Origin of the sequence: Shewanella sp. YQ_9 (assembly GCF_043103185.1) — a bacterium.
GTDB lineage: Bacteria > Pseudomonadota > Gammaproteobacteria > Enterobacterales > Shewanellaceae > Shewanella > Shewanella algae.
In genome coordinates, this window is record NZ_JBICJO010000057.1 from 1 (window position 1) to 57,038 (window position 57,038).

Below are 57,038 nucleotides of genomic sequence, written 5' to 3' on the forward strand. Positions count from 1 at the left end.
GTGCTGAAGACCCAGAGCCACAAGGGCGAGGGCAGCAACGAGCTGAGGTTTGAGGATGAAGCGGGGGAAGAGGAAATCTACCTGCATGCGCAGAAAGACCTGAACCTACTGACCGAGAATGACAGGCACGAGCATATCAAGCACGACAGCCACCTGGATGTGGACAATGAAAGGCGCAGCCGCATCGGCGGCAACGACCACCTGACGGTGTTGGGCGAGTCCCGCCAGCAGGTAACCGGCGACAAGAGCCTGATAGTGGATGGCAGCCAACAGATCAAGGTTGCAGACAAATACCTGCTGCAGGCCGGGCCGGAAATTCAACTGAAAGCCGGTGCCAAGATAGTGATCGAGTCCGGTGCCGAAGTAACGCTTAAGGCCGGTGGCAGTTTTGTCAAGGTCGATCCGGCCGGGGTGCATCTTTCCGGCCCAGGGATCAACCTCAACTCAGGGGGCAGCCCAGGCAGTGCCAGTGGTTTCAGCGGTTTGGCACCTGTGTTACCCGGCGCGGTTGAACAGGCAATATTGCCTCAGGGGGGAAGTGTTCCCCTATCTGCGCTGTTGGTTGCCGAGGAGTTCGCCGCGCCTGCGGTGCAGGTGTGCCCGCTGACCGAAGAGGAGGCTCAATCTCAGCCTCAAGCTCAGGCGCAAAGCGCTGCTGAGACTTCAGCTGAAGCCGATACGGCAGAAACAGCAGACACTGCGGCCAGTGGCGGAGCGGCTTCTGCAGTGGCGCCCGGCGCCGCAGATAGTCAACAAGCTGAGACCCAGCCACAGACAGAAGAAACTGAAGCCGAGCGTTTTCGCCGTGAAGTGATCCGGCCAACGCTGGCAAAACTCGATGTGGTCGATGAAGATGCCGAAATTCTATTGCTGGGGACGGCTGCTCATGAGAGCCATCTGACCATGAGAGATCAGATGGGTAAAGGACCCGCCAAGGGGCTGTACCAGATGGAACCGGCGACCCACAATGATATCTGGGACAACTTCCTGAAGTATAAGTCGAAATTGGCGAAGAAGGTTTCGGCACTGCAAGGCTCGGATGACAGACTATCCGAGCTGCGCAACAATGATGAATACGCCACCGCCATGGCTTATGTGCACTATGCCAGAGCCAGATTCAGAACCGGAGAGGCCTTCCCTGATGGTCAGGATATCAAGGCGGTAGCCAAATATTGGAAGCAATACTACAACACTGTGCTTGGCAAAGGCACAGTGGAGAAATTTGAACAGGACTGGTGGCGTATCACCGGTAAGGCAGACAAATAATGAGGCAGTTGGTATTAGCTTGGGTGTTGCTGTGTTGCGGTGCGATTCCGGCTTGGGCAACAACAGCAGAAAACGGTTTTTCCCAGAAGTCAGCGGAGGCGAGTTTAACGTTTGAGTTGCGGACTATCGCCAGAGTGGATGTCTCCGCCCTCTGGTTTGCCGATAGCGAAGGCGATCGCATGCCCACCGCGGAGCTTTATCTGACGCAATATAATCGCCAGGGTTATCCGCGGATCATCGACGGTTTCACAGGCCATACCCCCCAATTGCAAGCGGTTGATCTCGACGGAGATGGACAAGTTGAGATTCTGCTTAGATACAAGGCAGGCGGGCATCAGACCCTGATGAATGTTTATCGGCTCGAGGGCAATCTGCTGCGGCGACTGCCTTCCGATGACTTGGTATCGGATAGAGATGGAATAGAACTGCAGTACACCTCCGCCGGAGAGCCAAGAATCAGAGTCATCAGCAGCAGAGATACAAATGCTGATAAGGCTTTGCTGGTTACCACAGATTACCGCTTGCAAGATGGCAAGCTGGTTGAAGCCAAGGATTGATTGCTGCCGGAGTCGCCGCGCGGCTTTGGTTATCAAGGAGTGGAAATGTTTGTGCAACGGAATGACACCCTGAGTGAATTAGGCTACTGGCTGCTTAATCCCCTGGCCAATGAAAAGCTGCTGCCCGCTTATTATCAACAGGGCGGCGTGGATGCCGTGCCTCTGTTTCAGGGCACCTTGCTCGAGTCCCATAAGGATAAGGGGCCATGGTTGGTGCCGGCACGGCCGGAATTGTTGCAGCAAGCGCCATTTGCCGATTGCCCTATTCTGGCGCTGGAGAGTCATTTGCCCAGGCCGCAACTGCTTGCCCACTTGAAGAGCCTGCTTCTGGCGGCATGTGATGGTGAACGAGTGGTATTCCGCTTCTATGACCCCAGAGTGCTGCAACCTATGCTGCCGCGCTTTAGCCAAGTTGAGTTGGGGGCTTTTCTGGGGCCGATAACCCGTTTGAGCTTTGTCGGCAAGCCGCTGCCAAGCGGCAACAGCGACGACCCTATGGATGAGGCGCAGTATCTTGATCCCGCCAGCCCGGTTAAGGCCCAGCATGGCAGCATTGTGGTGCAGCACCCGGGCGAGCCCGGTTATACCGAGCATGCGGATATCTGGTGGCAGATGAAACCCGAGCATCTGGCCGGACAAAGCGACATCCAGCGCCATATCTATATTGTTGAGCGCCAGTTATGGCGAGAGTTGCATCCCTTGATGAGTCAGCAACCCAAGCGGCGGGAGATCATTAAGGCGGCGATTCTTCGGGGTCGTGAACAAGGGGTAGATGAAGAGGATATCCCTGTCTTTGCTGCCGCGCGTCTGGGGCGCAGTGTCAGCTATCCTATGCCGGCGATCGCCCAAGGAATGAGATTGAATCAACAGGACTTTTTGAATTTGGCTAAATGGATGGAGCATGCATGAGTCAGCACACTATCCCCTGCGAAACTTTAACCGACTGGATTGAAATCGACTTTCGTGATGAAAGCAATCAGCCCTTATCCGGGTTAACAGCCACTGTTACCGATGCCGCCGGCAACAGTCGACAGCTCAAGTTGACGGGGGGGCCGCAACTGATCACCTGCTTGGCGCCGGGGGCGGTGACGCTGACTTTTGATACCGACAGCTGGCTCAAGGCTGTGATGTCCAGGCGTCCCCTGAATGCTGCCGAAACCTCCGCCGTGCCTGAATATGTTAAGGCGGCCAAGGGCTTCAACAATACGGTTAAACAGCATTTGCAGGCAACGGTTGGTGATTTTTGGCAACAGCCGCCTACAGCAGCCGTGGCTGAGCGCCATCAAGCCGGGAAAGGCAAGAGTGGTGCCGTAGAGCTGCTCAGCCGCAACGCCTATGTGGTGGAGATCCAGGCATTCAAATGGTTAACCGTGCGTATGGGGCTGTTTTTCGATGGCACAGCCAACAACACCTATAACGTTGATTGGGGCCGGCAACAGCAGGAGCGGGCGGCGCATTACTGTATGAACCGCTTCTCGGTGGAGTCACAGGAGCAGGCCCTGGAACTGGCGGCTCAGTGTCAGGCACCCATGCCCAAGGCGATGGAGAATCTCAGTGCCACCAATGAATACACCAATGTGCAGAAACTTGAGTGGCTTTACGCCAATCAACTCTATGGCGCTGGCCTTTTGCAGTTTGGCTTGTATGTCAAAGGGATAGGTACGTCTCTGGAAGAGCCGGCGAACGGTATAGATGATGATGATGCCTTTGCCGGGGTGGCAGCCGGACGCGGGGATAACGGTGTTGAGTCTCGGGTGGAGCAGGCATTGAATGATGTCTGTCAGAACAAGCTCAAGTCGCAGTGGGGCCGCCTTGCCAACCAGTATGATGGCGTAGGTAAGTTTGAGTTTGATCTCTTTGGTTTCAGTCGTGGTGCAGCGGCGGCACGTCATTGCGCCAACATGGTGCTCAGGGAAAAAGATAACCTGTTCCAGGCCGCGCTGGCGAAGCATTGCAGCGATGTACCGCTGCGCTCGGATATGGATTGGCAAAACAATGAGCATTGTCAGATCCACTTCGTCGGTATTTACGATACCGTCGCCGCAATTGCGACCCTGTGGGACGGCATAGATCCCCATGATGAACATAATGGTGATGTGAAGCTCTGGCTGGATCCCAAGCGGGTGAAGAAGGTGGTGCATCTCACTGCCAATCCAAGGGATGAGTTCAGGTATAACTTCTCGCTCAATAGCCTCAACAACGCCTCTCGAAACCCAACGGCCCCCTTCTTTGAGGCTGTGTTGCCCGGGGCACACTCGGATCTTGGCGGTGGTTACTATTCACGCCAGTTTTTCGATGGCAAGGTGCAGTCCTACAATCCGCTGTTTACCGAGACCAAGCTGGTTGCCGCCTATCACAGCCGCTTGCCGAAAAACGCCGTCAGCAGCAATAGCCCGGTGGCTTTTGGTCAAGGGGACGATCCGGCATTGACCGCCAAAGTGATGGCCTCAGATGCAGGTAAAAAGGTGCTGCGGGAAATCGACCGTTTGGTCACCATGAACTGGTGTCAGACCTCGGACTTGAGTATCGATTATGTAGTCAGGCCTGTATTGCAGGGCAACAAGAACAGGGAGCCGGAAGAGAGGGTAACGGTGAAGCTGACCATGACGCGGATTGTTGAAGGGGATCTGTCACGCCTGTATCTAAGGCTGATGGCCGGTTTGGCCAAGTTCAGCGGCGTGAACTTTGATGACGGCGCCTTCGAGCAGAAATGGAGCTCGGACAGCAGCTACAAGGTGGAAGATCTCAACAGTCACTTTAACCTGCTTGGCCGTTCATTCGCCGCTATTTGCGAAGAGGTATTGCAGCAGGCGACGCAGGGGCAACTGCACCCGCTGCTTGGCGATGAATCTTTCAGGCGGGCACTGAGGCCACACTTTATTCACCACAGCGCCGATGTGGTATCGGTCGCCGGTGGTTTTATCGTGCCTTATATCCCCAACGACGGCAATGCTCGCGCCGTGCACCCGGCCGTAAAAGGGAAATAGTATGCCTATGGGGTTTGCCACAGTACTTCGCCTGTTGTTATTGCTGATGAGCGGCTTTCTGTTTGCCTGCTCGGGAGGCAGCATAAGCGCCAGAGCCGCATCTCAGAGCGAAGGTATTCCCTGGGATATAGAGATAGTGGCGCCTTTTTATTATGAAGTCATGCCCATGGGCAATCCTGTGCCGACTATCTATGGCCTCAACAGTAAGCAGGACTGGACTTCGGTGCATACCGGCTTTCGGCGGATCCCGGACCTCAAGACCCATAAGGCCAATGCCTCCGGCGGGCTGGATCCCTGGACACTGGATTTTTGTTTCAACTGCATCAGCAGTTTTTATAACGCCGATGCCTATGTTCAGCCGCCGGAAGAGATATTTATCCGCTATCTGGCGCTCACTGAAGAGCGGATCTATGAACTGAGTTTCCGCTTGCCTGATGAGTTGCAGCGGCAGATGTTGGCCGCTGCAACCGGTGATAATGACAGTGGTAAAGCTTGTCAAACCGGCATTTTATTTGGCTTGTTGCCGGGCGGCGAAGCCAAGGTTTGGCTCGCGGTTTGCGGCCGTTATCAGTACCTGCGTCAGGCCCAGGCTCAGTTTGGCCCCATGACACTCGATGCAAGCGACAGGGATTATCGCCAGTATATGCTGGCCATTGAAGGGCAGAGGCGCAAAAATGCCGCATCCGCAGAGCCTTTGCTGCCTGTCCGCCCTGAGAGGCTGGAGTCGATGCGCCAAAGTGGCCCGGGAATGGAGCAAGAACCGGCGTTGGTGAGCGATAGCCGCTGCTGGGCCGATAAGCCCGAGCGCCCCTTGAGCCCACAAACGCCGCTTAGTCGGCAGCAACAACGCTGGCTCAGCCGTTTATGGCTCGATGCCAAGCCGCTGCTGGATAGCAGTGAACTCTATTACAGCTTGCCGCAGGCGGTAACTCTGGCCTGGGAGGAAGCCGCCGCCAAGGGCCTGAGTCCAAGAGAGTCTGAATTATGGGTGCTGGCCAGAGTGGCTGCATCATCGAGCGGCGAGTTGGCACCCTTGGCAGCCAGGCTGCAGTTGACAGATACAGAGCTTGCCAGGGTGCAGCAATGGGCAGATGAATTTTGCGGACGTTAATCAAGGTATTAAGGAGTCAGTTATGGGTAATGCCGTTAAGTTGGGCGATATAGGGACAGATCATGATGGGTTTCCACCCACGCCGGTGACTTCGGCCTCTTCCACGGTCAAGGTGGATGGTATTCCGCTGGCACGTCAGGGCGATTCATTGGCCCCCCACGACAAGCCCAAACATCCGCCGCACCCTCGTACCATTGCCGCGGGTTCGGGCAGTGTTTTTATCGATGGGAAACCCGCAGCCAGAACCGGCGATGCGGTTGACTGCGGCGGTACTCTGGTGGGCGGTGGCACTGTGAATATTGGTTGAGATCTGAGCGGTAAAAATGGCCCATGGGACTGGCTCGTTGCAGTGGCCTTCTGTATGATGGCGGCCTTGAAAATTCAGTCAGTTCCACAGAGGTATCGAAATGGAAGTCAATCAAGAGCAGAGCCAGCGTCGCGGCGCCAAAAAGATCAGATTTGATAATCAGGAGTTGGTGAAAACCAGCTTTTGGGTCAGCCAAATTTTTATGATTATCGCCACTGTTGCCGGGGTTTATTTGGCGGCGCAGGAAGGTCTGTCACAGGCGATTAAGTTTGATAGCCTGACCAATATGCAGAACAACTATCATCTGCAACATTCTCTCTATGAAGAGCTGAAAGACAATGTCACTGTAATGACAGAGTATGCTGAGCGAATAGAGAAAGAAAAACCTTATAATATCAAAGAATATCATCCAGTTATGGCGGACTTTGTCTGGCAAAACATGAAGTATTCTGCCTACACCCTGGAAACCCCCAGCGATATCCTCTCCGGTGCCCGTCGTTTCTACATGGGCTCTGAAGATATTGTCGGCAAAATTGAACGTAAGTTCTATGGCCCAAGCTTTGGTACCAAACAACTGAGAGTGCTGATTGAAGAGGTCGAAACCAAGACCTTGCCCAAGTTGGAGCAGAGCTATAAGAAGATGGCCGACGAACTGAAACGTGCCGGTATGGATGTAAACTGACAACTCCGGTTGTTGCTTGGGAATCGGCCGACGGATAACTGAGTTTCCCGGACTCACAATGACAGGTTAAATACCATCATTGGGAGTTGCTATGGAAAGGAAATCTGAGCCGGTATCAAACGGCCGTAAAATTCATTTTGACAATAGTGAGCTGGTGAAAACCAGCTTCTGGGTGAGCCAGCTGTTGATGGTGCTGGCAACGGTTTTGGGCGTTTATCTGGCGGCGCAGCAGGGGCTGTCACAGGCGATTAAGTTTGATTCTCTGGTCAATACCCAGAACAACTATCATCTACAACGTGCCTTGTATGACGAAGTGCGGGATAACTTGCAGACGCTGGAAGCCTATATGGCGGACATAGATAAACTCAGACCGCTGGACTTGCGGTCATTGCATCCCCAGCTTAGCGATTTTGTCTGGCAAAACATGTATTACTCGGCCAATGCACTGGAAACACCGGCTGAGATCCTGACCGCTATCCGCAGGTTCAGAATTGAATCTGCCCAGCTGATTGAAAAAATGGAAAAGCAAGAGTTGAGCCGCGGTGTCGGTACAACCAGGTTAAGAGCCTTGGTAGGGAAGATTTCGGCCGATACTCTGCCTAAGCTGCAACTGAGTTTCCAGCGTATGGAGCTTGAGTTGCAGCGTAGTGGCATGGATGTGAATATCACAGAGGAATAATCCATGAGTTTAAAATGTCCCGGGTGTCACAGCGAGTCGATGCGCACCTTTGAGCTTTACGGTGAGCAGGTGGACAGCTGCAATCAATGTGAAGGCATCTGGTTTGACAACGGCGAGCTTAACGGTGCGCTGTCAACAGCCGACAACGGCAACGATCATGTGCGCATCGAGGAGTCGCTGGGGCCGCACCTCGGGCTTTCCAAGCGCCAGTGTATGCACTGTGAAGAACAGATGCACAGATACCATCTGATGGACGGCTATCAGATAGAGCTGGATGTCTGCCACAGTTGCAGTGGGGTTTGGGTCGACAAGGATGAAAGGGATAAGGTGGTGCAATCCCCAAGGCTGCAAGGGCTACTGGCCGAGCTGAATGGCAAGATCAGTGTGAAGACCTGGCTGTTTCAGTTTTTGTCGCAAATGCCGGTGGAGTTTAATCTCAAAACCCGCTCACAACCCGCCATCACCTACCTGCTGCTGGCACTCAATATCATGATCTTTGCCGCCTATGGCACAGACTTGGACATAGCCGACACCGTGTTTGCCAACTTTGCCCTGCGGGCCGATGAGGTGTTGCACGGCAGCCATGTATGGACCCTGTTCAGCCATATGTTCCTTCACGGCGACTGGATCCACCTGGCGGGTAACATGTACTTCCTCTATGTGGTTGGCGACAATCTGGAAGACGCCTTGGGACGCATGAGATTCCTTGGGCTTTATCTGCTTTGTGGCCTGGCGGCTGCGGCGGTGCAGATTATTGCCGATCCCGGTTCCAATATCCCTATGGTGGGTGCCAGTGGCGCCATTGCCGGCCTGTTTGGCATGTATCTATTGTGGTTCCGTCATGCCAGCCTGACCTTTATGTTTGTTATCTACCAGAAGAAGCTGTCGCCTATGGCTTTCTTTGCCATCTGGCTGGTATTCAACGTGGTTGGTTTGATGATGGCCGGTGAAGGCGTGGCTTACTGGGCTCATATCGGTGGCTTTGCCATGGGTCTTATCCTGGGGTTTGGCCTCAAATCCAGAGTGATGCAGCAAAATCCCTTGCTGGCGATGCTTAATGAGCCAGAGGTGAAGATCCGTCGCTGAGTTTCAGTTAGGTTCGTAGGTAAGGTGCGAATAAGTCCTCGTGCCACTCTCTTATGCAGAGAGTGGCTTGCACAGCAATTGGTGTTCAAGGCATCCGACTGAAGGCATGCCGGGGCTTGTCGAAGTCGGCCTTCTCCAATAAACCCCGGTCAGTTCTCTGAGCGGGGTTTATTTTTTACTGCTGAAAAATATTGCGCTTTTTTCCAAGGCAGTGTTATTGTCGGCAAATGGGTGTTTTGAGATCTGGATCACAGATGAGCCGAATCGAGAGGTGGTTTGCATTATTGCTGGTCAGTATTTTGCTGACGGGCACTCTTGCAGCTATCCCCAAGGCCCATTCTCAGCAGGTTTCTCTGGTACCGGTTTCAGCCTCAATACCTCTGGCGGTGCAGGGAGATAATTCCCAAGGCCTGTTCCTCAAGACGCTGACAGATTCTCAGGAGCCGACGCTTCCGAAACAGAAATCTACTCATCTGGCGCCTTCGGCCGAGTTGGTACTGCGCTTGCCGTCGCTGGAGTCATTGCAATCCCATGCACTGCATGTATTTCCTCAGGCACAGACCCGCGCACCGCCATTAGACCTCATTTGAAAACCGTCTTTCGGGTTCGCACTAATGCGAAGCCCGGCAACCCAGTTTCCAAGTGAGGTAACAATATGAAAACACTTCATCCTTTTGCGATTGCCAGCAACGACAGGCTGCAAGCCTCTGCTTTAGCCAATCAACTCAACCCTTATGACAATGCCTTCGAGGCCATGATGGACTTCAGCCACAGTGCACGTATGGTCATCAGTGCCGATATGCCGGCGCCTGATGCCTCAGCCCTGATGCAGAGTGAACACAGCGCATTGCACTTTGTCATTAATGCCCGTCATGAAATGCTGGGTATTATCACCCAGGAGCTGTTGGCGCCGGACAATCTGCTCAAGCTTGTCGACAAGGCCCATCAACCTTCCTCCTGGACGGTATTTGATTTGATGCTGCCAAGAGAGCAACTGCAGGCACTGGCCTATGATGAGGTTGCCAACGCCAGTGTCGCCGATGTGTTGCAGAGCCTGCGTCACAGCCGCGAGAACTATTTTGTTGTGGTCGATACCCAGACCCATCAGATCCGCGGATTGTTAAGCCTGGCCGATATCAGCCATCGTTTGAATGTCGGCCAGTTTAGGGAAGATAAGGGTGGCAATCTGCTGAATATTCTGCGGCAGATAAACACCAGTCATGGCCTGGTTCAGCAGATAGCCTGATTTCGGCGCTGTTTCCAATATTTTGATCGATAAAGGTCCGGTAGCCTTGGCGCGCCGGGCCTATTACTGCAGTTCCCACCACTCCCAGCTTTCCAGTTGATAGGCTTCGGCCAGTTCCAGCGCCTTGGCATGAGCTGCTTTTGCCCCAAGGCTGTCGCCTTCAGCCGCCAGTGCCAGGCTCAGTTGTTGCTGCCAATCAGCCTGGGTTGCGCCCGCTTTTGAGGTCATCAGCAAGAGTTCCTTGGCCAGCTTAAACTCGCCCCGGTTGTTGAGCACTTTGGCAAAGCCGGCACTCAGCTCTGCAAGATCCTCTGGAAACTGCTTCTTGGCCAGGTTGAGCACTTCGGCCATCTTTGATTTCTGCTCGCTGTAATAGAGGTACTTTCCCAAGGTGTAGGCCTGCAGCCAGTCGAAATGAAAGCCGCTCCAAAGTGTTTTCTTGGCCTCAAAGTGCGCCAGTACCGCTTCATAATCGCCAAGCTGCATCAAGGGGCCAACATCGGTAAAGTAACCTGGCGTCAGGCTTTCCAGACCGGCAAGCAGCGCCGGCATGGCGGTGCTGTAGTGCGTCTCTGAGGGAAAGAAACGGTAGTCGAAGTGCCATTCGGACGCCTGCTCAGCGAGCAGTTTTCTGAATTCATCCACCCCCATGCCTTGCTCGTTGGCCAGAGAGAGAAAAAGCCTGGGGTAGGCCGATGTCTGCCTAGGCTGTTTCAGCCAAGGAGCGGCCCGCTCAAGCAGCGCCATATTGTCGTACCAGATGCTGGGACTCATGGCGAGAAAGGCACTGAAAGGACTCTTGGATTGCAACATCATCTGCAGGCTCAGCAAGCCCCCCAGAGAATAACCGGCAAGGGCATTGTGGCCCGAGGTGCGGTAGTGTTTGTTGATATAGGGCACGAGTTCCTGTTGCAGGTGGGCGAGCATTTTGTCGCTGCCGCCAAATTCTGCGCCCTCAGCCGATGGCCAGGTGGTGGAGTAGAGGTAGTCTTTCTGCCCCTGCATGGCGATACCCACTACTATCATGGGCGGTATCTTGCCCATTCTGGCGAGGTTATTGACTGCAGCGGAGACATGGCGGAATTGGAAGTCGGCATCGACGATATAGAGCACGGGATAACGGCGACCACTGTCTTGGGTGGCATGGTAGCGCTCCGGCAAGGACAGCATCCAGCGCCGCTCGCTTTGGTAGACCTTGGATGCCAGAGTATTACTGTAGCCATAGAGCAAAGGCTCTGGTTTGGCCAGGGCGACTGAACTTAAAAGAAGTGCCGGCAATAAAGCCAGCAGCGGCAGCCTGAGTTTCATGGTTCATCCTTGTTTGTTTTTTAATTTTGTACCTGAATAAACTCCTGGAGGAAAGTGGCTATAGGCACGACCACTGGCAGAAGCAAGCACAAGACAAAAGAAGAGGGAGCCATCAGGCTCCCTCTGTTAGTCATGCTGTAGCTGCGATAGGCCGCTTAGAGTGATTTCAAAATCGCTTCTACGCTGGCCTTGGCATCGCCGAACAACATCTGGGTGTTGTCTTTGAAGAACAGTGGGTTCTGCACCCCGGCATAACCTGTGTTCATCGAGCGTTTGAAGCCGATGACATTGCGGGCCTTCCACACTTCCAGTACCGGCATGCCGGCGATTGGGCTGGAAGGATCTTCAGTGGCCGCCGGGTTAACCGTATCGTTGGCACCTATCACCAGCACTGTATCTGTGTCTTCGAAATCATCATTGATCTCGTCCATCTCCAGCACTATGTCATAAGGCACTTTGGCCTCGGCCAACAGCACGTTCATATGGCCCGGCAGACGCCCGGCAACCGGGTGGATACCGAAGCGCACCTTAACCCCCAGATTACGCAGTTTCTGGGTGATCTCGGCGACGGGATATTGTGCCTGGGCTACCGCCATGCCGTATCCGGGGGTGATGATCACTGAGCTGGAGTTTTTCAGCAGCTCGGCCACATCCTCGGCCGTGGTTTCACGGTATTCGCCCATCTCTTCATCACCACTGGAAACGGCGCCATCGGTACCGAAACCGCCGGCAATCACAGAGATAAAGGAACGGTTCATCGCCTTACACATGATGTAAGACAGGATGGCACCGGAAGAACCCACCAGGGCACCTGTGACGATCAGCAGGTCGTTGGACAACATAAAGCCCGCCGCTGCAGCCGCCCAGCCAGAGTAGGAGTTGAGCATGGATACCACAACCGGCATGTCGGCGCCGCCTATGCTGGCTACCAGGTGCCAACCAAAGGCAAAGGCTATCAGTGTCATGATCAGCAGAGGCCAGATGCTGCCACCTACGTTGACGAAGTAAATCATCAGCAGCAGGGATACCACAACCGCCAGCAGGTTGAGCTTGTGGCGATGAGGTAACATCATCGGCTTGGAGGAGATAATGCCTCTGAGCTTGCCGAATGCCACCACAGAGCCGGTGAAGGTCACGGCACCGATGAAGATCCCCAGGAAGACTTCCACCAGGTGGATGTTGAGCATGGCGCCTGTCATGGGCTCATGGGCTGCCGAGGCGGCGGCTTGCTCTATGGCTGCCCTGGCGGCTTCCAGAGTGGCATTGAGGTCATTACCGACAGTGACTATTACTTCGTTCATCGCCTGTGGGTGCAGGCCGAGGAAAGAGTTGAAACCCACCAATACGGCTGCCATACCCACAAAGCTGTGGAGTATGGCGACCAGCTCAGGCATTTCTGTCATCTCAACCTTGAGCGCCAGACGAATACCTATGGCACCGCCTATCACCATGGCGAGAATGATCCAGTGAACACCATTGGTTTCAGGATTCAGTATGGTAGCGATCAAAGCGATCGACATCCCTATGATCCCAAACAGGTTTCCATTTTTTGCAGACTCCTGCTTCGATAAGCCGGCGAGGCTTAAGATGAAGAACAGGGCCGCTATGATATAGGCTGCTGTTACCAGTCCTTGAGACACGATATACCCCCTTAATCCTTACGGAACATCTTCAGCATGCGCTGGGTGACGGTAAAGCCACCGAAGATGTTGATACTGGCAATCAGCACGGCGATAAATGCCAGTGCGGTCATCAGGGCTGAGCCCTGGCCAACCTGCAGCAGTGCACCTACCACAATAATGCCGGAAATAGCGTTGGTGACGGACATCAATGGCGTATGCAGCGCATGAGTCACGTTCCAAACCACGTAGTAACCCACCACACAGGCGAGCACGAATACAGTAAAGTGCGACAGGAACTCAGCCGGAGCCACCGAGGCCACGGCACCGAAGGCGGCCACACCCAGAGCGCCCAAAATATACTTGAGCTTGGATGGCGCTTTCTCTTCTGCTTTTTTCGGCTCGACTTTGGCTGCCGGTTTCTTGGGCGCCGCGGTCACAGAGATCTGTGGTGGCGGGAAGGTGACTTCACCTGCCTTGACGACCGTCATGTTGCGCATCACCACGTCTTCGAAGTCTATGTTGGCGTTGCCGTCTTTCTCCTTGCACATCAGCTTCATCAGGTTCACCAGGTTGGTGCCGTAAAGCTGGGATGACTGTGCCGGCAAACGCCCAGGCAGATCTGTGTAACCTATGACTTTAACGCCATTGTCGGTCACAAACAGTTCGCCGCTTTGGGTGTATTCGCAGTTGCCACCGGTAGCGGCCGCCAGGTCCACTATCACTGAGCCAGGCTTCATGGAGTCGACCATCTCTTTGGTGATGAGCTTGGGCGCAGGCTTGCCTGGAATAAGTGCGGTGGTGATGATGATATCCACTTCCTTGGCTTGCTCGGCGAACAGCGCCATTTCAGCCTTGATGAATTCATCAGACATCACTTTGGCATAGCCATCGCTGGAAGAGCCGTCTTCCCCGCCGAAGTCCAGCTTAAGGAACTCACCGCCCATGGACTCGATCTGCTCGGCCACTTCCAGACGGGTATCGAAGGCGCGTACTATGGCGCCCAATGAACCGGCGGCACCGATGGCGGCAAGACCGGCAACCCCGGCACCTATCACCAGCACCTTGGCCGGTGGGACTTTACCTGCGGCAGTGATTTGGCCGGTAAAGAAGCGGCCAAACTCGTGGGCCGCTTCCACCACGGCGCGATAACCGCCGATATTGGCCATGGAGGAGAGGGCGTCGAGGGACTGGGCGCGGGAGATCCGCGGCACCATGTCCATCGCCATCACGTTGATGTTGCGTTGTGACAGCTTTTCCACCAACTCAGGATTCTGGGCCGGCCAGATAAAACTTACCAGGGTGGCACCATCTTTGATTTGGCTGATTTCATCTTCGGTTGGCGCGTTGACCTTAAAGATCAAGTCGGCCTGCCATACATTCGGTACCACACTGGCACCGGCGGCTTCGAAGGCGGCATCACTGAAGCTGGACAGCGCACCCGCGTCTGCTTCCACTGCCACTTCAAAGCCGAGTTTTTTAAGTTGATCTACCGTTGCCGGGGTCGCAGCGACCCGGGTTTCACCGGCGAGACTCTCTCTCGGTATTCCAATCTGCATGACTATTCCCTGATGGTTGATAAACAAAATTCACCCCGCCAAAACTCCGCTGGCAGAGTGAAAGAATGCAAGTCTGTTGACCTGGACTCGGGGACTGGTCTTTCCCTTCCATTGGGGACTTCCTGAAATCTTCTCAGGAACCAAGCCCGCTCATGAATGAAATCCTGGGTGTGGGGTACAGATATTCCCTTCATGGCACCTAGCGTGCTTTTGGCATTGTCGCAAGTCTTTCAATGGAAACAAGCTCATATTCTTCATGTGGTGTGTTTCTCCACTGGTCAGAGCAAATTCTTTGCGCCAGGCCACACTTTTGTAGCTTAATTTTTATACCATGCATATTCCTTATTGATATAAAAAATTAAATATTATTCTTTTTTGCTTTTCGATGGCGGGGCTAAGCTTGCTGACATTACTCTGTCACCGGGCCGTCTCAATGTTACTGAAAGAACTCTCTTCACTGGCTTCGCCACTCTCAGCGCCACAAGTGGATAAGCTTAAACAACTCACCGCCGAGCTCAGCCCGCTGCAGCTGGCATGGGTCAGTGGTTATCTGGCCGCCAGCGCTCAGGGGCAGGTGGGCGCTCCCCCCCAAAGCCAGAGCGGGCAAACTCTGACCATACTCTATGGCAGTCAGACGGGCAATGGCCGGGGTATCGCCAAGGCGTTGGCCGCCAAGGCCCAGAGTCTGGGCTATGGAGTTAACCTGGCATCTATGGGCGAATACAATGTCCGTAACCTCAAGCAGGAAACCCTGCTGGTGGCCGTAGTGAGTACCCATGGTGAAGGTGAAGCTCCCGATGATGCCATTGAGCTGCACAAGTTTCTCGGCTCCAAACGTGCCCCCAAGCTGGATAAGCTTCAGTATGCGGTTCTCTCTCTGGGAGATTCCTCCTATGAGTTTTTCTGCCAGACAGGCAAAGACTTCGATGCCCGCCTGAGTGCCCTCGGGGCCAAGCCTTTACTGCCGAGAGTGGACTGTGATGTGGACTATCAGTCACAGAGCGACAACTGGCAAACCGAACTCCTCGAGCGGGTTAAGCCTCTGTTGCAGGTGGCCGATGGCGCTGCGACCAATGTAGTGTCTATCAATGCCGCCAATGCAGGTATCAATAGCAATACCGGCCTGGAGTATGACAAGCAAAACCCCTACAGCGCCGAAGTGATAGTCAGCCAGAAACTGACGGGCCGCGATTCACTCAAGGATATCCGTCATCTGGAAATCGATTTGGGCGAGTCGGCCATCAGCTATCAGGCGGGTGATGCGCTGGGGGTCTATTTCCATAACGATGAGGCTCTGGTGGCCGAAATTCTCGAGGCGCTGGCGCTGGAGCCGGATACCCGGGTCCAGCTTGGCGCCGAGTCTTTGGAGCTGCGTGATGCCTTGATTGAGCACAAAGAGCTGACCCAACTCTATCCAGGTCTGGTGCAGTTTTGGGCCGAAACCGTACAGAGCGACGAGCTGCTTACTATTAGCCAAGACAAGGAGCAGACCCGGCGGTTTATTCTCAGCCACCAACTGGTGGACCTGGTGAAACGTTATCCTCTCAATGGCGCCAAGCTGGATTCGGCCCAGGCTCTGTTGGACAAGCTTCGCCCCATTACCCCAAGGCTATACTCCATTGCCTCGAGTCAGAGTGAAGTGGAGTCCGAAGTGCATCTCACCGTGGCGCTGGTGGAAGAGGAGCGTGATGGCCAACGCCGTTTCGGCGCCGCATCTCACTTCCTGGCACGGGCCGAGGAGGGGGCTCAGGTGCGGGTGTATGTGGAACCCAACAAGCACTTCCGCCTGCCCGAAGACCCACAGACGCCTGTGATCATGATAGGCCCGGGAACCGGTGTCGCGCCATTTCGGGCCTTCATGCAGCAAAGAGTGGCCGAGGGCGTGGCCGGCGACAGCTGGCTGTTCTTCGGTAATCCCCATTTCGAGCAGGATTTTCTCTATCAGACTGAGTGGCAACAGTACCTCAAGAGTGGTGCCCTGAGTCGGATCTCGCTGGCCTTCTCCCGGGATCAAGCGGAGAAAGTTTATGTTCAGCACAAGATCAAACAGCAGGCCAAAGAGCTGTGGCAGTGGCTTGAGCGCGGGGCTCATATCTACCTGTGCGGCGATGCCGAGCGAATGGCCAAAGATGTGCACCAGGCACTGCTGGAAGTGGCCATGGAGCAAGGGGGTTTGACGAGCGAGGCCGCCGAAGCGTTTCTCGATGAACTGCGCAGCGCCAAGCGTTACCAGAAAGATGTCTACTGAGCTGAAGAACCTAGGAATAAAGAGATAAGGCCATGAGTGAGCAGAAATTATCCGCCAACGAGCATATCAAGACCGACAGTGACTATCTGCGCGGCACTATACGCGAGGGCCTGGGCACGGAAGTGACAGGCGCCTTCAGCGACGACGATCAGCAGCTGATCAAGTTTCACGGTTTCTATCAGCAGGACGACAGGGATCTGCGCAACGAGCGTAAGGAGCAAAAGCTCGAGCCGCTGTACAGCTTTATGCTGCGTGCCCGGGTGCCGGGTGGTGTCTGTACTCCAGAGCAGTGGCTGGGCGTGGACAAGATAGCCTCGGAGCTGACCAGCTCCAACAGCATACGTTTGACGACCCGGCAGACATTTCAGTATCACGGCATCCCCAAGCGCAACCTGAAAACCATTATTCAGGGGCTGGACAGGGAAGCGCTGGACTCGATTGCCGCCTGTGGTGATGTGAACCGCAACGTCATGTGTAACCCCAACCCGGTAGAGTCCAAGCTGCATCAGCAGGCTTATTTCTGGGCCAAGAAACTGTCGGATCATCTGTTGCCGCACACCCGTGCCTATGCCGAAATTTGGCTCGACGAGGAGAAGCTGCTCAGCACAGAGGACGAGCAACCGGCCGCGGTTGAGCCTGTGTACGGCAAGACCTACCTGCCGCGTAAGTTCAAGATGGCGGTAGCTGTGCCACCGGACAACGACGTGGATGTTTACACCAATGACCTGGGTTTTATTGCCGTGGCGCAAGAGGGTGAGCTGGTGGGCTTCAATCTGGTGGCCGGTGGCGGTATGGGTTCGACCCATGGCGAAGTGGACACCTTCCCGCGGCTGGCCGATGACTTTGGTTTTATCAAGGCCGAGGACACCATTAAGTTTGCCGAGGCCGTGATGACGGTGCAGCGCGATTGGGGTAACCGCAGCAATCGTAAACGCTCCCGTCTCAAATACACCATAGTGGATCACGGCTTTGAGGCCTTTAAGGCCGAGGTTGAGAAGCGCGCCGGGGTTAAGTTCGCCCCCAAGCGTGAGGTGGTCATAGGGGATCGCGGCGACAGATACGGTTGGGTTAAAGGCATAGACAACCACTGGCATCTGACCCTGTTTATCGAAGGTGGCCGGGTGAAGGATACCCAGGGTAAATTGTTGCAGACCGGGCTTCGGGAAATCGCCAAGATACATAAGGGCGATTTTCGGATGACTTCCAACCAGAACATCATCATCGCCAAAGTGGCGGATGAGGATAAGGCTGAAATCGAAGCACTGGCACGTAAGCATGGCCTGATGGGGCAGGTGATCACCGCAACCCGTGGCCATTCTATCGCTTGTGTGGCGCTGCCGACCTGCGCCCTGGCCATGGCCGAAGCCGAGCGTTATTTCCCCGAGTTTATCGACCATGTGGATGCGCTGCAGGCCAAGCACGCCATAAGCGAACAGGCGATAGTAGTGCGCATGACGGGCTGCCCCAACGGCTGTGCCCGCCCCTTTGCCGCCGAAATCGGTTTTGTGGGCAAGGCCCCTGGGCGCTACAACATGTATCTGGGCGCCAGCTTCGAAGGTACCCGATTGAATAAGATGTACCGTGAAAATATTCAGGAAGCCGAGATCCTCAGCGAGCTCGATGCCCTGTTTGGTCGCTACGCCGCCGAGCGCGAAACCGGCGAGAGCTTCGGTGATTTCACGGTGCGCGCCGGAATAGTAAAACCTGTATTGGACGCAGCGAGGGACTTTCATGGCTGATACCACAAGTTTATTGCACAGCGCCGAGGCGCTGCTGGCCTTGCTGGATGCGCCGGCCGCTGAGCAGCAAAGCGCCCTGGCTGCCATCAATGGCTATCTTGGCGGATTGAGTGCCGAGGCGCGGATCCAATGGGCCCTGGCCTATCTGCCAGGGAGCCATGCCTTGTCGTCCAGCTTTGGCATTCAGGCGGCAGTGATGCTGCATCTGGTGAACTCGGTGCAGCAAGACACGCAAGTGATCTTGACCGACACCGGCTACCTGTTTCCCGAGACCTACCGCTTTATCGATCAACTGACAGAGCGGCTCGGACTCAATCTCAAGGTCTATCGGGCCGAGACGAGCGCCGCCTGGCAGGAGGCCAGATTCGGTAAGCTTTGGCAGCAGGGACTTGAGGGGCTGGAGCAATACAACCGCATCAACAAGGTGGAACCGATGCAGCGGGCACTGGCTGAGCTGGAAGTTGGCACCTGGTTTGCCGGTTTGCGCCGTTCCCAGGCATCGACCCGGGAAGGGTTGCCGATTTTGGCCATCCACGGCAAGCGCTACAAGATGCTGCCGATTATCGAGTGGAGCAACAAACAGGTACATGAGTATCTCAAGCGCTATGACTTGCCCTATCACCCCCTCTGGGAACAGGGTTATGTCTCTGTGGGCGATACCCATTCAAGCAAGCCCCTGGAACTGGGGATGACGGAAGAAGAGACACGTTTCAACGGGCTAAAACGCGAATGTGGATTGCACTACGAGATCTGATTTGTGGCCGCTGTCATCAGCGGCTTTTTCTGCCTGTGGACAAGTTGGAAGGATTGTCATCTTGTGGTCATCTTGGGGCGTTAGTCTTGGCAATTCTGATTGTTAGTGCCTTTGGATAATCGGAACTCATACTTTAGTACATATTTGTTCACAGGGTTATGCACAGGATGTTTTTCTGGTTTATAATCCAAAGTTCCCGCTGGGGAAAGTGTGATATGCCATTCTGTATCGGGTGTTTTTATGAAACATCGGCTTAGCGGCAGGCAGTGAAGTCGGCAATACACATCAAGACGGCTCGCCCTTATGGCATCGGTTGCCCAGGTTTTTCAGCAGTCGGTCGCGAGTGACCCCGAGCTTTGATTGGCTTGCTGGCGCAGCTTCAAAGCACTCTCCGTGTCCCGGATAGCCCGATCACCCTTTCATGGGGCTATCCGGGAATTGTTTCTTCCTTGCTTCAATCCTCTTTGACTCAATCTCCCGCAGGCTTTTATCCCTGCTGGGCTTGTTACTGCTGATCTTTTTCTGATTGATGGTCCTCTACTTGAGTGCTCTCTGCTTGAGTGTCTTTTGCCTGAGTGTTCTCGGATTGCCCTTCTGCAGAATGCTGCAGGCTTTGCTCCGGAGAGATGAGAGACAGCAATCCCTGCCATTGCAAGGGTTCATCTGTTGGCAGTTGCAGATCCGGCTCTGTGCCGATGCCGGAAAGCAACTGGCCATAGCCGTCATAGCCAAGCGAGGCGCTGATACTCAGTTGCAGGCCACTGGCTGGCAGGGTGAAATGATGCAAACGCCCCAGATCGCCACGGGTCGGCTCGCCGACCAACAGCGCCCTGCGCCAACGTTTGGCTGCATAGGCAATCCATTCACACTCCTGGCGGCAATCCGGGCCAATAAGCAGTACCAGGCGTCCCGAGTCAGGCACAGGCGCAGCAGCCAGCTTGGGGATAGGGCGGGCATACCAGTTACTCAGGCTGGGCAGGGGCTGGTTGTCCAGCGCGGCCCGCACCGGCGGAAACGGCGCGAATTGAGTGAGCGGCTCAAAGTGCAGTGGCCGCAGAAAGTCGCGCCGTAGCTGCGGTGAGCGGCGGTAGCGGCCATAGCCCAGAGGTTGGCTGCTGAGCCCATTGTGATAGTTGCCGAGAAATTGCAGCAGGCTGTTGCTGAAGCCTCGGGCGTGGCGCAGATCCAGCACCAGGGTGTGATTGCTCATCGCGCGCAGCAGATCTTGTTGCAGCTGAGGATCTGTCTCTATCGCGTTGAGATCCGTCAGACTAAACAGGGCTGTGTCAGGCGCCAATTGTTGCCAGCTGGCCAGAATGGACAAAGGGGCACTGCGAAACTGCAGCGGTACTTTCATCTCTATGTTTTGCGGCTGGAGATCGGCGCCATAGAGAGTCAGCAGCACCTCTTCTTTGACCCTGAGTCCCATCTCCCGCCTTAGCAGATCCAGCTGTTGCAGCCAGGGCATCTGCATCTGCACGCTATTTTGCTGCTCCGGTGGCAGGAAGCGATTGGCAATCTTCTGCCAATGGCTGATGGGTAGGCCGTCGATATGGCTGATAAAAGGCGTGTCACTTTGAAGGGGCTCGTCTCTGTCATTGAGGGCCAGCCACTTGTCTTCCATGGGCCTGAGCCTGAGGGGCAAGACGCCGGAAGGCAGCGCCGCTTGGCTGAGTCGAATACCCGGGTCTTTCAACTCTCCCAACAGCTTGTTGACTTCGGCAGTAAAACGGTTGATGGCAATGCTGTCTCGGTATTCCTGTTTCAGCCGTTGCAGCCGTTTCTCGAGCCGGGATTCAATGTCCGGATCCAGCACCATAAAGGCCGAGTGCTGCTGCAATTGTTTGAGTAACACTGTCAGATCGGCCTTCATCTGCCTTTGGCTAAGCTGCTCTTTTTTCGGTGGCTCCGGTAGCAGGAATCGTCCCAACTGCAGACTGGAAATCAGCAGCAGGAGAATAAAACAGCTAACCACTTCACGGAATCCCGGCTTCATATCACTCCCTGATATCAACCTCTGAACCAAGAGATGGCGCAGAGGCAGTCATCGAGTTTGTTCTTGGCGGCTCAAAGAATATCGTTGATGGCAACCCCTATGCCTATACGCTGGTTATGGGCGTTATAGTCGATAAGGCTTTCGCCGTATCCATTGAAGTATTGTGCATACAGACGCAGGTTACCCAAGATGGGGTAACTCCAGGTAAATTCCACTGCGCCGCGGTTGGGGCTTTGCAGATTGTTACGCAACATCAGGCTGAATCTGTGGTCGTCTATGCCGTAGACACCTGTCAGCTCGAAGTGGCCGAGATAATCACTGATATCCGGGTTGTCGTCGCCACGGGGATCGCCGTCATATTCTTTTTCACTTTCCGGGATCCGCCACCACACCTTGGCCGCCAGCGCTATAGGGCCCTTGTCGAACACCATGGTGCCGTAAATGCGGTTCCAACTGCGGGACAGATCGCCTGACTTGCCATTGGATTGATGCACGGCGCCAAAGCCCCAGAAGGAGTTGGTGAAGCCGGCTATTTTCCAGTCGTTGTTGAACAGCATAAAGAGTTCGGGTTCGTGGTTGGTTTCCCGAAACGGCGAGGAGATATCCTTGTTGTATACCTGCCACCAGGATTGGTTGGTATAGGCGAAAAACAGGTGACCATTGTCGCCAAACACGTTGTACATCAGCGGGAATTTAAAGCTTATCTGAAACTTGGCTTCATATTCGTCCAGGGTATAACCCTCTTCAGCCGCTTCCGCCGCAAAGGGGGTCATATTGGGTGACGGGTTATAGGTGACCGGCAGTATATAGTTGACCTTGTGTGGAGTGATCACAAAGGGCCGCTCTGAGGTTTCCAATTCCTCTTTTACCCTCTGATCGACCAGCGAAGGCTTGCTGTCTTCGGCGGCATAGAGTTGGCTGGTCGGCAGTATTGCCAGGGCCAAGGTCAGGCCGCTGAGGCTGGAACGGATTTTGGTATACATATTCTTCCCTGTTGTCTCTGAGGCTTGATGGAGTGCCCGGCTGTTGCTTCGGCTTGAGAGTGTAACATCCCGGCTTTACTGTGCACATTCCCATCCCAAGCCGTTGTCACCGAGATAAAACTATAATTTTTTGCCATAAGTTAGTGCCAAAAGCGGCAGTAGACAATAGGAAATTTCAACAATCCACTTCCGCTTTGATTTTGTAATCTATTGAAAATAAAAAGTAATGTTTTTTATTAACAGATTTCTCAGTCTCCGGGCGCTTTCTTGTTACCGCGATTCTTGTCTATATATCTAAAAGTAATAACAACTAATGATTCTCTATTTATAGTGGAATATAACTAGCCGCTATATTGCTTACATCAGCAAGATGGGGAATAGCGCATGGAATTACTGACACTGCCCGGCAAGCGGGCCAAGGGCAAAGTTTATCTGCTGGGAGCCGGTCCCGGCGATCCTGAGCTATTGACCGTCAAGGCTTGGCACCTGCTGCAGCGCGCCGATGTGGTGCTGTTCGATGCCTTGGTCAGTCCCGAGATCCTGGCGCTGATCCCCGAAGGTGCCGAGCGCATCGCCGTGGGCAAACGGGCCGGTGAGCACAGTGCTTCTCAGAGTGAAATCAACCGTTTGTTGCTGACCAAGGCTTTTACCCGCCAAACCGTGGTCAGGCTCAAAGGGGGCGATCCCTTTATCTTCGGTCGCGGCGGCGAGGAGTTGCAGACTCTGGCACAGGCCGGCGTCGCCTTCGAAGTGGTGCCTGGCATCACGGCCGCCAGCGGTACCGCCGCCTATGCGGGTATTCCCTTGACCCACAGGGATTTTGCCCAAGGGGTCAGCTTTATTACCGGTCATTGCCAGCTGCAAAACCGCCCCATGGATTGGCAAGGCTATGCCAACCCGGCCAACACCCTGGTGGTGTACATGGGGATCCTCAATGCCGGGCTCATTCAGCAACAACTGATTGCCCATGGTCGCAGCCCGCAGACGCCGGTGGCCATAGTATCCAAGGCTACGACCAGACAGCAGCAGCGTGTTATCGGCACTCTGGAGCAGTTGCAAACCCTGGCTCAGGACCCGCGGGTAGTGATGCCGGCGCTGATGATCATAGGCGAAGTCGTCACTCTGGCAGACAGCCTCAGCTGGTTTGAACCCGAGGCGGCAAATAATGACCTGCAACTACAACATGATGCTGCTACAGCACTTTGAATCAATTGGAGAAATAAGATGTCAGGGCCAGTGTTGAGTCACCTTGAACAGTTGGAAGCCGAGAGCATCCAGATCTTTCGCGAAGTTGCCGCCGAATTCGACAACCCGGTGATGTTGTACTCCATCGGCAAGGATTCTTCCGTGCTGTTGCATCTGGCGCGCAAGGCCTTCTATCCGGGCAAGATCCCATTCCCCTTGCTGCATGTGGATACCGACTGGAAGTTTCGCGAGATGATACGTTTTCGTGATCAGGCGGCCAAGAAGTACGGCTTCGAGCTTTTGGTGCACAAGAACCCGCAAGGCCTGGCGATGGGCATGAATCCCTTTACCTTCGGCTCGGCCAAGCACACAGACGTGATGAAGACCGAAGGCCTGAAACAGGCCCTGGATAAATACGGTTTCGATGCCGCCTTTGGCGGTGCCCGCCGCGACGAGGAGAAGTCCCGCGCCAAAGAGCGTGTCTATTCCTTTCGCGATCGCCATCACCGCTGGGATCCCAAGAACCAGCGCCCCGAGCTGTGGCATACCTATAACGGTCAGGTCAACAAGGGGGAGAGCATCAGGGTCTTCCCGCTTTCCAACTGGACCGAATTGGATATCTGGCAATACATCTATCAGGAAAACATCGACATAGTGCCGCTCTATTTTGCCGAGCAGCGCCCGGTGGTGGAGCGCGATGGCAGCCTGATCATGGTCGATGACGAGCGGATGCCGCTCAATGAAGGCGAAGTGCCCGAGTATCGCCGGGTGCGTTTTCGCACTCTGGGGTGTTATCCCCTGACCGGCGCCATAGAGTCCAGTGCCGCGACACTGGCAGAGATTATCGAAGAGATGTTGCTGTCCCGCTCCAGTGAGCGTCAGGGACGGGTCATCGACAGGGATTCGTCCGGGTCGATGGAAAAGAAAAAGCGTGAGGGGTATTTCTAATGTCGGTTGCACAACAAGTCAATGAGCTGGGTATAGAGCAATATCTTGAAAATCAGCAGCATAAATCGCTTTTGAAGTTTCTGACCTGTGGTTCCGTGGATGACGGCAAGTCAACCCTGATAGGCCGTTTGCTGCACGACAGCGCCCAGATCTATGAAGATCAACTGGCGGCACTGCACAAGGATTCCAAGAGCCATGGCACCACGGGCGAAGCCGTGGATCTGGCTTTGCTGGTGGATGGCCTGCAGGCCGAGCGCGAGCAGGGGATCACCATAGATGTGGCCTATCGTTATTTCTCTACCGAGAAGCGCAAGTTCATCATTGCCGACACTCCCGGGCATGAGCAGTACACCCGCAATATGGCGACCGGCGCTTCCAACTGCGATCTGGCGATTATTCTGATCGACGGTCGCTACGGGGTGCAGACCCAGACCCGCAGGCACAGCTTTATCTGCTCTCTCTTGGGGATCAAGCAGTTCATCGTGGCCGTCAACAAGATGGATCTGCTGGATTTCAGTGAGGAGCGTTTCGAGGCGATCAAGGCCGACTATCTGGCGTTTGCCGGCCAGTTACAGCTGGACGATATCCGCTTTGTACCGCTGTCGGCACTCGATGGCGACAACCTGGTGAACCGCTCGGCGCGCACCCCTTGGTATCAGGGCGAAACCCTGCTTGCCATGCTGGAGAGTGCGCCTGTGACCGGCTTTAACCACGCCTTTGATGCCCGCTTCCCGGTGCAGTATGTCAGCCGTCCCAACCTGGATTTCCGCGGTTTTGCCGGTACTTTGGCTTCCGGCAGTCTGCAAGTTGGTCAGAGGGTCAAGGTGCTGCCTTCGGGGAAAGAGTCGACTATCGCCTCGATTGTCACCTTCGATGGTGAGCTCAAGCAGGGCTATGCCGGCCAGGCACTGACCCTGACCCTGAGTGATGAGATTGATATCAGCCGCGGCGATGTGATAGTGCCGGCGGCGAGCCCTGTGGGCGTTTCCAACCGGCTGCTGGCCAAGGTGGTGTGGATGCACGAGCAGCCGCTGACACCCGGCAAGCAGTACAACATCAAGCTGGGAACCAAAAAGGTGCCCGCCAGTGTCAGCCGCATACTGCACAGCATAGATGTGAATACCCTGGCACAGGACAGTGTTGCCGAGCTGAGCCTCAACACCATAGCCCTGGTTGAGCTGGAGCTGAGTGAGGCCGTGGTGTTCGATGCCTATAGTGACAATCGCGATACCGGCGGTTTTATCTTTATCGATCGCATCAGCAATGTCACTGTCGGTGCCGGTATGGTGCAGCAGGCGCTTGAGGAAACTGAAAAAACGACCCATTTCAGTGAGTTTGAATTGGAACTCAATGCCTTGATCCGCAAGCATTTCCCCCATTGGCAGGCGCTGGATATCCGCGCTCGGGGAGACTGAATTGTCTGAAACCTGGATCCTGGGGTTAATACTGCTCGCGCTGGTGGCCGGACTCGTCAGTGGTCTGGCATCACCGGCCATGCTGTTTACCATAGCGGCGCTGCTCAGTTACCTCTTGGGTATGCTGGAGCTTGAGTCGCTGCTGGGCAGTTTTACCAACGCCAGTCTGGTGACTCTGGTGCTCCTGGTGCTGGCAACCACGGCACTGGAGAAGACGCCCTTGCTCGGCAGGCTCAGCCAGGTCATAGGCTCAGGCTCCTTGGGGCTGACCATGGCCAAGCTGGGGTTTTCCACTGCGTTGCTGTCATCTTTCACCAACAATACCGCCGTGGTGGCCTCGCTGATTGGCGTGGTGCGTCGCAATCAGCAGCACGCACCGGCCAAGTTATTGCTGCCCTTATCCTACGCGGCGATTTTGGGCGGCACCCTGACCCTGATTGGCACCTCGACCAACCTGATAGTGAACTCCTTTGTTGAAAACGCCGGGCTGAAACCCCTGGGCTTTTTTGAGTTTTCCTTGATTGGCCTGGCCGTGGTGGTGGCCGGTATCGCGCTTTTGGTCTTGCTGTCACACTTGTTGCCCGATGGCGATGAGCAACATGGTGATGAAAGTCTGCCCTATCTGTTGGAAGCCAAAGTGCTGCCCGGCTCGACCCTGGTGGGCCGCAGCGTGCAGGACAACAGACTCAGAGCCCTGAAAAAGCTCTATCTGGCTGAGCTCGAGCGCAGCGGCATTCGCATCTGCCCTGTGCCGCCGCAACTCGTGCTGGCCGCGGGGGATGTGCTGCGCTTCAGCGGCGCGGTGGAGTCGGTGGAGTTGCTGCATCAATTCGATGGTTTGGAGTGGTTCGGCAAGCAGCAGGCCAGGGGCCAGAATCTGGTGGAAGCCGTGCTGGCGCCGTCTTCGGCTTTGGTGGGATCGTCGCTCAAGGCCTCACGATTTCGGGAGCAGTTTGATGCCGCCGTAATGGCGATTCGCCGCGGCCATCATCCACTCAAGGGCGGCTTGGGCGACATAGTGCTGCAGGCCGGAGATGTGTTGCTGTTGACCCCGGGCGATGGCTTTGGCCGTAATCCGCGTCTCAGTACCGACTTTGCCGCCGTCAGCGGCCTGGACTTGAGTGTCAGGCTGGACAGTCGCCGCAGTCAGTGGGTGCTGGTGGGTTTTGTACTCACCATAGCTGCCAGTCTGCTGGGCTGGCTGCCGCTGGCCAAGGGGCTGGTGCTCTTGCTGCTCAGTTATCTGGCGATAGGTGCGGTGACCCTGGGCGAGCTCAAACGGCGGTTCCCGCTGGAGCTGGTGTTGATTGTCGGCAGCGCCCTGAGTCTGGCCAATCTGATGTTGGATACCGGCTTGGCCAAAGGGATGGCCGATACTCTGCTCGGCGCCTTTTCCGGCTTTGGGGTCTTTGGCGCCTTTGTCGGGGTTTATTTGTTGACCTTGCTGTTGACCGAACTCATAACCAATAACGCGGCGGCGGCCTTGGCTTTTCCCGTGGCCTATACGATTGCGACCAGCTTCGGGGTCGACAGTCGGCCCTTTATTCTGGCAGTGGTGTTTGGTGCCAGTGCCAGCTTTATTTCGCCCTATGGCTACCAAACCAATCTGATGGTGTTCAACGCCGGTAACTACCGCTTTATTGATTTTGTGCGCTTGGGGCTGCCGCTGTCGCTGCTTTACTCGGCGATAGTTCTGTTTCTGGTGCCCATGCTGTTCCCCTTTGATGCGGGTCTTTAAGGAGTGACGATGAAGAATTCTACCCAGCCCAATGCCGATATCGTTTGGCATCAGCATGCTGTCGATCAGGCGGCCAGGGCAGCCCAGAAGGGCCAACAACCTGTGCTGCTCTGGTTCACCGGGCTGTCCGGCGCCGGCAAGTCGACCCTGGCAGGCGCCCTGGAGCGGGCACTGTTCGAGGCGGGGTTTCACACCTATCTGCTCGATGGTGACAATGTGCGTCATGGTCTTTGCAAAGATCTCGGCTTCAGCGCCGCCGATAGGGATGAAAACCTGCGAAGAGTGGGCGAAGTGGCGCACCTGATGGTGGATGCCGGTTTGCTGGTACTGTCGGCCTTTATCTCGCCGACCCGGGCCGAGCGCGATGCCATTCGCTGCCGGTTTGCCGCGGGACGTTTTATCGAAGTGCATGTTTCCACGCCGCTGGCTGTGTGTGAGGCCCGCGATCCCAAGGGCTTGTATCAGAAGGCGCGTAAGGGGGAGATCCGTGATTTTACCGGGATTTCGGCGCCCTACGAAGAGCCGCTGGCTGCCGAGTTGACCATAGATACCAGCAAGGGCGATCTCAATACCCAGGTGCAGGCATTGCTGGATTACCTCTCTGCCTTGGAAGTGATCCCGTCGACGCGATTACAGGCCAGCGCCTGAGGCTTAGCAGATGCCTAGCTAATGCTGAAGTCTTTGGTAAACAAGGCCTTCAGCGCATTGATATAGGCTTCGTCTTCCCTTGGACGCACCAAGAGTGCCAGTTCATCGCCCACTGGGGTAAAGCGGTAGTAGCTGAACAGCAGGTGGCCTGATTTGGGGGTCAGCTTCAGGTGTTGCTGTTGGATCTGCAGTTGCAGCGGGCTCTTGCTGTCCAATATGCCGGTTTCGAACTCGCCCCTGTGCAGTATGCCGCCATCCACCAGGGTGAGTATGCTTGAGTAGGGCATGCCGAATTGCGACAACCCCAGGTTGACCGCGCTGTGTTTACGAAAATACTGGCCTATGCCGCCGCTGACTCTGTAACCACTGATAAGCTTGAGTCGGCTCTCATTGTTGACCTTGACCGCCATTCCCAGCGCTTTTTCCAGTATGTGTGCCTCTCTCAAGGTCAACTGTTTCAGGGTTGCCAGGGTACGCAGGCTGAAATTGCCTGGATTGATGATTTCACTTGAGAGTATCCGAGCCCATAGATCTTGCATCTTGCGATTGTGGATCTGCTCGGCCATTTGGAAGAATTGATGTACCCAGTCGGGATCCAGCTCCACCCCGGTCACATCGGACGGGGTATAGCTTAGTGCCATGGCGTAGATGTTTTCCAGGTTGCGTTGGTACTGGGCTTGTTGTTTGTCGATGCGAAAGGCCGCCCGTTCGGCGACGCTGGCATTGGCGGGTTTATAGTCCTGCTCAGAGGCGAGTCCCAGCAGGCGCCCGAGGCGCAGTGCCTTCTTGCGGGCCGATGCCTGACCGGGTTCTTCTATTTCTCTGGGGAGTTTTTCCTCTGCCATCTTGATTATCTTCTCGCGAAAACTGTGCTTCTTTATGCATAATTTTCAGTTAGTTGTCCAGTAATTCAGCCGGCTTCCTGCTGCTGGGTTTCTGCAACGAGGGCCTTGTGCCAACTGAGTTCGCGTCCGGGGGCCGGGTCCTTGGGCACCAGGCGTGCCAGCAACAGCGAACAGGCGGCGAGTCCGGCACCGATATAAAACACTGCCGCAGGTGAACTGAGCCAGAGCACTCCGAGCAATACCGGGATCACCACGGCCGCGATATGATTGATGGTAAAGCTGACCGACATGGTGGCGGCAATGTCTTTGGGATCGGCAATTTTTTGGAAATAGGTCTTGATGGCAATCGCCATGGCAAACAGCAGGTGATCTATCACATAGAGCGCCGCTGCCATGTGGCCGTCCTCCACCAGGGCATAACTGATAAACAGCAGCACCAGGCCGATATATTCCAGGGTCAGGGCGTGCCTTTCTCCTATGCAGCCGATAAAGCGGCCTATGGCCGGGGCAAACAGCAGGTTGACTACATAGTTGATCAGAAACAGAGCCGTGATCTCGCTGACGCTGTAACCGAACTTCTCCACCATCATAAAGCCGGCGAACACCATAAATATTTGCCGTCTGGCTCCCGAGAAAAAGGTCAGCAGGTAATAGAGCCAGTAGCGTTTTCTGAGGATGATTTTCTTGTGCTGGACTTCGCCGGTATCGAACCTGGGGAAATAGCAGTAGAGAGTGATCACCATCAACAGCCCCAAGGCGCCTATGAGGCTGTACATCCAGACATAGTCCAGTTTGAATACTGTCATCACCAACCAGATGCTGCCGTAGCCGCCCAAGGCGGCCGCTGCGCGCCATGACATGGCCTTTCCCATAAAACCGGCTGTCTGGGACTTGTCGACCCACTGCAGGGTCAGGGATTGATTGATGGTTTCAAAGTAGTGAAAACCGACCGACATTAAAATGGTCGTCAGATAGAGCCCCAATACCTGAGGAAAGAAACCGGTTATGCCTACTCCGATACACAGCAGCGCCAGCGACAACAGGGCGAAGGCCTGTTCCTTGATCAACAGCAGCACAAAAATGGCGCTAAAAGCCAGAAACCCGGGAACCTCCCTGAGGCTTTGCAGCATGCCTATTTCGGCGCCGGTAAATTGTGCTCTTTCAATAACAAAGTTGTTCAGCAGGGCCTGCCAGACGGCAAATACCAAGGACATGACAAAGGTCATCCACAGTAGCAAGGCCTGGGGATTGCGGGTTGGTTGCTGCATCTTGTTTCGAATATGGCTGGGGAGCATCAGCTTATGCTAATGCCTGAACCTGGCGATAACCAGAAAACTTTGTTGAAAAATATTGTCCGCCTGTAAAGCCACTGTAGCGCCAGAGTTCCACTGCCATAGAGGCTTCTTGAGGGGCGGTTACTCAAAGGGTCCCACAGCGGTTATTTTTTGTGAACTACCCGGTATTTCCGCGGCTTGGACAGCGTTTCGCCCTTTGGCCGTGATCTGTTTCATGTAAATAAGCTAATGGATCACCTAAGATGACACCAGTACTAAGAGATTGAACTACTAGGGGTTAAGGTGAGCAAGACTCTTCTGCTGTATTCCAGCGTGCATGGTCAGACCCGCAAGATCTGTGACGTTATGGCAAAGCAACTTGGCGCTCTGGGGCAGCAAGTGACCATGGCGGCGATTGATGATGCGCCGGATCTGGCCGATTTTGATCGGGTTGCCATTGGAGCCAGTATTCGTCACGGCAAACACAATCCCGCGGTGTTCGACTATATCCGCCAACATCAGCAGCAGTTGGAAAGCAAGGCCAATGGTTTCTTTTCCGTGAGTCTGGTGGCGCGCAAGCCGGAAAAAAATACCCCTGAAACCAACCCTTACATGCAGGCGTTTCTTGCCAAGACTGAATGGAAGCCCAAGCAACTGGCTGTGTTCGGCGGTAATCTGGACTACCAGGGCTACGGGGCCATGGACAGAAATATCATACGTTTCATCATGTGGATCACCAAGGGGCCGACCGATCCCAATACCTGCATCGAATACACAGATTGGGGCAAGGTGCAGGAATTTGCCGAGCAATTGGCGGCGCAAACTCTGATCTCCAGGGCGGGTTAAAGCGAGGCTGAAATGGCTCTGTTGCAACGTCTTTGGCGCTTTTATAGTGCCCATCAACACTTGTTGTTAATCCTCTTGTGCCTGTTTCTGGTGCTGGGCAGTGGCAGTCTGATGATGATCCGCAGCATCAGGGCCGGCGCCGGCTTCTGGGATCTGAGCCATGTTTATCTCGGGCTCCTGTGCGTACCTTTGTCGCTGACATTTCTTGTGAGCAACTGCACCTCGGGCCGCTGGCGCCAGTATTTCAGCCTGTTTATCGGTGATTGGCGTCAGATAGGCGCCGATATCGGTGGCTTGTTTAAAGGCAAGTTACCGGTCGCCGGAGGCAAGGGGCTGTTCAGCCTGATAGAAGGGCTGGGGATGTTGCTGCTGCTCGGTGTGGCCCTGACCGGCCTGCTCTGGTATTTGACCCAATGCTCCAGTGATGCGCTGTTCTGGCGAGGCTGGCACAAACATCTGGCCCACGGTTTTATTGGCTTTTTGATAGTGCACGCCATCTGTGCACTCAGTCATCTGCTTGACTTCTTTCGTCAGTAGGGCGCTGAAAGTAAAAAGCTTTGACAATAAAAATGCCGCAGTTAAGCGGCATTTTTATCAGACTTATTTGCGCAGTTCACGCCTGAGTATCTTGCCGACCGTGCTCTTGGGAAGTTGGGCGACAAACTCTATCACCTTGGGCACCTTGTAGGCCGCGAGCTCCGCTCGGCAGTGTGCCTCTATGGCTGCTTGAGCCTTGGCGGCATCGACCTCAGGTTTGAGCACTATTACCGCCTTGACGGCTTCACCGCTGCGCTCATCTTCAACACCGATAACCGCGCATTCAAGTACCAACTCACAGCGGGCCAGCACGTTTTCGACTTCGTTGGGGTAAACATTGAAGCCGGAAACGATAATTAGATCTTTCTTGCGATCCACTATGCTGTGATAGCCATCTTCACTCTCAATGGCGATATCTCCTGTCTTGAAGAAGCCATCCTCTGTCATCACAGCCGCAGTCTCATCGGGCTTTTGCCAGTAACCACTCATCACCTGAGGGCCGCGCACCGCCAGTTCACCGGCTTGACCCGGTGGCAGGGGCTGGTCATTGCCATCGAGGATCTGCACTTGAGTCTCGATAACCGGTTTGCCTATGCTGCCCAGACGTTCCAGTCCTGGCGCGTTGAGGGAGATAACCGGCGAGGTTTCACTCAGGCCATAGCCTTCAGATATGGTGCAGCCTGTGGTTTGTTGCCAGAGTTTGGCTGCCGCTTCGGTGAGGGCGGTACCGCCGGAAATAGTGATCTTCAGATGGGAAAAGTCCAGTTCACGGAAGGCTTGCTGGTGGCACAGACCGACAAAAAGGGTGTTAAGCCCGGCAAATCCGGTAAAGGGATATTTGGCCAAGGTCTTGATCAGCGAGGCTATGTCCCTCGGGTTGGGAATAAGTACCGTCAGAGCGCCGCGCTCGAAGTAAAGCACCAGATTCACCAAAAAGGCGTAAATATGGTAGATGGGCAGCGGGGCGACGAAGATCTCTTCCCCCTGTACCAGGTTGGCGCCGATACGGGATTCACATTGCAGGGCGTTGGCAATCAGGTTTCTGTGGCTGAGCATGGCCCCCTTGGAAAGGCCTGTGGTACCGCCCGTGTATTGCAGCGCCACCAAATCGTCCAGAGTCAGCTCTACTTCGCTGAATTCCAGCTGACGTCCCAGCTCAAGGACCTTGGTGAATTCGATATTTTTCAGGCCGGTTCTGGGCTGAATTTGCGGCTCGATAAGATCCAGCGGGTGGGTGGAAATCACGGTTTCAATCGGGGTGCTGGCAACGACTTTGGCCAGAATGGGCAAGAGATCCGACAGCACTACCAGCGCCTTGGCGCCGGAATCCTTGAACTGATGGATCAATTCCCGCTCGGTATACAGGGGGTTGGTATTCACCAGCACCAGGCCTGCGCGAATCGCGCCATAGGCGGCAATAACGAACTGGCTGATATTGGGTAGCTGGATGGCGATGCGATCGCCGACTTGCAACTGGGTGTTGTGTTGCAGGAAAGCGGCAAAGGCGCGTGAGTCCCTCTCCAGTTCCCGGAAGCTGATGGCCTTGCCGAGGCAGGCAAAGGCGCTCTTGTCGCCGTAACGCTCACAACTACTGACTATCATATCTGCAAGAGAGTCATAGCGGGAAAAATCCAACTGAGTCTGGCTATCGTATACCTGATTCTGTATCACTCTTGTCATCACCTTTTCCTTTGGGATTTGTTATTGTTATTTGGTTTTGAACGCTTAATTAGCCCTGATATTAACTCTGGCCCCTGTCTCCCCCGAGACTTTCTGCGCTGTGCTGAATGCTGCGCCAAAAAGTTTTGCAACGATCTGGATTCAGGTTAGAGGCAAAGCGCAGCCAAGGCAATGGTGGCGAATGAAAAATCCTGTTCAATAAATAGGTTAATCGACTGTAATTAAGGATAAAAACATGCAGCAACTGCGGATAAAGATTATTTCCGGTAGCCTGAGAAAAGGCTCGTTCAACACCCGTCTGGCCCATTATGCCGCCGCCGTGGCCGCCGAGCTGGGGCTGGAGTCTGAGGTGCTGACACTGAATGCGTTTCCCATGCCCCTGCTCAATCAGGATGATGAGGCAGAATTTGGCGCCCCCGAAGCTGCCGTGGCACTCAAGGGAAAGCTGTTGCAGAGCGATTGTCTGGTGCTGGTGTGCCCCGAGTACAATGGCTCCATAACTGCGGCCTTGAAAAATGCCATCGACTGGCTGTCCCGCCCGGCAACTCAGCCCGCGGGCAATGTATTTGCCGGTAAATGGGTGGCCCTGATGGCGGCAAGCCCGGGAGCACTCGGAGGGCTCAGAGGCTTGACCCCGGTCCGCGAGCTGATGTTCAACCTGGGGGCGTTGGTATTGCCCGAGCAGTTGGCGCTTGCCAAGGCTCACGAAGCCTTTACCGAAGATGGTTCTCTGCTGGGAGATTACCAGCAGAGCAAGGTGAAAAGCATACTGCAGGGGCTGATTGCCCAGCAGAGTAAAGGATAAAAAAGCGGGCGGCGAAGCAGGGTGAAACACTTCGCCGCCCTGAGGCAACTCAAGGGGCAAAAAATACCGACTTCTGGCTGACGCTATTATCTGGTGCATCGGCCTCGGTCACTTTAAACAGCAGATTGCTGCGGTTGTTGTCGATTTGCGCCACAGGCACAGTCAGGGTCAGCGGCAATTCATACTGCTCGCCGGCGGCGATGTGAACGCTATTGGTCGACAACTTATAGGGCAGGGCGCCGCTGATCTCTATCTGGTAGTGCTTATCCTGCTGGGTCTTATTGCGTATTTTCAGCAGATAGCTGTTTTCTATGCCGTCATCCAGGGTTTCCCGGTATAGGCTCTGGCGGTCGCGGATCACATTGAGCGTGATGGGATCCCGCGAGTAGATATCCAGCCCCATGGTGCAGAGTATGACCAGCAAGGCGGCGCCATAGCCAATAAAGCGTTTGCGCTGCCATAGTGGCGGAGTTTGCCCGGTCAGTGACTCTTCACTGGTATAGGAGATGAGCCCGGGGCGATAACCAAACTTGCTCATGGTCTGATCGCAGGCATCGACGCAGGCGCCACAGTTGATGCACTCATATTGCAGGCCGTTACGAATATCTATCCCGGTGGGACACACCTCGACGCAGAGATTACAGTCGACACAGTCGCCAAGCTCTGTGGCTTGCTTGCGCTTTCTTGGGCCACGGCTTTCACCTCGCTGGGCATCATAGGTCACTGTCTTGGTGAAGGAATCGAACATAGCTGATTGGAATCTGGCGTAGGGGCAGCAGTGCAGGCACATCTGCTCACGCATCCAACCGGCATTGAGATAGGTACACAGGGCAAAAAAGTACACCCAGGCGCTATCCCAAAAGCCGGCGGAGAAGGTAAAAATCTCCGGATACAGCTGCTTGGCCGGTACAAAGTAGGCGATAAAGCCACAGCCGGTGATCATAGACATTAAAATCCACAGCAGATGTTTGCCGCCGCGCTTGCCGGCCTTACTGACCGTCATGGGCGAGGCATCCAGCTTGATCCTCTGGTTACGGCTGCCTTCCAGCTTCTCTTCTACCCAGGCAAAGCCCAACGTCCAGGCGGTTTGCGGGCAGAGATAACCACACCAGACCCGGCCCCAAAACAGGGTCACAAAAAACAGTGCAAAGGCGGCGGCGATAAAGAACCAGGCCAACAGGGTAAAATCCTGGGGCCAGAGGCTGCTGCCAAAAAAGTAAAACTGTTGATTGGCCAGATCGAACCAGATGGCCTGTCGTCCCTGCCAGTCGATAAAGGGCAGTAACAGAAACAGGGCTATCAACAAGGCGTTGAGGCCGCTGCGCCAACGCTGAAAATAACCGCGTTGGCTACGAAAGTGGATTTTGCCGCCTTTGTGGCTGCTTTTCTTGTCTTGAGGGGAGGGGATAAAAGTGACCGGAATCGCTTCCGATGACTGTCTTGCCTGTTGAACCATGCTACTTCCTGAATGACGACTGACACACGGCTAGGCAATGGCAAGAGGCGTGCCAGTTAAAATTTATGTTTAACTTATTGATTCATATCTAATATTATTTCATTGGGATAAAGAAAAGATCACGACATAGCGTGAGTTGGCGATATATCGTGACTTTTGTGGTTTTTGGTTTTCAGCCTCGGCTTCAACTGCCTTGGCGGCGGATCCCCAGCTTTTGCATCCGGGACCTCAAGGTGCTGGGGGGCAGCCCAAGACTGCTCGCCGCACCCCTTGGGCCGGATATTCGCCATTGGCAGGCGTCCAGTGTCGCCTTGATATGGGCCGCTTCCACTTCGGCCAGGGTCTGACCCACGGCCGGCAGCGGCGTATCGCTGGGCAAGGGAGCGAGATGCAGTATCGGCTCACGGGCAAGGATGGCTTCCCGTTCCAGCAGGTTTTGCAATTCACGCACATTCCCCGGCCATTGATACTGCATCATCCGCCGCAGACTATCGCCATCAACACCCGCCAGTGGTTTACCCAGTTTTAATGACAGGCTCTTGAGCAGTTGTTGCACCAGCTCAGGGATATCTTCCCGCCGCTGTCTCAGTGCCGGGACCTTGAGCGGAAAGACATTGAGCCGGTAGAAGAGATCCATCCGGAACAGACCTTGCTCCACCCGCTGCTGCAGATCGTGATGAGTGGCGGCGATCAGCCGAATGTCCACCTTGATACTGTCACTGCCGCCGACGCGTTCAAACTCCTGCTCCTGAATAACCCGCAGCAGCTTGGACTGGGCCTCGAGACTGAGCTCGGCCACTTCATCGAGGAACAGTGTGCCTCTATGGGCCAGTTCGAAGCGTCCCTTGCGCCGCTGGCTGGCGCCGGTAAAGGCACCTTTCTCATGGCCGAACAGCTCACTCTCCAAGAGTCCGGCAGAGAAGGCGGCGCAGTTGACCGAGATCATAGGTTTGTCTTTGCGGCTGCTGAGCCGGTGCAACTGGCGGGCGACCAGCTCCTTGCCTGTGCCGTTTTCCCCTTGGATCAATACGGTACTGTCGGTATTGGCCACCAGGCGCAGCTGTTTGAGCAGGGTTTGGATCATCGGGCTGTTACCGGCGATCTGCTGGCTGCCCGTCTTGTCTTCCAGCTCGGCCTGCAGCCAGGAGTTTTCCGAGGCCAGCTGTTCCGACAGCGCCTGCACCTGTTCCAGCGCCTGACGCAGCGACAACTCGGTTTGCTTTTGCAGACTAATGTCGCGAAATATCGCTACTACACCCTTGAGCTTACCGTCCTGCCACACAGGCGTGGAACTATAGTGTACGGGAAAGCAGCTGCCGTCCTTGCGCCAGAAGACCTCTGTGGTGATTTCTCTGGCTTTACCATCTTTAAGCGTCTGATAGATTGGGCAATCTTCGTGGGGGTAGACACTGCCATCGGCGTGGCTGTGGTGGTGAAAGTCGTGGATCTTGCGCCCCAATAGCTCGGCGGCGCTCCAGCCGGTCATCTTCTCGGCGGCCGGGTTGATAAAGACGGCATTACCTTTAAGATCAAAACCATAAATGCCTTCACTGACGGCATTGAGCAAGAGGCGGTTTTCGGGCAAAAAGCTGTTTGAGTCAGACAAGGGCGGCTCCTTCGGCACTGATGACTGCGCCAGTATAGAGCCGCTTACAGGGCTTGTCAGTACAGATGCACGATATATCGTGCCTTACTGGCTGGCTTGAACATGAGCCAGTACCTTGAGCAGATCGTTGACCGTCAGGACACTGGGCATCATGATCCCCTCGGGGACAGCCGGGCCATGGACGCGGTTGTAGGGGGTTCCCACAACGCCTTGGGATCTCAGGTAACTTTCCACAGCCGGATTGGGCGTGCTGAGGTCGCCGCGCATCAGCACTATATTGGGCTCGGCCAGCGCCCTGACTATCTGCTCCCTATGGAGCACATTGGCCTTGTTGGCCTGACACACAAGGCACCAATCGGCCGTTACATCGACAAAGACAGTCTTGCCTTCGGCCACCAAGGCCGGGATTGATTGACTGTCTAGGGGCCGCCAGCGCAGTTCCCGGTAAGCCTCGTAATCTTCACCGCGATACACAAAACTGACCACGGCAGCGACACAAAAAGCCATTCCCCCCAGTACCAGGATCACCGCCATGGGGATCTTGGCGCCGCGACGCTTTTTGATTAACAGCAGCACAATCACCGCTATCAGGCTGAGTAGAGCCAGTATGCTGAGAGTAAGTATCATCCGGGCCTCAATGGGGTTAGGGAGCTATATGGGCGCTCAGTATAGTCAGCAAGCCTTAAAACTAATTGAAAATTGGCGGCTCGAAAGCGCTGGCATCATAGAGTATATTGACCAACCTGTTGTGGATGGCGTCTGTTATTCGTGGCTAATTGTTCGCACAAGACAGGGCAAAATGGTGTGTTTCATTGAGGGGGAACAATGAATTGGAGTGATTGGTTGGGATTGGTGGCTATCTCGTGTCTGGGGGCCATGTCTCCTGGGCCTAGCCTGGCCATGGTGGTGCGTCACACCTTGGGAGGCGGGCGCAGTCGGGGCATTACCTGCGCCTGGGCGCATTCTTTGGGGATAGGTGTTTACGCCTTTATCACTCTGCTGGGGTTGGCTGTGGTGCTGAAACACACCCCTTTGCTGTTTAACGGCATCGCCATATTGGGGGCGCTCTATCTCGCCTGGCTAGGCGTTCAGGCGCTGCAATCCAAGGGTGGAATGCAGCAAAAACTCAGTGCCGGCAAGCCGACGAGCATGTTGACAGCTGCCCGGGACGGTATTGCTATTTCGTTGTTTAACCCCAAAATTTTGCTGTTTTTCCTGGCCTTGTTCAGCCAGTTTGTCGCCGCCGCAGACAGTCTACTGGGACGAGGCATCATAGTCTTGACCCCCATGCTGGTGGATGGACTCTGGTACACTCTGATAGCCTTCCTCTTGTCTCAACCCAAAGTGTTGCCCAAGTTGAGAGAAAAGGCACAGTTGATTGACCGCCTCAGTGGCCTGGTGCTTATCCTGTTGGCCGGGCGGGTGATCTATTCACTGCTGTGATTGCAATGCCTGCTCGAGATGTTCCCTAAGGGCAATAACCAAAGGACTGAGCTGACGTCTGTCGGCGCAGAGCATATTGAGTGGCGCTTCTTCGCCGCGCCACTCGGGGCAGAGTTGCAGCAGTTGACCGTTTCTCAGCTCTTCGCTGATATCGAGCCGCGACTTGTAGGCTATGCCTTTGCCTGCCACGGCCCAGCGCCGCACCAACTCGCCATCATCGGCGACTCTATCGCCTTTGACCTGCACTGTGATTTGGCCCGACTGTGATTGAAAATGCCACCTGCTGTGAGTCGCATCGGCCAGCATAAAGCACAGGCAGTTGTGCTTTGCCAGTTCCTCCGGGCTGCCCGGCGCACCGAACCTGGCAATATAGTCGGGAGAGGCGCACAACACCCTGTCATTTTGACGGCAAAGCGGCAGGGCGATAAGCGCCGAGTCGGCCGGCAGCCCGTAGCGGATCACTATGTCGACGGGTTGGCGGTAGATATCCGTCAGGCGATCGCTTATCTGCACCCTGATACTCACCTGAGGGTGGCGTTCCATAAATTCATCCAATATCGGCAACAAACGGTTGCGACCGAGATCCGATGGCAATGACAACTGCAACTTGCCCTTGAGCAGGCTCTGACCTTGTTGAATCGCCTGAAAACCATCGTCGAGAATATTCAGGGCTTCATTGCAGTGCTGCAGAAAGATTTCACCTTCCTGTGTCAGACGCAGGCTGCGGGTAGAGCGAACAAAGAGTACAGTGTTGAGTTGGGCTTCGAGGCGCTTGATGGCGGCGCTGGTGGCGGCCGGAGTCAGATCAAGCAGTTGCGCCACCCGCGACAGGCTGCCCTGTCTGGCGGTTTCGCTGAATATTTTCAAGTCCTGCAATGCTCGTATCATATGCGCTTCCCGGTAGTTGTTCCCTGTTGTTACCCCAGCTGTTATTTACGCCTGTAATCAACAGATATTCAAATAAATTTTGAAAGTGTCGCGGGAGAAAGGAAAGGGCAGAGATGATGATGCGCTGACGGGACCGAGAAGGGGAAAGCTGAAATGGTGTAATAGTGCGGGGACACAGGCCCCCGCAGTTGTCAGGAAACTCAGATCTTGAATTGCTGCACGGCGTTGCCTGCCGGTTCGGCAGCATCTTCGCTGTTGACCACTGGAGGGTTGGCAATGTGATCTTCCAGGTTGTCATCCAGCATGTCGCGATATTCGGCGGTAAACCACTCAAGAGCATTGGCTTTTTCGGCGCCCAGATCGGCAGACTTGATAGCGGCTTCAAAAGCATTGAAGCGGGCGGCGGCAAATCTCAGGGCGGTGCCGACTTTACCTACGTCGCCTTCTTGCTGGGTCAGCTCATTGGCGAGGGCGATAAACTGATCTGCTAACTGGAATATGGTGGTTTGGTTGTTGTCGTCTGACATACTATATTCGCTCTTGCTAAGCCAAAGATTGAGGGCCGATTCTAACCTAAAAAGGCGCTGTGCCAAGGAAAAATATTGGCGATTGGGATCTGAATCCCCGTGCTTGCTTGCCAAGATCCTGGCATTTGGGCAAAAAGTCGCTTCAACAGTGGCTGCAGTTGCTGTCACTCAATTCTGTGTCCGAGGGGTATCTTGGCTTACTCCTCAATAGGTTGGCTTGTAAAATCGTCTCAGGTTCCTTTGAATCCAGGCCACAGAGCCAACACTCGGCGCTTGTATCCCGCAGTCGGCACTCTTAAGCTATGGCCTCTTTTACACAGAGGATTATCACCATGGCGCTCCCCACTGACTGGCAGGCATTTATCGCCGCTGAACAACAGGCCCCTTACTTCCAGCAACTCAGTGAGTTTGTTGCCGCGGAGCGCGCCGCCGGCAAGGCTATCTTTCCTCCTGAGGACGAGGTATTCAGCGCCTTTGAGCTGACACCACTGGACAAGGTGAGAGTGGTACTTATAGGTCAGGACCCTTACCATGGCCCAGGTCAGGCTCATGGCCTGTGTTTCTCGGTTAAACCCGGGGTGAAGACGCCACCTTCGCTGGTCAATATGTATAAGGAACTGGCGACCGACATCCCAGGATTCTCAATCCCGGATCATGGCAATCTGCTGAGCTGGGCCAAGCAAGGAGTCTTGATGCTCAACACTGTGCTGACGGTGGAGCAGGGCAAGGCGCACTCCCATGCCAAGGCGGGTTGGGAAACCTTCACCGACAGGGCGCTGCAACTGCTGGATCAGCGTGAAGAACCGATTATTTTTGTCCTCTGGGGCAGCCATGCCATTAAGAAAGGCAAGCTTATCAAGGCGCCGCAGCACAAGATCTTAAGCGGCCCGCATCCTTCGCCTCTGTCAGCCTATCGTGGCTTCTTTGGCTGCGGCCATTTCTCGGCCATCAATCAGCAACTGAAACAGTGGCAGCAAGCCGAAATAGATTGGCAGGTTTAGAGAAGGGGCTTATTTCGCACTCTCTTCGCATTTTCCTTAGCTAGAGAGATAGCGGCTATTTCACAGTATCAAGCAGAAACCTGGGTTGCTGCTCGATACTGCGGATTGAATTGCCTCAGACCTTGAACTGAGCTGTGGTGACACCAAGCTGATTCGCCAGTCCCAGCAAGCTGCGGGTGCTTATGGCCACTTGGCTGATGGCGGTGCTGTTTTCCTCGGCCGCGGCACTGAGGCCGGAAATCCCTTTGGCCAGGGTTGCCGATACCGTCGTTTGTTCCTCGGCTGCCGTAGCCGTTTGGCTCATCAAGGACTTGAGTGTCTGCAGCCGGTTACTGATATCATCGACCGCTTCACGCATGCCTTCGGCTTTCTCGGCGGTAGAGGCGGCTTCATCGCTGCAGGTTTGACTGTGGCTGACCAAAGAACCGGATTGGCGCTGGATCCCTTGCAGTACATTGCCTATATCCTGGGTGGCTTCCTGCACCTTGACCGCCAACTGACGTACCTCATCGGCAACCACAGCAAAACCTCGACCGTGTTCGCCGGCTCGGGCCGCCTCAATGGCAGCATTGAGCGCCAGCAGATTGGTCTGCTCGGCAATGCTGTCTATCACTTCAAGCACAGTGCCGATTTTCTGGCTGTCCTGTTCCAACGAGTTAACCTCTTTGTGGATCTCGGCAAAGTTGTTGAGGGTGACTTCCAAACTGGCGCGGGTATGATCCAGGTTTTGCCTCAAGGTTTCACTGGCGACCTGACAGGCGTTCACTTCATCGGCCGCGTGGGCAGTATTTTGGCCCACTTCGGCGGCGGCATAGCTCATCTCTTCCACCGCAGTTGCCAGCATGTCTGTTTCCTTGGCCTGAAGTTGAATGCTGCAATCGGCCTGGGTGATGGCGGCTGAATTTTGCTCTGCTGCCGATTCCAGCTCCTGTCCCATACCTATGAGCTGGGCGATGATCTCCCTGAGCTTGCTCTGCATTCTGGCCAACCAGCTCATTAGATGGCTGTCGCTCTGTGCTACTTGCAGCGTGCTGGTGAGATCGCCGGATGCTATCACTGAGGTGAGTTGACACATGTCGGCAGGCTCGCCTCCCAAGGGGCGCAGTACAAAGTTGCTGACCAGCTTGGCTGCCAGCAGTGCCAGCACTATGGCGCCGAGGCACACCATGGCACCGACATAAACCATATGCAGCGCCGGTGCTGCGACTTCGGCCTGATCGATTTCAGCTAAGAGCGCCCAACGAACCCCGAAGGCATCTATGGGAGCATAGGATGAAACCACTGGATTGCCTTTGTAATCCTTGAGCTGCGTGACACCGCTTTGACCCTTGAGCGCCTGTTCCACAGCTTGGGTATCTATGCCATTTTGCCTGACTGTACCGGCAAAAGAGGCTTTGACTGTGCGATTGACCGGGTCGAGAAAAGAGTCGGAGCGCATGCGCTTGTCGGCACCCACCAGATAAGTTTCACCGCTTTGGCCCATACCCTCGCGAATTTGCATCACCCCATTGATCCTGTCGATGGAGAGCTGGGCGGCAACCACCAAGGGGCGGCCCTGATATTGAATGCTCTTGCCGATAAAGGCTGCCGCTTCATTGCCCGAGGGGGCATAAGGGCTGAAATCGGCCATCACAGTTGCGCCGTTGCTGTTGATAGCGCTTCTGAACAGGCGGCCGAGACCTGAATCTGCATAAGGCCCGGTTCGCAGGTTACTGCCCCAGTCGGCTTCATGGGTCACAGTGTCTTTCACCAAGCCTGAGTCTTCGATGATGAAAATATCGTAGAAGCCCAACTCTTTGTTGAGGGCTTCCAGCATGGGGCGGGACTGGCTGAGACTGTTGAGTGATTCACTGTTTTGGATCACGGCCGCGATTGCATCCAGATTGTTGCCGAAGTTGGCAAACATGGCATCGAGCTGGCGCTCTTTGATCTCTCTGACAGCCAGCAGCCTTTCTTCGGCCTGATTATAGAGCTCATTTTTGGCGAGCCAACTGACCAATGCCGTTGCCAGCACTAAAGGAACCAGCACGATAAGCAGACTGATGAGCTTGATTTTGGTGGTAAAGCGCATAGGTTGACTCCCTGTCAAACGGCTGAGAGAAACAGCATCCAATTCCATTCGATGTGACACAGCACAAAAGTTTTTGGCTGCTTAAAATTTAGAACAGGAGTGAGCAAGCGGCCAAAAATTTATTGTGTAAATTTTCGCCTTGGGAGTAACGCTATCCTGCCAGTCGCTGATCGCCTTTAAGCAATTGCTGTTGCAAATCTTTTAATTGTGATCTCCATCCATTGCCAAAGTGGGTGGAGAAAGGTAATTTTCAGCGTTATATAATTTTGTATATAACGATTGGCGGCGAGGAAAAACAAGATTGGATAGAAGGAGTGTTATCAAGGCCGGCTTGAGTCTTGGGTTGTTGGCTTGTTTCCCCGCGCTGGCAAATCCTATGCCGGCCTATGGGACTGAGCCGAATCCAAACGGACAATTGGCGCTGCCGCCTGCTGCAGATATCAAGCGGGTGGTCAGTGCCGGAGGGCCGGCGGACCTGCTGTTGTTGGCCTTGAGTCCGGAAAAGCTGCTCGGTTATGCCCACCTCAAGCCGGCCTTGTTACAACAGCATGGCTTTGCTCCAAGCCTGTGGCAAAAGCCCTGGCTGGGCCGTTTGGTGGGCCGCAATGCCAGTCTTTCGCTGGAAAAGCTGATGACTCTGGATGCGGATCTTGTCGTCGACTATGGCAACCTCAGCCAAAACTACTTATCTATGGCGCAAAAGGTGGAACGCATCAGCGGCGTGCCGTTTCTGCTGCTCGATGGTTCACTCACAGGCACCCCGGCGCAATTGAGAAAACTGGGGCAGGTACTGGGAGCTAACGAACGGGCAGATTTTCTTGCCAAGCGCACGGCCGAAATACTCAGTGATGCCAGAGAGTTTGGCCTTAGCCAGGAAGAGCCCATCTCTTTTTATTTCGGCCGCGGTGCGACGGGTCTTGAAACCGGGGTCACAGGTTCCATTCACACCGAAGCCATAGAGCAACTTGGGCTTAAGAATGTCGCCAAGGCCGGTGACTATCGCGGTTTGGCCAAAGTATCTTTGGAGCAATTGATGGCCTGGGAGCCTGAGCTAATCATCAGCCAGGATCCCGCCTTTATCCGCCATATTCGCCAAGATCCTGTCTGGGGCACGCTGGCGGCTGTACGCAACAAGCGGGCCTATTGGTTGCCGAACAAGCCCTTTGGTTGGATTGACTCGCCGCCGGGAATAAACCGGCTGCTGGGCATGAGTTACCTTAGGTTGCTGTTGTCCGGCGCTGATGAGCAGGCCAAGCAAGCATTGGTGAAGGATTTCTACCGCGATTTTTACCACAGTGAGCTTAGCGAGGAGCAGGCGGCCAATCTGCTGCGCCCCGAATGAACGACAGAATCAAATACCCACTGGCGACCGGAATTTGTCTCAGCATTCTCTGTTTTGCCGCAGCCAGTGGCCAGTATCCTCTCAGTCTGGCGCAGCAGGGGCAGGCGCTTTGGCATGCCATCGGTGGCGATGTGGCCGCTCTGGACAGCAAGAGCATCAGTGTCTTTTGGCATTTGCGGCTGCCCAGAATTTTGGCGGCGCTTATGATAGGAGCCGGTCTGGCCGCCAGCGGCGCCGCTTATCAGGGAATGTTCCGTAACCCTCTGGTATCACCTGATATTCTGGGCGTTTCTGCCGGCGCCGGTCTGGGCGCCGTATTGGGCATTTATCTGGACTTATCGGTTTACAACATCCAGCTGTTTGCCTTTCTCGGTGGTTTGCTGGTGGTGGCTCTGGTTTGTCTGCTGGCGCGGCTCAGTCGTCAGGGCGATCCTGTGTTGTCTTTGGTTCTGGTGGGCATAGCTATTGGCGCCTTGTGCGGCGCCGGTATTTCATTGATGAAATTGTTGGCCGATCCCTACAGTCAGCTGCCTTCCATTACTTTCTGGCTGATGGGCGGGTTGTCGGATATCACTCTGGAAGATCTCAAGTCCAGCCTGCTGCCCATGATACTGGGATTGGTGCCGTTAATGCTGCTGCGCTGGCGTATGAATCTGTTAAGCCTGGCCGACGATGAGGCCCGCAGCCTAGGGCTCAACATAGCGAAAACCCGGCTGATATTTATTCTGGCGGCCACACTGCTGACTGCGGCGGCGGTATCCATCGCCGGCATTATAGGTTGGCTCGGGCTGGTGGTGCCGCATATCGCTCGTATGCTGGTGGGCGCCGATTTCAGAAGGCTGTTGCCCATGTCCATGCTGCTGGGCGCCTTTATGTTGCTGCTGACCGACACCCTGGCCCGCACTCTGGCGCCGATTGAGCTGCCGCTGGGGATTTTGACCGCCTGCATAGGCGCGCCCTTCTTTATGTTTTTGCTGCTGAGGGGTGGAGGCCGGGGTCAATGATAGCCAGCATGCAAGGTGTCACAGTGGGCTATGCCGGTAAGCCTTTGTTGGCTAATGTAGAGCTTTGCTTACCGGAAGCTGAAATCGTCTGTTTGCTCGGCTGTAATGGCAGCGGCAAGACCAGCTTATTGAAAACATTGCTTGGCTTGCTGGTGCCGCTTGCCGGTGAGATAAAGATAGCCGGCAGGCAAATTCATCAATGGTCGCAGCGCGAGCTGGCACAACAGATGGCCTATGTGCCACAGGCACAGTTGAGCCGTTTTTCCTTTCGGGTGTTGGAAATGGTGCTCATGGGCTGCCAGTCGCGGCTGGGACTGTTTGCCGTGCCCGGCGCGAATGAGCAGAAACGGGCGCTGGCGGTCTTGAAACAACTGGATATAGCTCACCTGGCCGATTGCGCCATGGATCAGATAAGCGGCGGCGAGCGCCAGCTGGTGTTGATTGCCAGGGCCTTGCTGCAATCTCCAAGATTGCTGGTGATGGACGAACCGGCCGCCAGCCTGGATTTCGGCAATCAAATCAAGTTGCTGGCTCAGGTTAAACGACTCAAACAGCAGGGAATCGCAGTATTGATGTCGACTCACCATCCGCGTCATGCCGAGCTGTTGGCCGACAGTGTGGCGCTGGTGGAACCCGGTCATGGCCTGAGACAAGGCGCAGTGGCCGGGCAGTTACAGGTATCGGGACTGGCGCAGCTCTATGGCGTCAGTGAGTCTGCGATTGCCGAGCACCTTTAAGGTGCCGGCTGAGGGTTAAATCTTAAGCAAGGTGATTTCATGATAATAGAAGAGCTGGACTTTGCCGCCATGTACCGCGAGCACCTGCAAAGGGCGGAACGCACCCACAAGAGTGCCGAACATTGGGACAAACGGGCCGAGAAGATGGCCGAAAACTGCGCCAGACCCAAGGACAGTTACTTGGAGGGCTTTTTCAAGCTGATGGATTTGAGTGATTGCGACACTCTTTTGGATATGGGTTGTGGCCCGGGCTCTGTGTGTCTGGGGCTGGCCGACAAGATGCAGGCCGTCTATGGCCTGGATTACAGCAGCGGCATGTTGGAAGTGGCCAAGCGCCGCGCAGATGCGGAAGGCTTGAGTAATGTCACTCTTATCCAAAGAGCCTGGGAAGATGATTGGAGCGACATCCCCGTGTGTGATATCGCAGTGGCGTCGCGCTCGACTCTGGTGGGCTGCCTCAAGAGTGCCCTGGAAAAGCTCAATCGCCAGGCCCGCAAGCGGGTTTATACCACTCATACCGTCAGCTCAACCTTTATCGATCCCGCCATTATTCAAGCCATAGGCCGTAAGCTAGTGACTCTGCCGAACTATCTGTATGCGGTGAATATTTTGCAGCAGATGGGCATTAAGCCCAAGGTGGAGTTCATCGAGTCCAGTGGTTGCATGAACCAGGCCGAGAGTTACGCCCAGTTTGAAGACAACGTTGCCTGGTCGCTGGGGCCGCTGGATGACGCCGAAAAACTGCGGTTGCAGGAGTATTACCAGAGTCATAAGCAACAGGGCAAACCTCTGCGAACCGGCGATCGCAGCTGGGCCATGGTCTATTGGGATGTGATACCCCAGGCCTGAGTCAGAGTCTGATTAGTTATTGCCCGGACTCGCATCGAGCTCCGGGTATTTTTTTAATAATCGATATATAAAAATTTATACATCGATTGAGTATTGAAGGTCTGTAGTATGAAACCAAAGCACTATTACTCTATTCTGCCGCTGATGCTGGCTTCTCCGCTGGCGCTTGCCGATGGCAGCGTGGCTGAGTCTGAGAATAAAAACGAAACCAAAATAGAAAGGATCAGTGTCTGGGGCAGCCCGGTTGCCGCCAATCAGGACAGCGTCAATCAAGACACCATCAAGATGCTGAACAAGCAAAACGTGGCCGAGGCGCTGAATATTATTCCCGGGGTCAGCCTGCAAAAATCCGGTCGTCGTAACGAGGTTCAGGTTAAGGTTCGGGGTTTTGACAGCAAGCAGGTGCCGCTGTTTTTTGATGGGATCCCGATTTACATCCCTTATGACGGCAATCTGGACTTGGGGCGTTTTCTGGCGTCGGATCTGGCCTCGGTGGAAGTCTCTAAAGGTTATGCCTCTTTGCTGCAGGGGCCGAACATGATGGGCGGTGCCATCAACCTGACGACCCGCAGACCCAAGAAGAGCTTTGAAGCACAACTGAACGCCTCCCAAGGCTGGGCCCGCGGAGAGGACAACGGTTATAGCCTGGATGCCAGCCTGGCTGGCAGCAATGATTGGGGCTTTATCCAATTGAGCGGCAACAAGCTGGCCAAAGACTTTGTCGGCCTGTCCCACGACAACGACAACCCGATCGCCGGCAGCGACGGCAAACGCGCCAACTCGGCATACAGCGATAGCCGCGGTACCGCCAAATTTGGTTTGACTCCCAATGAAACAGACGAGTACATCTTTACCTATATCCGCCAGGAAGGGGAAAAGAACAGTCCGCCCTATGCCGGCACTGAAGCCGATATTCGCCCTACCTATTGGCAATGGCCGCAGTACGACAAACAGAGCTTTTACTACAGCGGCTATACAGAGTTCAGCCCTGGGGTTGTGCTGCACAGTCGCCTCTATCGCGATGAATTTGAAAACACCCTGAGGATATACAAGAGCCTGGAAAACCTGCAGCAGCAAAAAGGCCCCTACAGTCATTATGACGATGCCAGCAATGGTGCCGGCCTGCAGCTCAGTATCGATATGCGCAAAGACGACATCTTGTCGTTTGCCGCTCACTGGAAGGAAGACCTGCACAAGGAGCAAGGGGAGCCTGACGGGGAGTTTGACAAGTACAAGGATAGAACCCTGTCGGCGGCAGTGGAGTATCAATGGGCACTGAGAGATAACCTGGATCTGGTAGGGGGCATCAGCTACGACTCCCGAAAGAGCCTTGAAGGCTACAAGCATGAAAAGGATGGCAGCCTGACCCGCTATGAAGACAACTCGCAGCACGCCTTCAACTGGCAAGTGATGGCCCGCTATGAATTGGCAAACCTGGATACACTGCAACTGTCTCTATCCCAGCGTAGCCGCTTTCCGACGCTGAAAGAACGCTACACCACTTTCAGGCCCGCCTATGGGCAAACCGCCATAGTCAACCCGCATCTGGAGCCTGAGCGGGCGACCAACCTGGAGCTCAGTTATCAGGCGACATTGGCGACTAACTGGCAACTGGACAGCAGTGTCTACTATAACCGGGTGTCCGATGCGATTTTGACCCATAACATCACCCCGACACTTATCCAAAACCGCAACAGCGGCAGGGTAGATTACAACGGGCTGGATCTGGGGATTTATGGCGATCTCAGCGATTGGGCCAGTGTTGGCCTGAGCTACAGCTATATTCACGCCGATGTTGAGGATGAGCAGCTCGATGTTACCGGCCTGCCGGATCATCAACTCTTTGCCTGGGTTAAGCTGACTCCGCTGGAGGAGCTGGACATCATTCTGAGTCAGGAAGCTCGCAGCGACAGCCTCAGCAATTCAAATGGCAATCAGGTCGCCAGTGGTTTCGGAGTGACCGGCATTCGCTTTGACTACCGCATCTGGCAGGGGCTGAGTGTTAATGCCTCGGTCAACAATCTGTTTGACCGCAACTACGCCTATAGTGAGGGTTTCCCCGAGGAGGGACGTAACTATTGGCTGGGGGTGGAATACCGTTTCGGTCACTAAGCCTTTCAAGGAGGCATAAAACAGAAGAACCCGGCCATGAGCGGGTTCTTTGTTATCTGGTAGCGTTTTGTTCAGAGTGCGTTAGCGCAGCAGAATGAACAGCAAAGGCAGCAGGACGCCTGTGAGTGTCAGCCAGGTCTTGCGGCTCTTGAGCAGGTTGCCACTACGCAACATCACCAGCGCCGATAGTGCCAAAAACAGCAGCATGGCGGCATAGATGTCGGCAATCCAGGTCCAGGCGTCACGGGCATGGTTAAGATGCAGATAGTTGAGAGCCTGCAGTAATGGCCTGCTGTTTACTATCTCGGCCGAGACTGTGCCGGATACCAGGTTAGCGCTCAGTTGGCTGCCATCTTTGAGAAAGACTTGGTACTCATTGGCGCTGGCACGATAACCGCTGCGGATATTATCCTGCAGCGAAAAGTGGCGGCTCAACAGGCTTTGAATGTCACTGTTACCCAATGAAGGATTCAACCCTTCGACACGGCTCTCACTCTGGGTTATCTGGTAGTTGGGGTTCCAGTCATTGATGTGATTGACGGCAATCCCCGAAATGGCATACACCAGAGTCATGCCTATGCACAGATACCCTATGTCTCTGTGCAATAAACGGATCCTTTTGCGCAGCTTGTTACTCAGCATCACGGATTTCGACTCCGTATGGATGCAACTGATAGAAAGTCACTGCTTGAGTTACGGACTCAGGATCGAAGGGCTTGTTGTGTTGCTGGGCCTGATGCCCGAGATAAGCGCGGGTCTGTTCGAGATCCAGCTCAATTGCCTCTAACGCTCCGGTAGCATAGGCTTTTTGCCCACGGGCACTGACGGGAAAGACCATCTCGCCATCGCGAACCTTGACTCTCAATCGATCAAAGCTGTCGTCGGTTGCCAGTTCCATCCAGCAGCCCCGCTTGCTGCACACTGAGACTATGGTGCCTTCTACCGTGAGCTCCTTACCGACATAGTCATTCGGCGATGCCATCAATGTGGAAATGGGCACGAAGATATTCAGATCGACCGGTTCGCCGAACTTGCTGTCGGCACTAAAGGCCAGAGGGGTAAACAGGGCTGCCAACAGGATTAACTGATTGATACGCATGGGAGTAACCTTTGTAGTTGAATATGATTTATTGAGAATGGTTATTATTTAATATTGCGATATTATTGAAGCCTGAAGCGATATTCAAGTATTCAGGGCATTGAAATCCCAATATGCGAGCTGGTCGGCATTTTGCCGATTAATCAAGATTATCTGTCTATTTTCAATAGGGTTTCCAAGAGGTGATACTCAGTTGTTGGACCCCGGATGGCGAGACTGGCCAGAGTGCGGCCGAACGTGAAACAATAGCGCGACGGACAAATGGAAGGAAAACACATGCAGCCTATTTTGATCACCGGCGTCGGAAAGCGTCTGGGACTGGCAATGGCCAGGGACTTGATGGCTCAGGGCTATCCACTCATCGGTACCTATCGCAGCCATTACGCCGCCATCGACGAGCTCAAGGCCGCGGGCGCCGAGTTGCATCGAGTGGATCTCTTGCAAAATAGCGAGATCAAAGCCTTTATTGCCGATGTAAAAAGCAAGCATGAGTCTCTGCGGGCAATCATTCACAACGCCTCGGATTGGATGCCGGAGCGGCCTGACACAGATGCCGCAGAGGTTTTTGACAGCATGATGCAGATCCACGCCTCCGTGCCCTATCAGTTGAATCTGGCACTGGCGTCGCTACTGGAAACTGATGAGATAGGCAGCCGGGATATCATTCATATCAGCGACTATGTGGCGCAGAAGGGTAGTAAGAAGCACATAGCCTATGCCGCCAGTAAGGCGGCGCTGGATAATTTGACCCTGTCATTTGCCGCCAAGTTGGCGCCGGGCGTCAAGGTCAACGGCATAGCGCCTGCACTGATGCTGTTCAATGAGCAGGATGATAGCGCCTACCGGCAAAAGGCGCTTGCCAAGGCATTATTGCCCAAAGAGGGCGGCGAGCAGGAGATGCTGGCCGCCGTGAAGTATCTGATGACCAGCCGTTATATGACGGGCCGCACCCTGTCACTCGAGGGTGGGCGGCCGCTTAAGTGATTCAATGCAGCAAGGGACAACTGGGCTTTAAGGCCAGCACGTCGCACTGTAGTTGATTGAGCATCTGCTCAGAGGCGTGGCCGTTGAGTTCGCTCAGCAACCCTCTGTGCTCTGCCGCGCCCATGATGACTATGTTGCTGTGCCATTTGTGGGCGGCCTCCGGTACCACATGATCCGGCATGCCACTGGCCAGATGCAACTGCTCGTCACTCAAGGCCAAAGGTCTGGCGACCTGCCGCAGTTTTTGCCACTGATTGTCTTTCTGAGAGCGACAGCCGGGTTGCTGGTTATCGAAGGCCATACTGATGTCCGCTTCCTGATAGCAGTTGAGCAGATGCAGCCTTTGTTGCAGCAAACCGGCAAACTCAAAGGCCTGTTGCAGCAATCTGTGATTGAAATGGGAATGATCTTCCGTGTCTTCATCCAGCTCCAAAGCCGCCAGTAACGACCCTTGCTGCTCCCAGGGAGAGTCGCTGACAAACATCACCGGCAGGGACACCCGTTGCAGCAGTTGCCAGTCATCTGTATGACCCAATTCACACTGCAGGGCTGAGTAGCTGTGATGTTCTACCAACAGCAGATCGTAATGCGCCTGTTTTAGCTCGGTGAGAATGGCGGTCGGCAGATCCTTGGCCTGACACTGCTTCAAGCAAAGGTTCAGTTCCCTCGATGGGTAATGTGGACGCTTTTCCCTTAGATGGGAAACCAAGGGCTGTGGATGCACTTTTTGTTGTAGCCACTGACCAATACCATGATATTTAGGGGTTTTGACTCTGAGCAGTGTGAGCTCGGCATGGCTGGCATTGGCCAGTTGCACCGCTTTTCTCAGGGCCAGTTTTCCTCTGTTACTGTCGTCCGAAACGGCCAGCAAGCGTGTAAATACACTCATGACTCTATCCTCGAGGCCAAGACTATTATTGGCTTCGTATAAGTCTAGCCATACCGCGCCACGCCATCAGATCCTTTTGCTCTTGAAATGCCCGTCAATAGCGGCTTTTGGGTCTTTATGCCGGTCTACTTTGAATTCGGTCTTACGGCAAGGTGCCGTCACCCTGGGCTGGTTGTACAGTAAGAAGTGAATCAAGGCGGCTCCCCCACCCAGTGAGCGAAGGCGAGGGAGCCTGTAAGGTTACTTATGATTGCCCTTAGCTAGGGCGATTGCGCTGTTTTGGCAGATCGCTTAGGTACTGGACAAACTCCACTTCAAACCCGGCCGGGTCGATGAAGTACACATTGCGGCGCCAGGGCTCGTCAGCACCGTCTTTATCTATGCTATAGCCTGCGTCCAGCAGGCGCTTGATCACCCCGTCAATGTCTGCAGTGACAAAGGCGAAGTGGGCCAGCCCGGGTTGATGACCGCTCAAGTCGCGGTTATTGCCTTCACCGTTATCGCTGAAAGCCAGGTATTGATAGTCATCACCGAAGTGGAGCCATTTTCGTGGCTTGCCATACCAGCTTCCTTCTCCTTGGCAGCGGATCTGCCAGTGAGGAAAGGCGGCGCGGTAAAAATCCAGGGTCTTGGGGAGGTCTGCGACCACCAGGTTCAGATGTTCCAGTTGTATCATTTGCGTTCTCCTTGCCCTTTTACTGCCTGTTTGGGCCTTTGTTTACATGCCGTAGCAATATTCCTGTTGTTTGGGAAAGGGGGCGTCCCTGTGAGCAAAACGTATCTGTGCCAGTGCTGCTGCATACTGGGTCAACATATGCAGGCTATAACCTATCCTTTCTCTTAATCTGGCATCGCGGATGCTGTCGCATTCGGGGTTGAGCATTTTCTCGACATCGCGGACGATCAAATGATCCGGAACGGCCACCAGTTTGTTGTTTTTCATGGCGTTCATTCTCAATTCACTGATGGGATAGGCGCCGCTTATGCCTGAGACAACCGCAACCAGCAGTGCGGGCTTATGGGCCGTATGTTGGCTGTCACACATCAGCAGAAAGTTCTTCAACAAAGGTGTCGCCATGCCGCCCCATTCCGGAGTGATAAGCACCAGAGCATCGGCTGCTGTCACTTTGGCTTCTATCCGTTGCCAGTCGGCTCCCTTGTTTTGCTGCTCACCATCCCAGAAGGGAAGATTGAAACCGCAGAGCTCCAGATGTTCCGCCTCTGCGAGTTGCTTGGTCTTTATTTCCCGGGTGATGAATTCTGCGACCTTGGCACTCTGGGATTGGAAACGTTGGCTGGCGCTGACGACTAGGTATTTCATGTTAAGTAAACCTTTTTGTTTATTTATTGTTTTATAAGGTATGTGCTTTACTTAATAATGTAAAGATAAAATAAACAAAAAAGTTTATTTAATCTGGATGCGGCGTCCTGAACCGGGCATAATCAGCGCTGGAGGTGCCATGAAGACCACAGACAAGATAGTCGACATTCTCAAGTTGAACGGAGCTCAGACGGCCCAGAGCCTGGCCGCTGAGCTGGGGCTGACCAGTATGGGGGTGCGTCAACATCTGCAAGCCCTTGAAGCCGAGGGGCTGGTGCGGACCGAAGACAGGGCCGAAGGCCGCGGCAGACCTGCGCGTTATTGGACGCTGACCGAGCAGAGTCGCTCGCTGTTTGCCGACCGTCACGATGAGCTGAGCCTGCAACTGATAACTTCAGTGCGTCAGGTCTTTGGTGACGAGGGCTTGGATAAACTCATCAGTCACAGGGAGCAGCAAAGCCTCAAGAGCTATTCGAGCCAGATGGCCACTGCAGCTTCCCTGGCCGATAAGCTGGAATGCCTGGCCGAGATCCGAAGCCGTGAAGGCTATATGGCGCAGATTGAAGCGGACTGTACCGGCTTTTGGCTGCTGGAAAATCATTGCCCCATTTGCGCGGCGGCCACGAGTTGCCAGAACTTTTGTCGCTCTGAGCTGGCATTGTTCCGGCAGTTGCTGGGGCCTGAGGTGGAAGTCAGTCGCCGCGAACATATCCTGGATGGTTCACGTCGCTGTGCTTATCGGATTGAAGCTAAAGGCGCCTTAAACGATGCGCAGTAAGAGGGGGCGACTGGACAGGTTTCTCGCCGGGCAGCTGAATATTCCCCGCAAACAGGCCAGGCAATTGCTTGCCGATGGCCGGGTTTGGCTCGATGACGAGCAGGTGTTTGCCGCAGACAGACTTATCCATGAGTTCAGTCATATTCGTCTCGATGAGCAATGGCTGCAGCGGCAAAACCCTGTCTACTGGATGCTGAACAAGCCTGCCGGAGTAGTGAGCGCCACCCAAGATCCCGAGCATAAAACCGTACTCGACTGCCTGCCCCCGGCGGCATTGGTGCCGGGGCTGCATATCGCCGGCCGCTTGGATAAGCAGAGTACCGGGCTGGTGCTGCTCAGTAATGACAGCCGCTGGACCCAGGCGTTGACCCTGCCTTCATCGAGTAAAGCCAAGCGTTATCGGGTGCGTCTGGCCAATCCGCTGGATGACACTTATATCGAGGCTTTCAGGGACGGATTTTTCTTTGAGTTTGAAAACGTCATCACAGCGCCGGCCGAACTGAGAATTTTGGCAAGCCATGAGGCCGAGGTGATACTCACTGAGGGCAAATATCACCAGATAAAACGCATGTTCGGCCGCTTTCGTAACCCTGTGCTGGCGCTGCATCGCAGCCAGATAGGTCAGATAGTGCTGGATGACTCTCTGGCCGAGGGCGAAGCCAGAGAGTTGACCCGGGAAGAGGTGGAGTCGGTCGCTTACTGACGGCTACTGAACTGCGGCGATAATGCTATCTATGGCCTGCACCACCTGCATACTGGCATCTTCCATCCGTTGCAGCGCCATTACCTGCTCTGTGGTGTCGCCGGCTGCGGCGTGTTCCAGCGCCAGGCGGCCACTCTCGTGCACCAATGCATGCGGCGCTTCCAACTCGCGGAACCCCGGGAGTGAGCTATAGAGGCTGGCGCCTTGTCCTTCGTAGTACCACTTACCCAAACGGCAGTCATGGTGGCTGTTTACCGGCTGATCAAAACACTGGTTTTGCAGCAGTTCATAGATATTCTGCTTCCATACCGCATGATCCAGCTTGGTGGTGTTGAGGAAAGACACAGTCGCGGCATGGCTGATCACCTGCTGCATCTGCGCCGATTGCGCCAACACCTGAGTGACCACAGTGTCTATCTGTACCGCCGAGCTGGCCACTTCATCGGCGCAGCCTTGGTTGTCATCTGTCAGAGTTCGTATGCTTTCCGACTGAGTGATGATCTGCTGCACCAACTGCTCTATCTGTTGGCTGGCGTCACTGGCCTTGGCCGCCAACTGCCGGACTTCATCGGCTACCACGGCAAAGCCGCGACCAGCCTCTCCGGCGCGTGCGGCTTCGATGGCTGCATTGAGCGCCAACAGGTTGGTCTGTGCCGAAATACCCTGAATGGCGCTGACAAACTGGCTGATGCTTTGGGTACTGGTATCCAGCTGCGCCACTGTCCCCAGACTATGCTGTGACTGTGAACTGAGCAGATGGGCTCGCTCTCCCAGCCTGGCAACGGCGCTGCGGGTTTGCTCGAACAGGGCGTTGAGCTGCTCCAGCTTACCTTGCTCCTCAAGCAGACGTCCGGCGTCTTCGGCCATGGCCTCGCGTACCGATTGCAACATAAGCCCGCCCTGGTTCTGGCAGGCCAGCATGGCGGCGAAGTCGCGGTTTTGCGCCAGTGCCTGGTCCCTTTCCTGTTTGAGCTGCCCCAGTTGCAACTGCAATTGCTCCAGTGTCGCCTGGTGCTGCTGGCCCTGTTCCTCGAGCCGTTGTTTCAATGAATCTATCTGCCGGTGAAGACGATGGTTAAAAAGCATAAAACTTCCTTGGATACAAATAGTTGCATTCTATTTATGGCTATTTTAAGCATAGACTTTGGCCCGTTCCCTTGGCGGGATCAAGCTCTCATTTACAATCAATATATAAAAACGCCACCCTGAGGTGGCGTATCAAATCAGGCTTGGGCCTGCTGCATTCTCAGCAGCCACTTACCGTAGATATAGATGCCGACGGCGGAAATGGTGCCTATGGCGCCTATGATGTACCAGGCCATGCCTATGTTATGGCTCTGGTAGAGGATCTCGGTCAGCTCGCGGCCACTTTGGCCGGTGAACTCAACCAGTTTATGAAAGGCCTCCCCCTGCGGAATGGCGGCCACATCCTTCTGTGACATGCCCTTATCCAGCAGCATCTCACGGGAGAAGATCTCTTTGGAGGCAAAGATTTCATAGAGTTTGGGGCCGAAATAGCCTTCCAGGCCCCAGCCTATGCCCTGTGGCAACATCACAAAGCCGAGGTACATGGCCTTCTTGCCTTCGGGGGCAATATTACCCATAAACTCGTTCTTCTTTGGGCTTATCATCATTTCGCCGAGAGAGAACATGGCGATTGCCAACACGATAAACCAGGCCGCATGGGTGGCACCGATCAACACAAAGGCAAATATAGACAGCAGACAGCCGGCCAGCATGGCGCTGGTGATACGGTACTTGGCGGTCAGGGCGGCTATCAGGAAGCAACTGGTCATAATCAGACCCGCGTTGAGGTTGAGCATGCCTTCCGGCATGACCTTGGTGCCTTCGTTGTTCAGCCCGAGCCAGAATTGCAGTATGCCATTACTGGTGCCTTCAGGGCCAAACAGGCTGGTGACAATCACGCTGGTATCGACCCATTCGGCGATATGAATAGGCAGCACGTCAAACAGGGAGTTGAACAGGAACCAGAAGCCGGAGAACACCAGCATATAGTAAATGACTACCGGCTTTTTCAGCTCGCTCCAGGCATCTTTCCAAAGCATTTCCTGCTTGAGTTCGCCGGACTTGATCTTACGTTGCCGCTCCAGGCGTTGCTCTTTACCCGGCTCTTTGTACGTCAGCAGGAACAGGAAGTTGAGCGAGATAATGGCGGCGCA

General features: G+C 54.7%; 52 protein-coding genes and 1 pseudogene (1 of these 53 running past the window's edge). 32 read left to right on the forward strand and 21 right to left on the reverse strand.

The genetic code is table 11. From position 1 onward, the window contains the following. From ACF8D4_RS15015 to ACF8D4_RS15065, 11 genes and pseudogenes are all read left to right on the forward strand, one after another. Positions 1-1,266: pseudogene (locus ACF8D4_RS15015) on the forward strand (hypothetical protein); the annotation flags it as partial. Continuing rightward, positions 1,266-1,823, forward strand: a complete 558-nt coding sequence (locus ACF8D4_RS15020) for a hypothetical protein (RefSeq protein ID WP_144221305.1) — start codon at positions 1,266-1,268, stop codon at positions 1,821-1,823. The pseudogene ACF8D4_RS15015 and the gene ACF8D4_RS15020, both read left to right, overlap by 1 nt. 45 nt (positions 1,824-1,868) lie before the next feature. After that, positions 1,869-2,732, forward strand: coding sequence for a DUF4123 domain-containing protein (locus tag ACF8D4_RS15025; RefSeq protein WP_045283094.1), 864 nt, complete (start codon positions 1,869-1,871; stop codon positions 2,730-2,732). Beyond that, entirely contained in the window at positions 2,729-4,810 is a 2,082-nt protein-coding gene (locus ACF8D4_RS15030) for a phospholipase effector Tle1 domain-containing protein (RefSeq protein ID WP_208146369.1), read from the forward strand. Before ACF8D4_RS15025 ends, ACF8D4_RS15030 begins: the two co-directional genes overlap by 4 nt. Position 4,811: 1 nt before the next feature. Then, entirely contained in the window at positions 4,812-5,921 is a 1,110-nt protein-coding gene (locus ACF8D4_RS15035) for a DUF2931 family protein (protein ID WP_392465763.1), read from the forward strand. A 22-nt stretch (positions 5,922-5,943) separates the two neighbouring features. Next, entirely contained in the window at positions 5,944-6,228 is a 285-nt protein-coding gene (locus ACF8D4_RS15040) for a type VI secretion system PAAR protein (RefSeq protein ID WP_025886893.1), read from the forward strand. 100 nt (positions 6,229-6,328) lie between these two features. Then, positions 6,329-6,910 (forward strand): hypothetical protein, encoded by a 582-nt coding sequence (locus ACF8D4_RS15045; protein WP_025009963.1) that lies wholly within the window; start codon positions 6,329-6,331, stop codon positions 6,908-6,910. 91 nt (positions 6,911-7,001) lie between these two features. After that, entirely contained in the window at positions 7,002-7,589 is a 588-nt protein-coding gene (locus ACF8D4_RS15050; RefSeq protein WP_054745896.1) for a hypothetical protein, read from the forward strand. 3 nt (positions 7,590-7,592) lie between these two features. Next, positions 7,593-8,675: a rhomboid family intramembrane serine protease gene (locus ACF8D4_RS15055; RefSeq protein ID WP_025886895.1), complete on the forward strand. Its 1,083-nt coding sequence runs from the start codon at positions 7,593-7,595 to the stop codon at positions 8,673-8,675. A 254-nt stretch (positions 8,676-8,929) separates the two neighbouring features. Next, positions 8,930-9,265 (forward strand): hypothetical protein, encoded by a 336-nt coding sequence (locus tag ACF8D4_RS15060; protein WP_025009965.1) that lies wholly within the window; start codon positions 8,930-8,932, stop codon positions 9,263-9,265. Between the two features lie 65 nt (positions 9,266-9,330). Further along, positions 9,331-9,921 (forward strand): CBS domain-containing protein, encoded by a 591-nt coding sequence (locus ACF8D4_RS15065; RefSeq protein ID WP_109247528.1) that lies wholly within the window; start codon positions 9,331-9,333, stop codon positions 9,919-9,921. Positions 9,922-9,984: 63 nt separating this feature from the next. Here ACF8D4_RS15065 and ACF8D4_RS15070 read toward each other — a convergent pair whose 3' ends face one another. The 3 genes from ACF8D4_RS15070 to pntA all read right to left on the reverse strand — a co-directional run bounded on the left by ACF8D4_RS15070 (position 9,985) and on the right by pntA (position 14,407). Further along, on the reverse strand, positions 9,985-11,229 hold the full coding sequence (locus ACF8D4_RS15070) for an alpha/beta hydrolase (RefSeq protein ID WP_392468822.1): 1,245 nt from the start codon (positions 11,227-11,229) through the stop codon (positions 9,985-9,987). Between the two features lie 155 nt (positions 11,230-11,384). Then, entirely contained in the window at positions 11,385-12,869 is a 1,485-nt protein-coding gene (pntB, locus tag ACF8D4_RS15075; protein ID WP_025009970.1) for a Re/Si-specific NAD(P)(+) transhydrogenase subunit beta, read from the reverse strand. Positions 12,870-12,880: 11 nt separating this feature from the next. Further along, positions 12,881-14,407, reverse strand: coding sequence for a Re/Si-specific NAD(P)(+) transhydrogenase subunit alpha (gene pntA, locus ACF8D4_RS15080; RefSeq protein WP_392468825.1), 1,527 nt, complete (start codon positions 14,405-14,407; stop codon positions 12,881-12,883). 433 nt (positions 14,408-14,840) lie between these two features. Here pntA and ACF8D4_RS15085 point away from each other — a divergent pair, with 433 nt between their 5' ends. The 3 genes from ACF8D4_RS15085 to ACF8D4_RS15095 are packed head-to-tail and all read left to right on the forward strand — an operon-like array spanning position 14,841 to position 19,148. Next, complete coding sequence (locus tag ACF8D4_RS15085) at positions 14,841-16,655, forward strand: assimilatory sulfite reductase (NADPH) flavoprotein subunit (protein WP_392468827.1); 1,815 nt, start codon at positions 14,841-14,843, stop codon at positions 16,653-16,655. Between the two features lie 32 nt (positions 16,656-16,687). Then, positions 16,688-18,394 carry an assimilatory sulfite reductase (NADPH) hemoprotein subunit gene (cysI, locus tag ACF8D4_RS15090; protein WP_392465770.1) on the forward strand — a complete coding sequence of 569 codons (1,707 nt, stop codon included), beginning with the start codon at positions 16,688-16,690 and terminating at the stop codon, positions 18,392-18,394. Then, entirely contained in the window at positions 18,387-19,148 is a 762-nt protein-coding gene (locus ACF8D4_RS15095) for a phosphoadenylyl-sulfate reductase (protein WP_044733777.1), read from the forward strand. The genes cysI and ACF8D4_RS15095 overlap by 8 nt, the downstream gene beginning before the upstream one ends. 505 nt (positions 19,149-19,653) lie before the next feature. Here the strand turns inward: ACF8D4_RS15095 and ACF8D4_RS15100 are convergent. Beyond that, positions 19,654-21,144: a S41 family peptidase gene (locus ACF8D4_RS15100; protein ID WP_392465774.1), complete on the reverse strand. Its 1,491-nt coding sequence runs from the start codon at positions 21,142-21,144 to the stop codon at positions 19,654-19,656. 71 nt (positions 21,145-21,215) lie between these two features. Further along, complete coding sequence (locus ACF8D4_RS15105; protein ID WP_392465776.1) at positions 21,216-22,127, reverse strand: phospholipase A; 912 nt, start codon at positions 22,125-22,127, stop codon at positions 21,216-21,218. Positions 22,128-22,511: 384 nt separating this feature from the next. Between ACF8D4_RS15105 and cobA the strand changes: the two genes are divergently transcribed. Genes cobA through cysC form a run of 5 tightly spaced genes read left to right on the forward strand, consistent with a single transcriptional unit; the run spans position 22,512 to position 28,061 of the window. Further along, positions 22,512-23,333 (forward strand): uroporphyrinogen-III C-methyltransferase, encoded by an 822-nt coding sequence (gene cobA, locus ACF8D4_RS15110; protein WP_208183086.1) that lies wholly within the window; start codon positions 22,512-22,514, stop codon positions 23,331-23,333. 18 nt (positions 23,334-23,351) lie between these two features. Continuing rightward, the gene (gene cysD, locus ACF8D4_RS15115; protein WP_025009976.1) at positions 23,352-24,260 is read left to right on the forward strand and encodes a sulfate adenylyltransferase subunit CysD; all 909 of its coding nucleotides are present in this window, start codon (positions 23,352-23,354) and stop codon (positions 24,258-24,260) included. After that, complete coding sequence (gene cysN / locus ACF8D4_RS15120; RefSeq protein WP_208139951.1) at positions 24,260-25,675, forward strand: sulfate adenylyltransferase subunit CysN; 1,416 nt, start codon at positions 24,260-24,262, stop codon at positions 25,673-25,675. The genes cysD and cysN overlap by 1 nt, the downstream gene beginning before the upstream one ends. Position 25,676: 1 nt before the next feature. After that, the gene (locus tag ACF8D4_RS15125) at positions 25,677-27,413 is read left to right on the forward strand and encodes an SLC13 family permease (RefSeq protein WP_392465780.1); all 1,737 of its coding nucleotides are present in this window, start codon (positions 25,677-25,679) and stop codon (positions 27,411-27,413) included. A 9-nt stretch (positions 27,414-27,422) separates the two neighbouring features. After that, positions 27,423-28,061 (forward strand): adenylyl-sulfate kinase, encoded by a 639-nt coding sequence (cysC, locus tag ACF8D4_RS15130; RefSeq protein WP_025009979.1) that lies wholly within the window; start codon positions 27,423-27,425, stop codon positions 28,059-28,061. Positions 28,062-28,075: 14 nt separating this feature from the next. Here the strand turns inward: cysC and ACF8D4_RS15135 are convergent, their stop codons facing one another. Together ACF8D4_RS15135 and ACF8D4_RS15140 are read right to left on the reverse strand one after the other, a co-directional pair. Beyond that, positions 28,076-28,906 carry a TIGR03899 family protein gene (locus ACF8D4_RS15135; RefSeq protein ID WP_025886905.1) on the reverse strand — a complete coding sequence of 277 codons (831 nt, stop codon included), beginning with the start codon at positions 28,904-28,906 and terminating at the stop codon, positions 28,076-28,078. 65 nt (positions 28,907-28,971) lie between these two features. Beyond that, complete coding sequence (locus tag ACF8D4_RS15140) at positions 28,972-30,201, reverse strand: MFS transporter (protein WP_392465784.1); 1,230 nt, start codon at positions 30,199-30,201, stop codon at positions 28,972-28,974. A gap of 282 nt (positions 30,202-30,483) precedes the next feature. Here ACF8D4_RS15140 and hemG point away from each other — a divergent pair, with 282 nt between their 5' ends. After that, positions 30,484-31,026, forward strand: coding sequence for a menaquinone-dependent protoporphyrinogen IX dehydrogenase (hemG, locus tag ACF8D4_RS15145; RefSeq protein ID WP_025009982.1), 543 nt, complete (start codon positions 30,484-30,486; stop codon positions 31,024-31,026). A gap of 12 nt (positions 31,027-31,038) precedes the next feature. Then, entirely contained in the window at positions 31,039-31,563 is a 525-nt protein-coding gene (locus tag ACF8D4_RS15150) for a cytochrome b/b6 domain-containing protein (RefSeq protein WP_392465785.1), read from the forward strand. A gap of 63 nt (positions 31,564-31,626) precedes the next feature. Here ACF8D4_RS15150 and ACF8D4_RS15155 read toward each other — a convergent pair whose 3' ends face one another. After that, positions 31,627-33,243 carry an AMP-binding protein gene (locus ACF8D4_RS15155; protein ID WP_107006101.1) on the reverse strand — a complete coding sequence of 539 codons (1,617 nt, stop codon included), beginning with the start codon at positions 33,241-33,243 and terminating at the stop codon, positions 31,627-31,629. A 235-nt stretch (positions 33,244-33,478) separates the two neighbouring features. Here ACF8D4_RS15155 and ACF8D4_RS15160 point away from each other — a divergent pair, with 235 nt between their 5' ends. After that, a complete protein-coding gene (locus ACF8D4_RS15160) occupies positions 33,479-34,048 on the forward strand; it encodes an NADPH-dependent FMN reductase (RefSeq protein ID WP_044733786.1) in 570 nt (189 codons plus the stop codon). A gap of 49 nt (positions 34,049-34,097) precedes the next feature. Here the strand turns inward: ACF8D4_RS15160 and ccoG are convergent, their stop codons facing one another. The 3 genes from ccoG to ACF8D4_RS15175 all read right to left on the reverse strand — a co-directional run bounded on the left by ccoG (position 34,098) and on the right by ACF8D4_RS15175 (position 37,737). Next, positions 34,098-35,504, reverse strand: a complete 1,407-nt coding sequence (gene ccoG / locus ACF8D4_RS15165; RefSeq protein ID WP_392465788.1) for a cytochrome c oxidase accessory protein CcoG — start codon at positions 35,502-35,504, stop codon at positions 34,098-34,100. A 184-nt stretch (positions 35,505-35,688) separates the two neighbouring features. Continuing rightward, on the reverse strand, positions 35,689-37,143 hold the full coding sequence (locus ACF8D4_RS15170; RefSeq protein ID WP_051472743.1) for a sigma-54-dependent Fis family transcriptional regulator: 1,455 nt from the start codon (positions 37,141-37,143) through the stop codon (positions 35,689-35,691). Between the two features lie 51 nt (positions 37,144-37,194). Further along, positions 37,195-37,737: a thioredoxin family protein gene (locus ACF8D4_RS15175; RefSeq protein WP_037436755.1), complete on the reverse strand. Its 543-nt coding sequence runs from the start codon at positions 37,735-37,737 to the stop codon at positions 37,195-37,197. A gap of 198 nt (positions 37,738-37,935) precedes the next feature. Here ACF8D4_RS15175 and ACF8D4_RS15180 point away from each other — a divergent pair, with 198 nt between their 5' ends. Beyond that, positions 37,936-38,553, forward strand: coding sequence for a LysE family translocator (locus tag ACF8D4_RS15180; RefSeq protein ID WP_054744580.1), 618 nt, complete (start codon positions 37,936-37,938; stop codon positions 38,551-38,553). On the opposite strand, the gene ACF8D4_RS15185 is transcribed toward ACF8D4_RS15180, so the two are convergent. Beyond that, complete coding sequence (locus ACF8D4_RS15185) at positions 38,542-39,441, reverse strand: LysR family transcriptional regulator (RefSeq protein WP_028780220.1); 900 nt, start codon at positions 39,439-39,441, stop codon at positions 38,542-38,544. The two genes, ACF8D4_RS15180 and ACF8D4_RS15185, sit on opposite strands and share 12 nt — an antisense overlap. A 200-nt stretch (positions 39,442-39,641) precedes the next feature. Further along, a complete protein-coding gene (locus tag ACF8D4_RS15190; RefSeq protein WP_028780219.1) occupies positions 39,642-39,968 on the reverse strand; it encodes a DUF3144 domain-containing protein in 327 nt (108 codons plus the stop codon). 332 nt (positions 39,969-40,300) lie between these two features. Between ACF8D4_RS15190 and ung the strand changes: the two genes are divergently transcribed. After that, positions 40,301-40,969, forward strand: a complete 669-nt coding sequence (gene ung, locus ACF8D4_RS15195) for a uracil-DNA glycosylase (RefSeq protein WP_025009991.1) — start codon at positions 40,301-40,303, stop codon at positions 40,967-40,969. Between the two features lie 115 nt (positions 40,970-41,084). Here ung and ACF8D4_RS15200 read toward each other — a convergent pair whose 3' ends face one another. Further along, positions 41,085-43,040, reverse strand: a complete 1,956-nt coding sequence (locus ACF8D4_RS15200; protein ID WP_144132710.1) for a methyl-accepting chemotaxis protein — start codon at positions 43,038-43,040, stop codon at positions 41,085-41,087. 301 nt (positions 43,041-43,341) lie between these two features. Between ACF8D4_RS15200 and ACF8D4_RS15205 the strand changes: the two genes are divergently transcribed. From ACF8D4_RS15205 to ACF8D4_RS15225, 5 genes are all read left to right on the forward strand, one after another. Further along, on the forward strand, positions 43,342-44,382 hold the full coding sequence (locus ACF8D4_RS15205) for an ABC transporter substrate-binding protein (protein ID WP_392465793.1): 1,041 nt from the start codon (positions 43,342-43,344) through the stop codon (positions 44,380-44,382). Further along, a complete protein-coding gene (locus tag ACF8D4_RS15210; protein ID WP_144379924.1) occupies positions 44,379-45,386 on the forward strand; it encodes an iron ABC transporter permease in 1,008 nt (335 codons plus the stop codon). The genes ACF8D4_RS15205 and ACF8D4_RS15210 overlap by 4 nt, the downstream gene beginning before the upstream one ends. Beyond that, the gene (locus ACF8D4_RS15215) at positions 45,383-46,123 is read left to right on the forward strand and encodes an ABC transporter ATP-binding protein (RefSeq protein WP_037436757.1); all 741 of its coding nucleotides are present in this window, start codon (positions 45,383-45,385) and stop codon (positions 46,121-46,123) included. The genes ACF8D4_RS15210 and ACF8D4_RS15215 overlap by 4 nt, the downstream gene beginning before the upstream one ends. Positions 46,124-46,162: 39 nt before the next feature. Then, positions 46,163-46,972 carry a class I SAM-dependent methyltransferase gene (locus ACF8D4_RS15220; RefSeq protein WP_028780215.1) on the forward strand — a complete coding sequence of 270 codons (810 nt, stop codon included), beginning with the start codon at positions 46,163-46,165 and terminating at the stop codon, positions 46,970-46,972. Between the two features lie 108 nt (positions 46,973-47,080). Further along, positions 47,081-49,084, forward strand: a complete 2,004-nt coding sequence (locus tag ACF8D4_RS15225) for a TonB-dependent receptor plug domain-containing protein (RefSeq protein ID WP_392465797.1) — start codon at positions 47,081-47,083, stop codon at positions 49,082-49,084. 81 nt (positions 49,085-49,165) lie between these two features. Here ACF8D4_RS15225 and ACF8D4_RS15230 read toward each other — a convergent pair whose 3' ends face one another. Together ACF8D4_RS15230 and ACF8D4_RS15235 are read right to left on the reverse strand one after the other, a co-directional pair. Next, complete coding sequence (locus ACF8D4_RS15230; protein WP_117200350.1) at positions 49,166-49,726, reverse strand: PepSY-associated TM helix domain-containing protein; 561 nt, start codon at positions 49,724-49,726, stop codon at positions 49,166-49,168. Continuing rightward, positions 49,716-50,183, reverse strand: a complete 468-nt coding sequence (locus ACF8D4_RS15235) for a DUF4920 domain-containing protein (protein WP_025009997.1) — start codon at positions 50,181-50,183, stop codon at positions 49,716-49,718. The genes ACF8D4_RS15230 and ACF8D4_RS15235 overlap by 11 nt, the downstream gene beginning before the upstream one ends. A 276-nt stretch (positions 50,184-50,459) precedes the next feature. On the opposite strand from ACF8D4_RS15235, the gene folM reads away from it, so the two are divergent. After that, positions 50,460-51,167 carry a dihydromonapterin reductase gene (gene folM, locus ACF8D4_RS15240; RefSeq protein WP_392465800.1) on the forward strand — a complete coding sequence of 236 codons (708 nt, stop codon included), beginning with the start codon at positions 50,460-50,462 and terminating at the stop codon, positions 51,165-51,167. A 1-nt stretch (position 51,168) separates the two neighbouring features. On the opposite strand, the gene ACF8D4_RS15245 is transcribed toward folM, so the two are convergent. From ACF8D4_RS15245 to ACF8D4_RS15255, 3 genes are all read right to left on the reverse strand, one after another. Beyond that, positions 51,169-52,056, reverse strand: a complete 888-nt coding sequence (locus ACF8D4_RS15245) for a universal stress protein (RefSeq protein ID WP_144159232.1) — start codon at positions 52,054-52,056, stop codon at positions 51,169-51,171. Positions 52,057-52,312: 256 nt separating this feature from the next. Then, positions 52,313-52,732 (reverse strand): VOC family protein, encoded by a 420-nt coding sequence (locus ACF8D4_RS15250; RefSeq protein WP_025009999.1) that lies wholly within the window; start codon positions 52,730-52,732, stop codon positions 52,313-52,315. A gap of 42 nt (positions 52,733-52,774) precedes the next feature. Beyond that, positions 52,775-53,377, reverse strand: a complete 603-nt coding sequence (locus ACF8D4_RS15255; protein ID WP_071238577.1) for an NADPH-dependent FMN reductase — start codon at positions 53,375-53,377, stop codon at positions 52,775-52,777. 139 nt (positions 53,378-53,516) lie between these two features. Here ACF8D4_RS15255 and ACF8D4_RS15260 point away from each other — a divergent pair, with 139 nt between their 5' ends. Then, positions 53,517-54,155 carry a helix-turn-helix transcriptional regulator gene (locus ACF8D4_RS15260; RefSeq protein ID WP_392465804.1) on the forward strand — a complete coding sequence of 213 codons (639 nt, stop codon included), beginning with the start codon at positions 53,517-53,519 and terminating at the stop codon, positions 54,153-54,155. After that, positions 54,145-54,858, forward strand: coding sequence for a 16S rRNA pseudouridine(516) synthase (locus ACF8D4_RS15265; RefSeq protein ID WP_045283692.1), 714 nt, complete (start codon positions 54,145-54,147; stop codon positions 54,856-54,858). Before ACF8D4_RS15260 ends, ACF8D4_RS15265 begins: the two co-directional genes overlap by 11 nt. A gap of 3 nt (positions 54,859-54,861) precedes the next feature. Here the strand turns inward: ACF8D4_RS15265 and ACF8D4_RS15270 are convergent, their stop codons facing one another. Then, positions 54,862-55,944, reverse strand: coding sequence for a methyl-accepting chemotaxis protein (locus tag ACF8D4_RS15270; RefSeq protein WP_025886925.1), 1,083 nt, complete (start codon positions 55,942-55,944; stop codon positions 54,862-54,864). A 137-nt stretch (positions 55,945-56,081) separates the two neighbouring features. Further along, on the reverse strand, positions 56,082-57,038 hold the 3' portion of the coding sequence (locus ACF8D4_RS15275; RefSeq protein ID WP_028780202.1) for an MFS transporter. 579 nt of this gene lie beyond the right edge of the window; only the last 957 of its 1,536 coding nucleotides appear in the window; the start codon falls outside the window, past its right edge; its stop codon occupies positions 56,082-56,084.

Coding starts and splice junctions, on each gene's coding strand:
- ACF8D4_RS15020 (WP_144221305.1), top strand. CDS start 1,266: ATGAGGCAGTTGGTATTAGCTTGGGTGTTGCTGTGTTGCGGTGCGATT.
- ACF8D4_RS15025 (WP_045283094.1), top strand. CDS start 1,869: ATGTTTGTGCAACGGAATGACACCCTGAGTGAATTAGGCTACTGGCTG.
- ACF8D4_RS15030 (WP_208146369.1), top strand. CDS start 2,729: ATGAGTCAGCACACTATCCCCTGCGAAACTTTAACCGACTGGATTGAA.
- ACF8D4_RS15035 (WP_392465763.1), top strand. CDS start 4,812: ATGCCTATGGGGTTTGCCACAGTACTTCGCCTGTTGTTATTGCTGATG.
- ACF8D4_RS15040 (WP_025886893.1), top strand. CDS start 5,944: ATGGGTAATGCCGTTAAGTTGGGCGATATAGGGACAGATCATGATGGG.
- ACF8D4_RS15045 (WP_025009963.1), top strand. CDS start 6,329: ATGGAAGTCAATCAAGAGCAGAGCCAGCGTCGCGGCGCCAAAAAGATC.
- ACF8D4_RS15050 (WP_054745896.1), top strand. CDS start 7,002: ATGGAAAGGAAATCTGAGCCGGTATCAAACGGCCGTAAAATTCATTTT.
- ACF8D4_RS15055 (WP_025886895.1), top strand. CDS start 7,593: ATGAGTTTAAAATGTCCCGGGTGTCACAGCGAGTCGATGCGCACCTTT.
- ACF8D4_RS15060 (WP_025009965.1), top strand. CDS start 8,930: ATGAGCCGAATCGAGAGGTGGTTTGCATTATTGCTGGTCAGTATTTTG.
- ACF8D4_RS15065 (WP_109247528.1), top strand. CDS start 9,331: ATGAAAACACTTCATCCTTTTGCGATTGCCAGCAACGACAGGCTGCAA.
- ACF8D4_RS15070 (WP_392468822.1), bottom strand. CDS start 11,229: ATGAAACTCAGGCTGCCGCTGCTGGCTTTATTGCCGGCACTTCTTTTA.
- pntA (WP_392468825.1), bottom strand. CDS start 14,407: ATGCAGATTGGAATACCGAGAGAGAGTCTCGCCGGTGAAACCCGGGTC.
- ACF8D4_RS15085 (WP_392468827.1), top strand. CDS start 14,841: ATGTTACTGAAAGAACTCTCTTCACTGGCTTCGCCACTCTCAGCGCCA.
- cysI (WP_392465770.1), top strand. CDS start 16,688: ATGAGTGAGCAGAAATTATCCGCCAACGAGCATATCAAGACCGACAGT.
- ACF8D4_RS15095 (WP_044733777.1), top strand. CDS start 18,387: ATGGCTGATACCACAAGTTTATTGCACAGCGCCGAGGCGCTGCTGGCC.
- ACF8D4_RS15100 (WP_392465774.1), bottom strand. CDS start 21,144: ATGAAGCCGGGATTCCGTGAAGTGGTTAGCTGTTTTATTCTCCTGCTG.
- ACF8D4_RS15105 (WP_392465776.1), bottom strand. CDS start 22,127: ATGTATACCAAAATCCGTTCCAGCCTCAGCGGCCTGACCTTGGCCCTG.
- cobA (WP_208183086.1), top strand. CDS start 22,512: ATGGAATTACTGACACTGCCCGGCAAGCGGGCCAAGGGCAAAGTTTAT.
- cysD (WP_025009976.1), top strand. CDS start 23,352: ATGTCAGGGCCAGTGTTGAGTCACCTTGAACAGTTGGAAGCCGAGAGC.
- cysN (WP_208139951.1), top strand. CDS start 24,260: ATGTCGGTTGCACAACAAGTCAATGAGCTGGGTATAGAGCAATATCTT.
- cysC (WP_025009979.1), top strand. CDS start 27,423: ATGAAGAATTCTACCCAGCCCAATGCCGATATCGTTTGGCATCAGCAT.
- ACF8D4_RS15135 (WP_025886905.1), bottom strand. CDS start 28,906: ATGGCAGAGGAAAAACTCCCCAGAGAAATAGAAGAACCCGGTCAGGCA.
- ACF8D4_RS15140 (WP_392465784.1), bottom strand. CDS start 30,201: ATGCTCCCCAGCCATATTCGAAACAAGATGCAGCAACCAACCCGCAAT.
- ACF8D4_RS15150 (WP_392465785.1), top strand. CDS start 31,039: ATGGCTCTGTTGCAACGTCTTTGGCGCTTTTATAGTGCCCATCAACAC.
- ACF8D4_RS15155 (WP_107006101.1), bottom strand. CDS start 33,243: ATGACAAGAGTGATACAGAATCAGGTATACGATAGCCAGACTCAGTTG.
- ACF8D4_RS15160 (WP_044733786.1), top strand. CDS start 33,479: ATGCAGCAACTGCGGATAAAGATTATTTCCGGTAGCCTGAGAAAAGGC.
- ccoG (WP_392465788.1), bottom strand. CDS start 35,504: ATGGTTCAACAGGCAAGACAGTCATCGGAAGCGATTCCGGTCACTTTT.
- ACF8D4_RS15175 (WP_037436755.1), bottom strand. CDS start 37,737: ATGATACTTACTCTCAGCATACTGGCTCTACTCAGCCTGATAGCGGTG.
- ACF8D4_RS15180 (WP_054744580.1), top strand. CDS start 37,936: ATGAATTGGAGTGATTGGTTGGGATTGGTGGCTATCTCGTGTCTGGGG.
- ACF8D4_RS15185 (WP_028780220.1), bottom strand. CDS start 39,441: ATGATACGAGCATTGCAGGACTTGAAAATATTCAGCGAAACCGCCAGA.
- ACF8D4_RS15190 (WP_028780219.1), bottom strand. CDS start 39,968: ATGTCAGACGACAACAACCAAACCACCATATTCCAGTTAGCAGATCAG.
- ung (WP_025009991.1), top strand. CDS start 40,301: ATGGCGCTCCCCACTGACTGGCAGGCATTTATCGCCGCTGAACAACAG.
- ACF8D4_RS15200 (WP_144132710.1), bottom strand. CDS start 43,040: ATGCGCTTTACCACCAAAATCAAGCTCATCAGTCTGCTTATCGTGCTG.
- ACF8D4_RS15210 (WP_144379924.1), top strand. CDS start 44,379: ATGAACGACAGAATCAAATACCCACTGGCGACCGGAATTTGTCTCAGC.
- ACF8D4_RS15215 (WP_037436757.1), top strand. CDS start 45,383: ATGATAGCCAGCATGCAAGGTGTCACAGTGGGCTATGCCGGTAAGCCT.
- ACF8D4_RS15220 (WP_028780215.1), top strand. CDS start 46,163: ATGATAATAGAAGAGCTGGACTTTGCCGCCATGTACCGCGAGCACCTG.
- ACF8D4_RS15225 (WP_392465797.1), top strand. CDS start 47,081: ATGAAACCAAAGCACTATTACTCTATTCTGCCGCTGATGCTGGCTTCT.
- ACF8D4_RS15230 (WP_117200350.1), bottom strand. CDS start 49,726: ATGCTGAGTAACAAGCTGCGCAAAAGGATCCGTTTATTGCACAGAGAC.
- ACF8D4_RS15235 (WP_025009997.1), bottom strand. CDS start 50,183: ATGCGTATCAATCAGTTAATCCTGTTGGCAGCCCTGTTTACCCCTCTG.
- folM (WP_392465800.1), top strand. CDS start 50,460: ATGCAGCCTATTTTGATCACCGGCGTCGGAAAGCGTCTGGGACTGGCA.
- ACF8D4_RS15245 (WP_144159232.1), bottom strand. CDS start 52,056: ATGAGTGTATTTACACGCTTGCTGGCCGTTTCGGACGACAGTAACAGA.
- ACF8D4_RS15250 (WP_025009999.1), bottom strand. CDS start 52,732: ATGATACAACTGGAACATCTGAACCTGGTGGTCGCAGACCTCCCCAAG.
- ACF8D4_RS15255 (WP_071238577.1), bottom strand. CDS start 53,377: ATGAAATACCTAGTCGTCAGCGCCAGCCAACGTTTCCAATCCCAGAGT.
- ACF8D4_RS15260 (WP_392465804.1), top strand. CDS start 53,517: ATGAAGACCACAGACAAGATAGTCGACATTCTCAAGTTGAACGGAGCT.
- ACF8D4_RS15265 (WP_045283692.1), top strand. CDS start 54,145: ATGCGCAGTAAGAGGGGGCGACTGGACAGGTTTCTCGCCGGGCAGCTG.
- ACF8D4_RS15270 (WP_025886925.1), bottom strand. CDS start 55,944: ATGCTTTTTAACCATCGTCTTCACCGGCAGATAGATTCATTGAAACAA.